General features: G+C 72.4%; 47 protein-coding genes (2 of these 47 cut by a window edge). 22 read left to right on the forward strand and 25 right to left on the reverse strand.

Going from position 1 to position 57671, the window contains the following annotated elements; all coding sequences use genetic code 11:
* On the reverse strand, nucleotides 1–112 hold the 5' end (the start) of the coding sequence (locus ACIQOU_RS11540; RefSeq protein ID WP_401536175.1) for a DUF4230 domain-containing protein. The gene continues 551 nt to the left of window position 1, outside the view; the window shows 112 of its 663 coding nt (coding positions 1–112); it begins with the start codon at nucleotides 110–112; the stop codon falls past the left edge of the window.
* A gap of 207 nt (nucleotides 113–319) precedes the next feature.
* Between ACIQOU_RS11540 and ACIQOU_RS11545 the strand changes: the two genes are divergently transcribed.
* A complete protein-coding gene (locus ACIQOU_RS11545) occupies nucleotides 320–1273 on the forward strand; it encodes a ribose-phosphate diphosphokinase (protein WP_401536176.1) in 954 nt (317 codons plus the stop codon).
* Nucleotides 1274–1300: 27 nt separating this feature from the next.
* Here ACIQOU_RS11545 and ACIQOU_RS11550 read toward each other — a convergent pair whose 3' ends face one another.
* Nucleotides 1301–1681, reverse strand: a complete 381-nt coding sequence (locus ACIQOU_RS11550; RefSeq protein ID WP_401536177.1) for an anti-sigma factor antagonist — start codon at nucleotides 1679–1681, stop codon at nucleotides 1301–1303.
* A gap of 219 nt (nucleotides 1682–1900) precedes the next feature.
* Entirely contained in the window at nucleotides 1901–2338 is a 438-nt protein-coding gene (locus ACIQOU_RS11555; RefSeq protein ID WP_401536180.1) for a MarR family winged helix-turn-helix transcriptional regulator, read from the reverse strand.
* 115 nt (nucleotides 2339–2453) lie between these two features.
* Between ACIQOU_RS11555 and ACIQOU_RS11560 the strand changes: the two genes are divergently transcribed.
* Entirely contained in the window at nucleotides 2454–3908 is a 1455-nt protein-coding gene (locus ACIQOU_RS11560; protein ID WP_401536182.1) for an aldehyde dehydrogenase family protein, read from the forward strand.
* Between the two features lie 332 nt (nucleotides 3909–4240).
* Nucleotides 4241–5347, forward strand: coding sequence for an NAD(P)-dependent alcohol dehydrogenase (locus ACIQOU_RS11565; RefSeq protein ID WP_401536184.1), 1107 nt, complete (start codon nucleotides 4241–4243; stop codon nucleotides 5345–5347).
* 10 nt (nucleotides 5348–5357) lie between these two features.
* Here the strand turns inward: ACIQOU_RS11565 and ACIQOU_RS11570 are convergent, their stop codons facing one another.
* Nucleotides 5358–6308 carry an NADP-dependent oxidoreductase gene (locus tag ACIQOU_RS11570; RefSeq protein WP_401536185.1) on the reverse strand — a complete coding sequence of 317 codons (951 nt, stop codon included), beginning with the start codon at nucleotides 6306–6308 and terminating at the stop codon, nucleotides 5358–5360.
* 70 nt (nucleotides 6309–6378) lie between these two features.
* Between ACIQOU_RS11570 and ACIQOU_RS11575 the strand changes: the two genes are divergently transcribed.
* Entirely contained in the window at nucleotides 6379–7347 is a 969-nt protein-coding gene (locus ACIQOU_RS11575; RefSeq protein WP_401536186.1) for a GlxA family transcriptional regulator, read from the forward strand.
* Nucleotides 7348–7351: 4 nt separating this feature from the next.
* On the opposite strand, the gene ACIQOU_RS11580 is transcribed toward ACIQOU_RS11575, so the two are convergent.
* Both ACIQOU_RS11580 and ACIQOU_RS11585 read right to left on the reverse strand, forming a co-directional pair.
* Nucleotides 7352–7915, reverse strand: a complete 564-nt coding sequence (locus ACIQOU_RS11580; protein ID WP_401536187.1) for a TetR/AcrR family transcriptional regulator — start codon at nucleotides 7913–7915, stop codon at nucleotides 7352–7354.
* Complete coding sequence (locus ACIQOU_RS11585; RefSeq protein ID WP_401536715.1) at nucleotides 7912–8274, reverse strand: DUF1304 domain-containing protein; 363 nt, start codon at nucleotides 8272–8274, stop codon at nucleotides 7912–7914. Before ACIQOU_RS11585 ends, ACIQOU_RS11580 begins: the two co-directional genes overlap by 4 nt.
* Nucleotides 8275–8544: 270 nt before the next feature.
* Between ACIQOU_RS11585 and ACIQOU_RS11590 the strand changes: the two genes are divergently transcribed.
* The 5 genes from ACIQOU_RS11590 to ACIQOU_RS11610 are packed head-to-tail and all read left to right on the forward strand — an operon-like array spanning nucleotide 8545 to nucleotide 12847.
* Nucleotides 8545–10230: an ATP-binding protein gene (locus ACIQOU_RS11590; protein WP_401536188.1), complete on the forward strand. Its 1686-nt coding sequence runs from the start codon at nucleotides 8545–8547 to the stop codon at nucleotides 10228–10230.
* Between the two features lie 5 nt (nucleotides 10231–10235).
* Complete coding sequence (locus tag ACIQOU_RS11595) at nucleotides 10236–10646, forward strand: roadblock/LC7 domain-containing protein (RefSeq protein ID WP_030043913.1); 411 nt, start codon at nucleotides 10236–10238, stop codon at nucleotides 10644–10646.
* A complete protein-coding gene (locus ACIQOU_RS11600) occupies nucleotides 10643–11014 on the forward strand; it encodes a DUF742 domain-containing protein (RefSeq protein ID WP_401536190.1) in 372 nt (123 codons plus the stop codon). Before ACIQOU_RS11595 ends, ACIQOU_RS11600 begins: the two co-directional genes overlap by 4 nt.
* Nucleotides 10995–11600, forward strand: coding sequence for a GTP-binding protein (locus ACIQOU_RS11605; RefSeq protein ID WP_401536192.1), 606 nt, complete (start codon nucleotides 10995–10997; stop codon nucleotides 11598–11600). Before ACIQOU_RS11600 ends, ACIQOU_RS11605 begins: the two co-directional genes overlap by 20 nt.
* A complete protein-coding gene (locus ACIQOU_RS11610) occupies nucleotides 11597–12847 on the forward strand; it encodes a cytochrome P450 (RefSeq protein WP_401536193.1) in 1251 nt (416 codons plus the stop codon). The genes ACIQOU_RS11605 and ACIQOU_RS11610 overlap by 4 nt, the downstream gene beginning before the upstream one ends.
* A 47-nt stretch (nucleotides 12848–12894) precedes the next feature.
* Here the strand turns inward: ACIQOU_RS11610 and ACIQOU_RS11615 are convergent, their stop codons facing one another.
* Nucleotides 12895–13926 carry a 7-epi-alpha-eudesmol synthase gene (locus ACIQOU_RS11615; RefSeq protein WP_401536194.1) on the reverse strand — a complete coding sequence of 344 codons (1032 nt, stop codon included), beginning with the start codon at nucleotides 13924–13926 and terminating at the stop codon, nucleotides 12895–12897.
* Between the two features lie 369 nt (nucleotides 13927–14295).
* On the opposite strand from ACIQOU_RS11615, the gene ACIQOU_RS11620 reads away from it, so the two are divergent.
* Nucleotides 14296–15270, forward strand: a complete 975-nt coding sequence (locus ACIQOU_RS11620) for a cation diffusion facilitator family transporter (RefSeq protein ID WP_401536195.1) — start codon at nucleotides 14296–14298, stop codon at nucleotides 15268–15270.
* 114 nt (nucleotides 15271–15384) lie between these two features.
* On the opposite strand, the gene ACIQOU_RS11625 is transcribed toward ACIQOU_RS11620, so the two are convergent.
* Nucleotides 15385–15828 (reverse strand): nitroreductase family deazaflavin-dependent oxidoreductase, encoded by a 444-nt coding sequence (locus ACIQOU_RS11625; protein ID WP_401536197.1) that lies wholly within the window; start codon nucleotides 15826–15828, stop codon nucleotides 15385–15387.
* 528 nt (nucleotides 15829–16356) lie between these two features.
* Between ACIQOU_RS11625 and ACIQOU_RS11630 the strand changes: the two genes are divergently transcribed.
* From ACIQOU_RS11630 to ACIQOU_RS11645, 4 genes are all read left to right on the forward strand, one after another.
* On the forward strand, nucleotides 16357–17556 hold the full coding sequence (locus ACIQOU_RS11630; protein ID WP_401536199.1) for a cytochrome P450: 1200 nt from the start codon (nucleotides 16357–16359) through the stop codon (nucleotides 17554–17556).
* A 12-nt stretch (nucleotides 17557–17568) separates the two neighbouring features.
* A complete protein-coding gene (locus ACIQOU_RS11635; RefSeq protein WP_401536200.1) occupies nucleotides 17569–17763 on the forward strand; it encodes a ferredoxin in 195 nt (64 codons plus the stop codon).
* A gap of 136 nt (nucleotides 17764–17899) precedes the next feature.
* Nucleotides 17900–18427 carry a flavoprotein gene (locus ACIQOU_RS11640; RefSeq protein ID WP_401536201.1) on the forward strand — a complete coding sequence of 176 codons (528 nt, stop codon included), beginning with the start codon at nucleotides 17900–17902 and terminating at the stop codon, nucleotides 18425–18427.
* Between the two features lie 28 nt (nucleotides 18428–18455).
* Complete coding sequence (locus ACIQOU_RS11645; protein WP_401536202.1) at nucleotides 18456–19130, forward strand: ankyrin repeat domain-containing protein; 675 nt, start codon at nucleotides 18456–18458, stop codon at nucleotides 19128–19130.
* 21 nt (nucleotides 19131–19151) lie between these two features.
* Here the strand turns inward: ACIQOU_RS11645 and ACIQOU_RS11650 are convergent, their stop codons facing one another.
* A complete protein-coding gene (locus ACIQOU_RS11650; RefSeq protein WP_401536203.1) occupies nucleotides 19152–20126 on the reverse strand; it encodes an endo alpha-1,4 polygalactosaminidase in 975 nt (324 codons plus the stop codon).
* A gap of 254 nt (nucleotides 20127–20380) precedes the next feature.
* Between ACIQOU_RS11650 and ACIQOU_RS11655 the strand changes: the two genes are divergently transcribed.
* Complete coding sequence (locus tag ACIQOU_RS11655; RefSeq protein WP_401536205.1) at nucleotides 20381–21349, forward strand: aldo/keto reductase; 969 nt, start codon at nucleotides 20381–20383, stop codon at nucleotides 21347–21349.
* A 480-nt stretch (nucleotides 21350–21829) separates the two neighbouring features.
* A complete protein-coding gene (locus ACIQOU_RS11660) occupies nucleotides 21830–23644 on the forward strand; it encodes a ricin-type beta-trefoil lectin domain protein (RefSeq protein WP_401536206.1) in 1815 nt (604 codons plus the stop codon).
* A gap of 10 nt (nucleotides 23645–23654) precedes the next feature.
* On the opposite strand, the gene ACIQOU_RS11665 is transcribed toward ACIQOU_RS11660, so the two are convergent.
* The 3 genes from ACIQOU_RS11665 to ACIQOU_RS11675 all read right to left on the reverse strand — a co-directional run bounded on the left by ACIQOU_RS11665 (nucleotide 23655) and on the right by ACIQOU_RS11675 (nucleotide 27196).
* Complete coding sequence (locus ACIQOU_RS11665) at nucleotides 23655–24911, reverse strand: arsenic transporter (protein ID WP_401536716.1); 1257 nt, start codon at nucleotides 24909–24911, stop codon at nucleotides 23655–23657.
* 80 nt (nucleotides 24912–24991) lie between these two features.
* A complete protein-coding gene (locus ACIQOU_RS11670; protein WP_401536207.1) occupies nucleotides 24992–25699 on the reverse strand; it encodes a DUF4232 domain-containing protein in 708 nt (235 codons plus the stop codon).
* 129 nt (nucleotides 25700–25828) lie between these two features.
* Nucleotides 25829–27196, reverse strand: a complete 1368-nt coding sequence (locus ACIQOU_RS11675; RefSeq protein ID WP_401536208.1) for a serine/threonine-protein kinase — start codon at nucleotides 27194–27196, stop codon at nucleotides 25829–25831.
* Between the two features lie 45 nt (nucleotides 27197–27241).
* Between ACIQOU_RS11675 and ACIQOU_RS11680 the strand changes: the two genes are divergently transcribed.
* Nucleotides 27242–27793 carry an RNA polymerase sigma factor gene (locus ACIQOU_RS11680; protein ID WP_401536209.1) on the forward strand — a complete coding sequence of 184 codons (552 nt, stop codon included), beginning with the start codon at nucleotides 27242–27244 and terminating at the stop codon, nucleotides 27791–27793.
* A 23-nt stretch (nucleotides 27794–27816) separates the two neighbouring features.
* On the opposite strand, the gene ACIQOU_RS11685 is transcribed toward ACIQOU_RS11680, so the two are convergent.
* Nucleotides 27817–30240, reverse strand: a complete 2424-nt coding sequence (locus ACIQOU_RS11685; RefSeq protein WP_401536210.1) for a SpoIIE family protein phosphatase — start codon at nucleotides 30238–30240, stop codon at nucleotides 27817–27819.
* A gap of 263 nt (nucleotides 30241–30503) precedes the next feature.
* Here ACIQOU_RS11685 and ACIQOU_RS11690 point away from each other — a divergent pair, with 263 nt between their 5' ends.
* The gene (locus ACIQOU_RS11690) at nucleotides 30504–33596 is read left to right on the forward strand and encodes a glycoside hydrolase family 2 TIM barrel-domain containing protein (protein ID WP_401536211.1); all 3093 of its coding nucleotides are present in this window, start codon (nucleotides 30504–30506) and stop codon (nucleotides 33594–33596) included.
* A 160-nt stretch (nucleotides 33597–33756) separates the two neighbouring features.
* Nucleotides 33757–35832, forward strand: coding sequence for a glycoside hydrolase family 9 protein (locus ACIQOU_RS11695; protein WP_401536213.1), 2076 nt, complete (start codon nucleotides 33757–33759; stop codon nucleotides 35830–35832).
* On the opposite strand, the gene ACIQOU_RS11700 is transcribed toward ACIQOU_RS11695, so the two are convergent.
* Entirely contained in the window at nucleotides 35777–36313 is a 537-nt protein-coding gene (locus ACIQOU_RS11700) for an alpha-hydroxy-acid oxidizing protein (protein WP_401536717.1), read from the reverse strand. The genes ACIQOU_RS11695 and ACIQOU_RS11700 overlap by 56 nt on opposite strands.
* 99 nt (nucleotides 36314–36412) lie before the next feature.
* Complete coding sequence (locus ACIQOU_RS11705; RefSeq protein ID WP_401536216.1) at nucleotides 36413–37990, reverse strand: purine-cytosine permease family protein; 1578 nt, start codon at nucleotides 37988–37990, stop codon at nucleotides 36413–36415.
* Nucleotides 37991–38486: 496 nt separating this feature from the next.
* Between ACIQOU_RS11705 and ACIQOU_RS11710 the strand changes: the two genes are divergently transcribed.
* Complete coding sequence (locus ACIQOU_RS11710; protein ID WP_401536218.1) at nucleotides 38487–38921, forward strand: subtilase-type protease inhibitor; 435 nt, start codon at nucleotides 38487–38489, stop codon at nucleotides 38919–38921.
* A 132-nt stretch (nucleotides 38922–39053) separates the two neighbouring features.
* On the opposite strand, the gene ACIQOU_RS11715 is transcribed toward ACIQOU_RS11710, so the two are convergent.
* From ACIQOU_RS11715 to ACIQOU_RS11745, 7 genes are all read right to left on the reverse strand, one after another.
* A complete protein-coding gene (locus ACIQOU_RS11715; protein WP_401536220.1) occupies nucleotides 39054–39431 on the reverse strand; it encodes an anti-sigma factor antagonist in 378 nt (125 codons plus the stop codon).
* Between the two features lie 140 nt (nucleotides 39432–39571).
* On the reverse strand, nucleotides 39572–40621 hold the full coding sequence (locus tag ACIQOU_RS11720; RefSeq protein WP_401536718.1) for a Ppx/GppA family phosphatase: 1050 nt from the start codon (nucleotides 40619–40621) through the stop codon (nucleotides 39572–39574).
* A gap of 118 nt (nucleotides 40622–40739) precedes the next feature.
* Complete coding sequence (locus tag ACIQOU_RS11725) at nucleotides 40740–42248, reverse strand: MFS transporter (protein ID WP_401536221.1); 1509 nt, start codon at nucleotides 42246–42248, stop codon at nucleotides 40740–40742.
* Nucleotides 42249–42471: 223 nt separating this feature from the next.
* Nucleotides 42472–45288 (reverse strand): NHLP bacteriocin export ABC transporter permease/ATPase subunit, encoded by a 2817-nt coding sequence (locus ACIQOU_RS11730; RefSeq protein WP_401536222.1) that lies wholly within the window; start codon nucleotides 45286–45288, stop codon nucleotides 42472–42474.
* Between the two features lies 1 nt (nucleotide 45289).
* Nucleotides 45290–47512 carry an NHLP family bacteriocin export ABC transporter peptidase/permease/ATPase subunit gene (locus ACIQOU_RS11735; RefSeq protein ID WP_401536223.1) on the reverse strand — a complete coding sequence of 741 codons (2223 nt, stop codon included), beginning with the start codon at nucleotides 47510–47512 and terminating at the stop codon, nucleotides 45290–45292.
* Nucleotides 47509–48315: an HlyD family efflux transporter periplasmic adaptor subunit gene (locus tag ACIQOU_RS11740; protein WP_401536225.1), complete on the reverse strand. Its 807-nt coding sequence runs from the start codon at nucleotides 48313–48315 to the stop codon at nucleotides 47509–47511. Before ACIQOU_RS11740 ends, ACIQOU_RS11735 begins: the two co-directional genes overlap by 4 nt.
* A 119-nt stretch (nucleotides 48316–48434) precedes the next feature.
* Nucleotides 48435–48650, reverse strand: coding sequence for a type A2 lantipeptide (locus ACIQOU_RS11745; protein WP_401536226.1), 216 nt, complete (start codon nucleotides 48648–48650; stop codon nucleotides 48435–48437).
* Nucleotides 48651–49566: 916 nt separating this feature from the next.
* Between ACIQOU_RS11745 and ACIQOU_RS11750 the strand changes: the two genes are divergently transcribed.
* Nucleotides 49567–50961: a S1 family peptidase gene (locus tag ACIQOU_RS11750; protein ID WP_401536227.1), complete on the forward strand. Its 1395-nt coding sequence runs from the start codon at nucleotides 49567–49569 to the stop codon at nucleotides 50959–50961.
* A 154-nt stretch (nucleotides 50962–51115) separates the two neighbouring features.
* On the opposite strand, the gene ACIQOU_RS11755 is transcribed toward ACIQOU_RS11750, so the two are convergent.
* On the reverse strand, nucleotides 51116–53245 hold the full coding sequence (locus tag ACIQOU_RS11755; protein WP_401536229.1) for a SpoIIE family protein phosphatase: 2130 nt from the start codon (nucleotides 53243–53245) through the stop codon (nucleotides 51116–51118).
* Nucleotides 53246–53555: 310 nt separating this feature from the next.
* On the opposite strand from ACIQOU_RS11755, the gene ACIQOU_RS11760 reads away from it, so the two are divergent.
* A complete protein-coding gene (locus tag ACIQOU_RS11760) occupies nucleotides 53556–54161 on the forward strand; it encodes a LuxR C-terminal-related transcriptional regulator (RefSeq protein ID WP_401536230.1) in 606 nt (201 codons plus the stop codon).
* A 30-nt stretch (nucleotides 54162–54191) separates the two neighbouring features.
* Here ACIQOU_RS11760 and ACIQOU_RS11765 read toward each other — a convergent pair whose 3' ends face one another.
* A complete protein-coding gene (locus tag ACIQOU_RS11765; protein WP_401536720.1) occupies nucleotides 54192–55901 on the reverse strand; it encodes an ATP-binding cassette domain-containing protein in 1710 nt (569 codons plus the stop codon).
* Nucleotides 55902–56056: 155 nt separating this feature from the next.
* Nucleotides 56057–57671 carry the 3' portion of an ABC transporter transmembrane domain-containing protein gene (locus tag ACIQOU_RS11770; RefSeq protein WP_401536231.1) on the reverse strand. The gene runs 107 nt beyond the window's last position, so the window shows 1615 of its 1722 coding nt (coding positions 108–1722); its start codon lies off the right edge, out of view — the gene reads right to left on this strand; the stop codon is at nucleotides 56057–56059.

Genomic DNA, 57671 nt, shown 5'->3' on the forward strand with positions numbered 1-57671 from the left:
GCACGCTCAGCCGGATTCCGGCGAAGAACACCACGAGCACCAGCACGACGGCGCTCACCGCCTTGGCCCAGCCGGGCATCCGCCTCGATGGGGGCCTGATGGGAGTCGTCATGGCGAACGGCCCTCCTTCCTGGAGACCGGATGCCCCTCAAACCCCTTGCCAGACCGCCCCGTTGCCGGATCGGCACGCGCCCGGTCCCGGTGCGGCGGCCCGCGCCCGCCCGCACCCGGTCTCGGCCGCCGGTCGCGTGGCGCGCGGTGATCCGGGTGATCAGTAGCATGAGGGTGACCCGTTCATGATCACGCGAGGAGCCCGATCGTGCGAGACATCTCCGTGTTCAGCGGCAGTGCCCACCCCGATCTGGCCGCCGAGGTCTGCGCGCACCTGGGGGTGCCGCTCAGCCCGACCCGGGTGAGCCGGTTCGCCAACGACTGTCTGGAGGTGCAGCTCCAGGCCAACTGCCGGGAACGGGACGTCTTTCTGATCCAGCCGCTGGTCAAGCCCGTCCAGGAGAACCTGGTGGAGCTGCTGCTGATGTGCGACGCGGCGCGCGGGGCGTCGGCGGGCCGGATCACCGTCGTCATGCCGCACTACTCCTACGCGCGCTCCGACAAGAAGGACGCGCCGCGGATCTCGCTCGGCGGACGGCTCGTCGCCGACCTGCTGGTGGCGGCGGGCGCCGGCCGCGTCCTCGCCATGACCCTGCACTCACCGCAGGTCCACGGGTTCTTCTCGGTGCCGGTCGACCATCTGCACGCGCTGCGGGAGCTGGCCGCCTACTTCCGGCGCTACGACCTCAGCCGCACGACCGTCGTCTCGCCCGACCTCGGCAACGCCAAGGAGGCCGCCGCGTTCGCCCGGCTGATCGGCGCCCAGGTGGCGGCCGGCGCCAAACAGCGCTTCGCCGACGACCGGGTCTCCATCAGCTCCGTCATCGGCGACGTCGCCGACCGGGACGTCATCGTCCTCGACGACGAGATCGCCAAGGGCAGCACCGTCATCGAACTCCTGCACCGGCTGCGGGAGTCGGGGCCGCGCTCGATCCGGGTCGCCTGCACGCACGGGCTGTTCGCGGCCGGCGCGCTGAAGCGGCTCAGCCAGGAGAGCGACGTCCTGGAGATCGTGTGCACCAACACCGTGCCGGTCCCGGCCGAGGAGCACACCGACAAGCTGCGCGTCCTGTCCATCGCCCCGGCCCTCGCCGAGGCCGTACGGCGCATCCACAACGGCGAGTCCGTCAGCGCCCTGTTCGACGCGCCCCGCGAGGTGTAGGAGCCGACGGGCCGGGGCCGCCGTCGCTCACCTCGGCTCCGAGGCGGCCTCGGGGCGTTCCAGGGCCGCGTCCAGCGTCGGGTACGGCGGCAGCAGCTTGGCCAGGCCGGTGATGCGCAGGACCCGCAGGGTGAGCGGGTGGGTGCAGACCAGCCGGAGCCGGCCGTCCTGGTCGAGCACCCGGCTGCGCGCCCGGTACAGCAGCCGCAGCCCCGAGCAGTCGAAGAAGTCCACCCCGCCGAGGTCGATCACCAGCCGGACGTCCCGGTGCGCCGTCACCCGGTCCAGGTACGGGGCGATCTCCACGGCCGCCGCGATGTCGATGTCACCGCGCAACTCCAGCACCGTGTGGCCCCGGTCCTGACGGACCCGGACATGACGGGTCGGGGGCGCCGTTTCCTGCTGCACGACGACATCGCCTCCATCCGGCTCCGTACCCGGCGGCCGCTGGGGCCACCGGGGGCTGGGGCGACGCCGTACCGCGAGCCCACGAGTGCGCCCCTGTTGCCCGGGGCGTGAACCGGCGCGCATCCGTTCCCCGCTCAGCAAGGTACCGCCGATGGAATGAATTTGAGCATGTTCGATTGACATATGTCTGTGAATTGATCCGACGGTTCCTGAAGTCGCTCACGACAGGGCGTGCCAGGCCCGGGTGAGCGCCTGGCGGAACTGTTCGCCCTGGTGCGCGGTGAGGTCCCGGACCATCCGTTCCTCCAGCTCCCGCACCGGCCCGGCGCACCGGTCGAGCAGCTCACGGCCCGCGTCGGTGAGCAGGATCAGCAGCTCCCGGCGGCTGTGCGGATTGCGCTCCCGCCGGACCAGACCGCGCCCCTCCAGCTGACGGACCAGGTCGGCGATCGACTGCGCCGTCACGAACGAGTCACGGGCCAACTGGGCCGCCGACAACCCGTCGTGCCGCTCAAGGACGGTGAGCGCCGTGTACTGCAACGCGGTGATCCCGGACGGCCTGACCAGCTCGTCGAGATGCGAACGCACCACCAACTCCACCTGTTTGACCAGGTAGAGCAGGGACGGGGGCGCCTTGGTCACCTGGGTTCCGGCCATGACTTCAGCCTAGAGCATTGACAGGAAACCTGTCGTTGATGAGACTGCCAACTGAAGCTCGGACCATCAGGAAACCTGTTGGTTGAACACTTGGCAATGAGGCTGAGGAGTGGCGATGACCGCCTTCGAGAGCGCACCCGGACGGCTCTTCGTCGCGGGCGGGTGGCGCGAGGCCGCCGACGGAGCCCGCACCGAGGTGATCGACCCCTCCAGCGGCGCGGTCCTCACCACCGTCGCCGAGGCCGGACCCGCCGACGTCGACGCCGCCGTCCGGGCCGCCCGGGACGCCTTCGACGACGGCGCCTGGTCCGGGCTCAGCGGCCGGGAGCGCGGCCGGGTCCTCACCCGGGTCGCCCAGCTGATCAGGGAGAACGCCGAGGAGCTGGCCGATCTGGAGAGCGTGGACGTCGGCAAGCCGCACGCCCTGTGCCGGGCCGTCGACGTCGAGCACACCGCCGCCGCCTACGAGCACTTCGGCGCCCTCGCGCACGCGCTGGACGGTGCCGTCCGGGACACCCCGCTCGACGCCCTCGCCTACACCCGGCGTGAGCCGATCGGCGTGGTCGGCGCGATCACGCCGTTCAACTTCCCGCTGATCCTTGCCGGTTCGAAGCTCGCCCCGGCGCTCGCGGCCGGCAACACGGTCGTCCACAAGCCCGCCGAGGAGACCCCGCTCAGCGCCCTGCGGATGGCCGGGCTGCTCCAGGAAGCGGGCGTCCCCGACGGCGTGGTCAACGTGGTGACCGGCACCGGTCCGGTGGCCGGCGAGGCCCTGCTGCGGCACGAGGGCGTCGACAAGATCGCGTTCACCGGCTCCACCGCCGTCGGCCGGCACGTCGCCGCGGTCGCCGGTGCGGCGCTCAAGCCCGTCACCATGGAACTCGGCGGCAACGCGGCCCACCTCGTCTTCGAGGACGCCGACCTGGAGAGCGCGGTCGGCGCGATCATCAAGGCGTTCGTCTTCAACACCGGGCAGTTCTGCATGGGCGGGCCCCGGCTGCTGGTGGCCCGGCCGGTGTACCGCACCCTGCTCGGCATCCTCGCCGAGGCGGTTCCCGCGGTGCCGGTGGGTGACCCTCGGCGGGCCGAGACCGTCGTCGGGCCGATGGCGGGGGAGCGGCATCTGCGCAAGGTCGAGGAGTACGTCGAGCTGGCCCGCAAGGAAGGGGGGAGCGTCGTGTGCGGGGGCGCGCGGCTGCGGTTGGGCGGCGGTTTCTACTACCTGCCGACCGTGATCGCCGACCTTCCCAACGACTCCCCCGTCATCCAGGAGGAGGTCTTCGGGCCGGTGCTCACCGTGCAGCCCTTCGACACCGAGGACGAGGCCGTCGCTCTTGCCAACTCCACGGCGTACGGGCTGGCTTCGGGGATTCAGACGACTCGTCTGGCGCGGGCGCATCGGGTTGCGGGGCGGTTGCGGGCGGGGGTGGTGTGGATCAATGACTGGGCCATGTTGGACCCTGCGGTGCCGTTCGGTGGGGTGAAGGGGTCCGGTTACGGGCGGGAGTACGGGGCGGAGGCGCTCGCCGCGTATACGCAGGTCAAGTCGGTTGTTGTGTCGCTCGGGTGAGCGGGGGCCGGGTTGTGCGGGGCGGGGGCGTTTGGCGGGTGCGGCGCCGTTGTGGCTGGTTGCGCCCGCGCGGCGGAGCCGCATATTGATACAGCCCCGCGCCCCTATGAGGGGCTCAGGTTGTCGGTCGGGTGCGGGCCGGTGGGGGCTTGTCGCGCAGTTCCCCGCGCCCCTATTAGGGGCTCGGTTGTCGGTCGGGTGCGGGTCCGGTGGGGGCTTGTCGCGCCCGGGCGGCGGAGCCGCATGTTGATACAGCCTCGCGCCCCTGTAGGGGCTCGGGTTGTCGGGTCGTGTGTCGATAAGTGTTCGTCGTTGTAAGGGAGTTCATGCTCATGGCCGTTCATGCTCGGGCTGCTGTTGTTGAGGTGGAGGGTGGGGGGTTTGTTGTGGGGGGTGTGGAGTTGGACGGGCCTCGGGGTGGGGAGGCGGTGGTGCGGATGGTGGCCGTCGGGGTGTGTCATACCGATCTCGGGGTGGCCGGGGGCGGGTTGCCGTTTCCGTTGCCCGGGGTGCTCGGGCATGAAGGGGTCGGAGTGGTCGAGGAGGTCGGTGACGGGGTGGGCGCGGTCGCGGTCGGGGACCAGGTCGTACTGTCGTTCACCTCGTGCGGGTCCTGCCGCAACTGCCGGGGCGGGCACCCCGCGTACTGCGCGACCTGGCTGCCGCTCAACCTGATCGGCGGGCGCCGAGCCGACGGCACCGCGACCCTCCACCGGGACGGCGTCCCCCTCGGCGGCCACTTCTTCGGGCAATCCTCCTTCGCGGAACGGGCGTTGGTCGACGAACGCGCTCTCGTCAAGGTCGACCCGGACGTGCCGCTGACCCCGCTCGCCCCGCTGGGGTGCGGGGTGCAGACCGGCACCGGTGCCGTCTGGAACGTGCTGCGCCCCGCCCTCGGCGACACCGTCGTGGTGCTCGGCGCCGGAGCGGTCGGGCTCTGTGCCGTGATGGCCGCCGCCCTCACCCCGGCCGCCCGGATCGTCGCCGTCGACCGGGTCGCCGAACGCCTTGTGCTGGCCCAGGAGTTGGGCGCCACCCACACCGTCGACACCAGCGGTGCCGACCTCGGTGAGGCGCTCGCCGCGATCACCTCGGGACAGGGCGCGGACGGCGTCGTCGAGACCACCGGCAACGTCGGTGTGCTGCGGAGCGGCGTCGACGCGCTCGCCGCCCGCGGCACCCTGGTCGTCGTCGGCGCCCCGCCCTTCGGCACCGAAGTCGCCCTGGACGTCAACGGGTTGCTCGGCGGCAAGCGGGTCGTCGGCCTCACCCTCGGCGACGCCGAGACGCGCACCGCCGTTCCCGCCCTGGTCGACCTGGTGACGTCCGGGCGACTGCCGTTGCACCGCCTGATCACCACCTACCCGTTCGCGGACATCGACCGGGCGGCGCGGGACATGGCCGAGGGCCGGGTGATCAAGCCCGTGCTGGTGTTCTGAGCGAGCCGGATCAGTCCATCAGCAGGACCAACTTCCCGGCGGTGCGCCCGAGTTCACCGATCCGGTGCGCCTCGGCCGCCTCCGCCAACGGGAAGGTGCCGGCGATCGTGGGGCGCAGCTTCCCCGCCTCCACCAGCTCCGCGATCGCCCGCATCCCGCTGTGCGAGGCGTCCACCAGCATCCGCACCGCCCGCACCCCGAGCCGTGCGGCCTCCTCGTACAGTTCGTCGGAGCCGACCGGCAGGATCGACACCACGATCCCGCCCGGGCGCAGCACCCGCAGCGAGTCCACGGACGTCGCGCCGCCGAGGGTGTCGAGGACCACGTCGACGTCCTTCACGGCCTCGGTGATGTCCGTCTCCCGGTAGTCGAGCGGCTCGTCGACGCCGATCTCGCGCAGGAAGTCGTGCTTGCCCGCGCTCGCCGTGCCGATCACATACGCGCCGCGCGCCTTGGCGATCTGCGTGGCCACATGACCGACCCCACCGGCCGCCGCGTGGATCAGCACCCGCTGCCCCGGGCCCACCTCGGCCGTCTCCACCAGCGCCTGCCAGGCGGTGAGGGACACCAGCGGCAGCGCCGCCGCCCGGGTGTGGTCGAGCGCGGCCGGCTTGTGGGCGAAGGTGCGGGCCGGGGCGGTCACGTACTCGGCGTGCGAGCCGTGGCCGAACGGGTAGGACAGCATGCCGAAGACCTCGTCGCCGGGCCGGAACCGGGCGACGCCGACCCCGACCGCCTCGACCACGCCGGAGACGTCCCAGCCCAGGACGAACGGCGCGGCGCCGAGGAAACCGCCGGTCGCGCGGTGCTTCCAGTCGGTCGGGTTGACGCCGGCGGCCCGGACCCGGACCAGTACCTCGTTGGTGCGCGGCTCGGGCCGGGGGAGTGCGACCTCCTTGAGGACCTCGGGGCCGCCCAGGGTGTCCTGGCTGATGGCGCGCATCGTGTGCTCAGTGCTCATGGTGACCAGCCTGCTCCTGGTCGCCCGGCAGGAAAATGGCATGATGGCCATCGTTCGATAGAATCGTGCCATGCGTGCGACGAGAGAGCCCCACCGGGTCGCGGTGCTGGCCCTGGACGGGGTGTATCCGTTCGAACTGGGCATGCCGAGCCGGATTCTCGGCCTGGCCGCCGACCGCTACACCGTGCTGACCTGCACCGTCGACGGACGCCCGGTCCGCACCCACGCCGACTTCACGATCACCCCCGAACACGGCCCCGAGGCCCTCACCGACGCGGACACGGTGATCGTCCCGGCCGTCGACCCGTCCCGGGTGGGCGCCGAGCTGCCCGGGGAACTGTCGGCCGCGCTCGCCCTGATCCGCCCCGACGCCCGCATCGTCTCCATCTGCACCGGCGCCTTCGTGCTCGCCGCCGCCGGACTCCTCGACGGGCGCCGGGCGACCACCCACTGGCACCTCGCCGACCGGTTCCGCGCCCTGTTCCCGCACATCGACCTCGACCCGGACGTCCTGTTCGTCGCCGACGGCCGCATCCTCACCTCGGCGGGCGCCGCCTCCGGCGTCGACGTCTGCCTGTACCTCGTCCGCGAGGACCACGGCAGCGAACTCGCCAACACCGTCGCCCGGTTCTGTGTGGTCCCGCCGTTCCGGGACGGCGGCCAGGCCCAGTACATCGAGCAGCCGGTCCCGCAGGACGGCGCGGCGAGCACCGCCGCCACCCGGGCCTGGGCCCTGGAGCGGCTCGGTGACCCGCTCACCCTCACCGACCTGGCCCGGCACGCCCGGATGAGCCTGCGCACCTTCGCCCGCCGCTTCGGCGACGAGGTCGGCATGAGCCCCGGACGCTGGCTGATCCAGCAGCGGATCGGCCGCGCCCGGCACCTGTTGGAGACCAGCGACCTCTCCGTGGACCAGATCGCCGGGCACGTCGGCTTCGCCACCGGCGCCTCGCTGCGCCAGCATCTGCACGCCGCGATCGGGGTCTCCCCGCAGGCCTACCGGCGCACCTTCCAGGCGGCGGACCGCCGGCTCTCCTGACCGCTCACCGGCTCGCGTGCAGGGCCACCAGCAACTGCCAGACCTGGTCGGCGATGGCGGCCGCGTCACCGGCCAGCAGACCGTGCAGCCAGTCGGCCAGCACCCCGGCGAACGTCGCCGCCACCGCCGTCGCGACCAACGGGGCGTCCGCCGCGCCCGCCCGCTCCCGTTCGCGCAGGCTGTACGCCCGCAGGTCCAGGTGGAGCAGCTTGCCGAGTGGGCCGCCGCCGCCCGGGGTGAGCAGCGTCCGGTACAGCTCGGCGTGCGGGGCGAGCGAGGCGAAGAACTCCGCGAGCGCGGGCGGGGCGTGCACCGGATCGGGGCGCCCGGTCCAGGAGTGCAGCGCGCTCACGCCCTCCCGCACGACGTCCGCGCAGGCGTCGACGGCCAGCGCCTCCAGGCCGTCGTAGTGCACATAGAACGTGGCCCGGCCGACCCCGGCCCGGCGCACCAGCGCGGCCACCCCGACCTCGGCCAGCGGGCGTTCGGCGCACTCCGCGAGCAGCGCCGCCCGCAGCCGGGCCCGGGTGCGGGCGGCCCGCGGGTCCTGCGGGGCGGACCGGCTCACCGGGCGACGAGCACGGCGGCCAGCGCGACGGCGCCGGGCAGCGCCTGCGCGAACAGGATGCGCCGGTTGGCCGTGACGGCGCCGTACACCCCCGCGATCACCACGCACACCAGGAAGAAGACCTGTACGCGAAAACCGGTCGGATCGGCCGCGATCAGCCCCCAGACCAGGCCGGCCGCCAGAAAGCCGTTGTAGAGGCCCTGGTTGGCGGCGAGCGGGGCGGTCGTACGGGCCAGTTCCGGGTCGAACCCGTGCAGTCCGCGCCCCGGCTTCTTCTCCCAGAGGAACATCTCCAGGACCAGGATGTACGCGTGCAACAGGGCCACCAGGCCGACGAGAACGTGCGCGAGGATCTCCACCACGGTTCCTTTCATGGGTACCTGTCCCGCTCTTCCTGGACAGGTGTCCACTGTAGCTGGACACCTGTCCCGAAGGTCATGGGGGTGCCTTGACGGAATCCTCACTTCTGGTGAGTGGCCGAGGTTGATCCTTTTGCATTAGAACCCGATAAGCTCCCCATCAGCGCTGCGAGTTACTGATCGTCTCTGGTCGTCTCGCGGTGCATCCGCATGAGTTGCGACCCTCTTCGCGACCCCCGTTGTCCGCTCGCGTTGCTTCGAAGGATGCAGATGGAACTCGCCACACCGCCCCCGGCGGCGCGGCCCCCTGTCGCCTGGTACAGCTGGTGGCTCATGCCGCTTGCCTTAGGAGGCGGGACGGTCGCCACCACGTTCATGAGTTCGGAGCGCCTCGCCGTCACCGTCGCGGGTGCCGCCGCGACGGTCGTCAGCACGGTCTGCGTCCGCGTACTGCTGCGCACCCGGGCCCAGTTGAGCCGCTCCGAGGGCTCCTTCCGTACCTCGCAGGCCGAGCACTCGCAGCAGTGGCAGCAGCATGTGACGGGCCTGGAAAGGAAGTTCAGCGCCGAACGGGCCTCCCAGGAGACTCGGCTCGCCGAGCAGGCCGGTCACTACGAGAGCCAACTCGCTGAGCAGGCCGCCGCGTTCGAGGCCCGGCTGACCGAGCAGGTCAAGGCGTACGAGGCACAGCTCGTCGACCAGGCCGAGGTCTGGCAGGAGCAGATCGCCCACCAGCACGCCGCCGTCGCCACGCTGGCCGGCCAGCAGCTCCCCGAGGCGCTGGCGCGGTTGCGCGCCGGTGACGCGGTGGACGACCTGCTGCCCACGGCCAACAAGTGCGCCAAGGTCGACGCCGACCTCCAGGGCGAACTGCGCAAGGTGCTCAGGACCGCGTTGATCGGGGTCGAGGAGGAGTTCAACCGCTCCACCTCCGCCGAGCAGGCCGTGATCGGCATCGGCAACCGCATCCACGTCCTGACCAGCAAGCTCCGTGGCCGACTGCACGAGATGCAGGGCGAGCACGGCAGGCTGCCCGCCGTCGCGCGCGGTCTGATGGAGCTGGACCAGGAGATCGGCCCCGCCGACTGTCTCGCCGCGAGCATCGGTGTGCTCGGTGGTTCGGACCGTCCCGGACGCCAGTGGCAGGAGCCGCAGCGGCTGCTCAGCGTCGTCCGCGGCGGCATCGGCCGGATCAAGGACTTCCACCGCGTCGAGGTCCGTCAGCTGCCGGAACTCGGCGTCGACGGCGGCCTGGTGGACCATCTCACGCTGATCTTCGCCCACCTCCTGGACAACGCAGCCCGCTACTCGCCGCCCACCGAGCCGGTGGTCGTCTCCGGCAAGGAGGTGCCCAACGGCGTCGGGATCGAGATCCAGGACTCCGGCAAGGGACTCAGCGAGGAGAAGAAGCGTGAGGCCGAGGACGCCCTCACGGGAAGCGCCGCCGGACCCGGCATCGGCGGTGTCTCCGAGGACGCCACCATCGGCCTGCGGGTCGTCGGCGCCCTCGCCCGCCGCTACGGCATCCGCGTGACCTTCGCGGACTCGCCGTGGCTCGGTACCTCGGTGGTGATCGTCGTTCCGCACAAGTACTTCAGCCAGTTGCCCACGGCCCAGGCGGCCCCGGCGGTCCCGGTCGCCCAGGCGTCCACGGCCACCCCGGCCAGGGAATCGGCGGGCCCGGAACGTCCGGTCCGCGCCGGCGCGAGCGAGACCGAAGAAACGGTGGACACCACACCCGGCGGACTGCCCAGACGGCGCAGCAGAAGGAACGAACCGGACCCGGAACGGACCGCCGCACGGACGGAGGAGACCACTCGCGTCTCCGCCGTACCGCCCGACGAATCCTTCGCCGGTCTGGCCGCCTTCGCGACCGCCGGCCGTGAGTCCACCGAGGAGGACCCGGCGTTCGCCGTCCGGCCGTCCACCGAGCACCGCACTGAAGAGAGCGACTAGTCCCCATGACGCAACAGGGAACCGACGTGAGCTGGGCGCTCCGCGACCTGGTGGAGAGCATCCCGGAGATCCGCTTCGCCCTCGTCGCCTCCAGCGACGGCAAGGCGATCACCTCCTTCGGCGCCGAGGACCCCGACGACGTGGACCGGTTCGCCGCCGTCGTCGCCGGGCTCCAGGCCCTGGCCCAGCCGGTGGCCGAGCAGTTCCCCAAGTACGCGGGGCAGCTGCGGCTGGCGATGATCGAGGTCGACGGGGGACATCTCTTCGTCGTGCGCGCGGGTGTGGAGACGTATCTCGGAGTGCTGGCCCGCGAGGGTCTTGACCAGGGTCTGCTCGGACACCAGATGAGGGACCTGGCCCGCAGGATGGGTGAGCTGCTCGGCACCACTCCGCGCCTGGAGGAGCACTCTGGATGAGTGCTCCCCGCCGACCCACGGACCCGTCCGGTCTTGAGCGTTACTACGTCCTCACGGGAGGGCGTAGCGGACCGGGCGGTTCCGCGTCGAGTCTCGACGTGGCGACCCTCATCGTCTCCCTGACCGCTCCCGTGACGGGTACGCAGCATGAGCACGAGGAGATCCTCCGGCGCTGCCGCGATCCGCTCTCGGTGGCCGAACTCGGTGCCCACCTCGGATTGCCCTTCAACATTCTCGCGGTGCTGCTGGCCGATCTGCTTGAGGCAGGCCGTGTCGAAGCCCGTGACCCGATCCCGGCGCACGACGCCGGTCGCGGGCCCGACCTCGCGCTCCTTGAGGAGGTACTCAGTGGACTTCAAAGGCTTTGACCATCCCGGCCGGCCGGCCGCCGGGGGCACCCGCTCGGTGAAGGTGATGATCGCCGGCGGCTTCGGTACCGGAAAGACCACGATGGTCCGCTCGGTCAGCGACATCAAGCCGCTGACCACCGAGGAGACCCTCACCCAGGCCAGCGCCGGTGACGACCACCTGATCGGGGTCGCCGACAAGACCCAGACCACCGTCAGCCTGGACTTCGGGAAGATCAGCCTCAACGACAGCCTGATGCTGTACCTGTTCGGCACCCCGGGACAGGAACGCTTCTGGTTCCTGTGGAACGGCCTGTTCAAGGGCGCCCTCGGCGCGATCGTCCTGGTCGACACCCGGCGCCTGGCCTCCAGCTTCCGGGCGATCGAGGAGATGGAGCGCCTGGACGTCCCGTTCGTCATCGCGCTGAACGTCTTCCCCGACTCCACCAACCACCCCATCGACGAGATCCGGGACGCCCTGGATCTCTCCCCGCACACCCCGATCGTGGCCTGCGACGCTCGCGACCGGGCCTCCAGCCGTGATGTGCTGGTGGCCCTGATCCACCATCTGAAGGAACGCTCGGCCGTCGCACTGGAGCCCCGATGAGTGAGCAGCCCTTAAACGATCCGGCCGCCGGGGGAGGCTGCCCGGTCGCCCACGGTTCGGGCGATCTCACCCGGCTCTTCGGGCCCGGCACCGAGAGCGACCAGTCCGGCATCTACGAGCGGCTGCGCAAGGAGCACGGCACGGTGGCGCCGGTGCTCCTGGAAGGTGACGTGCCGGCCTGGCTGGTGCTGGGCTACCGCGACAACCGGCGGGTGCTGGACAATCCGCGCCAGTTCAGCCGGGACGCGCGCAACTGGCGGGACTGGCAGGAGGGACGGATCGAGGAGACGTCGCCGCTCATCCCGATGCTGGGGTGGCGGCCCGACTGCGTGTCCCAGGACGGCGAGGCGCACCGCAGGCTGCGCGGCGCGGTCACCGACGGACTGTTGGCCGCCTCCAGCCGGGGTGTGCGCCGCCATGCCACGTTCTTCGCCAACCAGCTGATCGCCGCGTTCGCCGAGACCGGCCACGCCGACCTGGTGACCGACTACACCGAGTATCTGCCGATGCTCGTGCTGACCCGGATTCTGGGGCTGCCGTCGGCGGAGGGGCGCCGGCTGGCCGAGTCCTGCATCCAGATCCTCAAGGGCGGCGAGGACGCCCTCCTGCACAACGACCGGGTCGTGGAGATCCTCACGGAGCTGGCCGAGCGCAAGAGCGCCGAGCCCGGCTCCGACTTCGCCACCGCGCTCCTCCAGCACCCGGCGGGCCTGGACCGGGAGGAAGTGGTCAGCCATCTGCGGCTGGTGCTGATCACCGGCTACAACACCACCAGCAACCTGCTGGGCCGGGTGCTGCAACTGGTGCTCACCGACACCGCGCGGCTGTCCGGGCTGGTCAGCGGGCAGCTGAACATCACCACCGTGATCGAGCAGACCATGTGGGACACCCCGCCGCTCGCGGTGCTGCCGGGCCGGTTCGCGGCGTCCGACCTGGAGCTGGGCGGACACCACGTCCAGGAGGGCGACCTGCTGATCCTTGGCCTGACCGCGGGCAACGTCGACCCGGAGATCCGCCCCGACCCGACCGTCTCCGTGCAGGGCAACCAGTCGCACCTGGCGTTCAGCGCCGGGCCGCACGAGTGCCCGGGGCAGAGCATCGGTCAGTCGATCATCGAGGTCGCCGTGGACGTCCTGGTGCACCGGCTGATGGGGCTGCGGCTCGCGGTCCCGGCCGAGGAGCTGACCTCGTCGGCCTCCACCTGGGAGACCCGGCTGGACAGCCTGCCGGTCGAGTTCGCCGTCTGACCCCCTCGCCCGGCCGGGATCGCACCGGCCGGGCGAACGGATGTCGGTTACGCGGCCAGCAGGTCGTCCACCGAACCCCGCCCGGCCTGTTCGGCCGTGGCCACGGGCCCTTCTTTGGCCGCCGCGTAGCGGCCGGAGATCAGGGCCCATTCGTAGTTGCCGTTGATCCAGTGCTGGATGGCCTCCACGCCCATCCGCACCCGGGCCCGCTCGTCCGCGTCGAGCCGCAGCTCGTCGCACATCTGCGGGATACGCGCTTCCAGCTCCAGATACTCCGTCAGGCAGTCCATGGTCATGCGGTACGCCTGGTCGGCGGCCTCCTGCCAGCTGAGGGAGCGCTCCCGGTGCAGCACGGCGATCAGGTTGTGGCCGTCGCCCCGGCGCCGTTCGCGCTCGAACGAGTGGATGTCGTTCATGAAGCCGATGGTGTCGGCGGCCAGGTCCCGCATCCGCTCCATCACCGGGTGCGCCATCGCCTGTGCCGGCACCTCGAAACGGCGGCTGCGCTCGCCCGCGTCGATGCTGTGGTGGATGCCGACCGTGCGGCGCCGGAAGAGCGCGTACTCGTCCAGGTCCAGGGTGCCGGCCAGGCCGCGGGCCGCGAGGTCGACCTCCTCGCAGTGCGCGACCAGGAACCGCCCCCAGGAGGCCGCGAACCGGGTCTGCCACGTCAGGGACATGCCAGCTGAGAGGCTGTTCCAGACCTCGGTCCAGGCCAGCGTGATCGGGCAGACCACCCGGGGCCTGGTGCCCGCCGGGCGCAGCGGCGTGACGATCAGTTCACGCGCGACCTCCGCTATCCGGTCGGCGCGGTCGGGCTGCGCCGCGTCGAACTGGTCGTCGAAGAGGAAGGCCAGCGAGAACCAGTTCATCAGGACGACCATGTCGTCCGCCGACGCGTGCGGGTAAGTACGGGCGGCGGCCAGGGGCAGGTCCCACGATGTGTACTCCTCGAACCCGGCGGAGCTGCGGACCAGCCCCATGTCCCAGATCCAGCGCAGATGGCGTGCTCGGGCGTACTCCAGATGCTCGCTGACGGGAGTGTCGAAAGGGAGGTCGAAGGTGACGTCCTGTGGCATGTGCTTCCTTTCGGGAGAGGCGACGCAGGTCCCCCCTGCCCTGCACCTGAGCGGCGGTCAGATCCGCCCACGCACTCGAACAGATATTTCAGGTCAGAAAGGTGATGCGAAGAGCGCTACGAGACTGCCCAGCGCAAAAATGACCTACACCGTGACCTGTGGTGACCTCCGTTACTGCTCAAGCCACTTGAGCTGCGTACACTCCCCTCCCTCCCGGCCGCCCCGACCGCCGCTCACGCTCCGATGGTGGCCCGCGGCGATCGTTCGGCAGGGTAACGATCCAGCCTTTCGCACCGCCGGGACCTGGGCGGCTCACAGGTTGAGGGCCCCTTCGGGTGTGAGACGGGTCCAGCGGGGCAGTCGGCCGGCATGGCTGAGGCACGGCAGGACCCGGGGAAGCAGCAGGACCGCGGTACCCGCGTCACCGTGCTGGTGGCGCTCGCGGCCAATCTCGTCATCGCCGTGGCCAAAGCCGTCGGCGGACTGATCGCGGGCTCCCCGGCGCTGATGTCGGAGGCCGCGCACTCGGTGGCCGACAGCCTGAACGAGGTGTTCCTGCTGGCCGCCCTGCGCCGCAGCCGACGGCCCGCCGACGACCGCCACCCCTTCGGCTACGGCAAGGAACGCTTCTTCTGGTCGCTCCTCGCGGCCGTCGGCATCTTCGTCATGGGCGGCTGCTTCTCCTTCTTCCAGGGCTACGAGGCACTGCGCGACGGCGCCGAGGAGACGTCCGGGGGGTATGTCGTCGGCCTGGTCGTCCTGGGCGTCGCCCTCCTCACCGAGGGCGTCTCGCTGCTGCGGGCCCTGCACCAGGCACGGGGGCAGGGCGGGGTGAGCGGTCTGCGTGACCCGGCGCTGCGCACGGTGATCGCGGAGGACGGCACCGCGGTGCTCGGCGTCACCCTCGCCGCCGTGGGCATGGCCCTGCACATGGTCACCGGGAACGTGGTGTGGGAGGCGTCCGCGTCCTTCGCGATCGGCGCGCTGCTGGTCTTCGTCGCCTACCACCTCGGCAGCCAGGCCCGCGACCAGCTGATCGGCGAGGCGGCGGACCCGGAGACCGACCGCCGCATCCGGGCGGTGCTGGCCGCACAGCCGGAGATCGACAGCGTGGAGGCGCTGTTCACGATGCGGACCGGCCTGGACACGGCCCTGGTGGCGGCGCGGGTCGACCTGGTGCCGGGGATGGACAGCGAGCGGGTCGAGGAGGTCGCCGTACGGATCAAGCGGTCCCTCGTGAACACCGTTCCCGAGGCCGATCAGGTCTTCCTCGACATCACCGACCGGGCGGCGGCGGAGGCAGCACAGAGCCCCGCCGCGACGGGGGAGCGCGGCGGGGCCTGAGATTCGAGTGCCCGGACGGCATCGCATTCATGCGTCCGCGGCCGAAGATTCTTTCGGCGGCCGCGCTGTCGGCCCGAACACCCGTGTCTGCCCTAGTAGTTCACCGGGCCCGTCCTACTCGGCGGGCTCCAGCACGAAGACGGGGATCTCGCGGTCCGTCTTCTTCTGGTAGTCGGCGTAGGGCGGGTAGGCCGCCACCGCCCGCTCCCACCACGCGGCCTTCTCCGCGCCGGTGATCTCGCGGGCCACCAGCTCCTGCTTGACCGGCCCGTCCTGCAACTCCACCCGGGGGTCGGCCTTGACGTTGTGATACCAGACCGGGTGCTTGGGCGCCCCGCCCAGGGAGGCGACCACGGCGTACTGCCCGTCGTGCTCGACCCGCATCAGGGGCGTCTTTCGGATCTTCCCGCTCTTGGACCCCACCGTGGTCAGCAGGATGACCGGCATCCCGGTGTCCTGGAGGGTGGTGCCCTTCGTGCCGCCGGAGCTCTCGTACAGCTCCACCTGGTCGCGCACCCACTGGGTCGGGCTGGGTTCGTACTCGCCCTGAAGAGGCATGTGGCATCGTCCCGATTCGTTGTGTCCTGCGGCTGACATGCACCGGGCGTCAACGCCCGCGCGTGCAGGTTTCATCCCTACCGCACGCGTCCCCGCCGCGACACCCGAACGCCTCCGCTTCCCCCCTGCCGCACCCGCCCCATCGCCCCAACGGGCCCCGCTAAGGCGCCGGATGGCGGTTCCGCGGGCGCCGCCCGGCGAGTTCCGGTCCCCGTCCAGGCCGCCGGACGTCCCGATCGAGCCAACCCCGTGCCCCGCCCGCCGACCACGCCCGACCCGCTCCTCCCGCACCACCGGACGGCGACGGCCCACCCGTCGGCCGGGCCCCGTCAGAGCCGCCACCTCCCCTTCCGCCGGTGGCCATGGCCCGTTCACCCGGCCACCGGAGCCCCGCGCCCGGAGCGCCGACGATCATCCCCGGCCAGAAGACGGGCCCCGCCGATCTGGCCGAACTTCACATCGCCATATAGGTGCCCTGGGCATCTAATAAAGATGCACGATGCACCCCTTTCGTCTGCGAGGTCTTCCATGACGGACACCCGACCCGTCGCCTTCCCCCAGGACCGGACCTGCCCCTACCACCCCGCCACCGGCTACGACCCGCTGCGGGCCGACCGCCCGCTGACCCGCGTCACCCTCTACGACGGTCAGGAGGCCTGGCTCGTCACCGGGCACGCACTCGCCCGCGGCCTCCTCGCCGACCAGCGCCTGTCGTCCGACCGCACCCACCCCGGCTTCCCGGCGATCACCGAGCGCTTCGCCCAGAGCCGCAAGCGGGGCGTCGCGCTGCTCACCGTCGACGACCCCGAGCACCACACCCAACGGCGCATGCTGGTCCCGCGTTTCACCCTGCGCCGCGCCGCCGAACTGCGCCCGCGCATCCAGGAGGTCGTCGACGAGAGCATCGACGCGATGATCGCGGCGGGCCCGAGCGCCGACCTGGTCAGCGCCTTCGCCCTGCCGGTCCCCTCCATGGTGATCTGCGCCCTGCTCGGAGTGCCCTACACCGACCACGAACTGTTCCAGGCGATATCGCGGCGGATGCTGCGCGGCCCGTCCGGCGCCGATGTACTGGAGGCGCGCGACGATCTGGACGCCTACTTCGACGGGCTGATCGACCAGAAGCTCCAGCAGGCCGAGCCCGGCGACGGCGTGCTGGACGAACTCGTCCACGACCGGCTGCGGGCCGGCACGCTCAGCCGCCGGGAGATCACCTCCTTCGCCAGCATCCTGCTGGTCGCCGGGCACGAGACCACCGCCAACATGCTCTCCCTCGGCACCTTCATGCTCCTCCAACAACCCGACCGGCTGGCCGAGTTGAGGGCGGACCCGACGCTGCTGCCCGGAGCCGTCGAGGAGCTGATGCGGGTGCTGTCCATCGTGGACGGCCTGATGCGCCGGGCCACCCAGGACATCGAGGTCGGCGACACCGTCATCCGCGCGGGCGACGGCGTCGTCTTCGCGTCCTCCGTCATCAACCGCGACGAGGAGGTCTACCCCGAGCCCGACACGCTGGACTGGCACCGGCCGGCCCGCCACCACGTCGGCTTCGGCTTCGGCATCCACCAGTGCCTGGGCCAGAACCTCGCCCGGGCCGAGATGGAGATCGCCCTCGGGACCCTCTTCGCGCGGCTGCCGGGGCTGCGCCTGGCCGTCCCGGCCGAGCAGATCCCGTTCAAACCCGGCGACACGATCCAGGGGATGCTGGAACTCCCCGTGACCTGGTAAGAGGCTCCGGGTATGCACATCGACATCGACACTGACGTCTGCATCGGAGCGGGCCAGTGCGCCCTCACCGCCCCGGACGTCTTCACCCAGGACGACGACGGATACAGCACCCTGCTGCCGGGCCGTGAGGACGGCGGCGGCAACCCGATGGTGCGGGAGGCGGCACGGGCCTGCCCGGTCCGCGCCATCTCCGTCACCGACCGCTAGAGACCGGCGGGACGCGGAGCGGAAGAGGCGTCCGGCCCCCACGCCGGGCAGCCCTTCCCGCTCCCCGCCCTCGCGGGCCCCGTGCTTCGAACACCCGAACACGGGGGGACCGTTGGGGTTGAGTAGGGTGCCGCAGATGACCGAACCGGACGCGAAGCCCTTCCTCTATGTCGTCGTCTGCGCCGCGGGCATCGCGGCCGACATCGGCCGCCTGATCACCGCCGCGCAGCAACGGGGCTGGGAGGTCGGCGTCCTCGCCACCCCCGTCGCGACAGCGGGATTCTTCGACGTCGACGCCGTACGGGCCCAGACCGACCGTCCCGTGCGCTCCACCTGGCGCACCCCGGGCGAACCGCGCCCCTTCCCGCCGCCGGACGCCGTCCTCGTCGCACCCGCCACCTTCAACACCATCAACAAGTGGGCCGCGGGACTCGCCGACACCCTCGCCGTCGCCACCCTCTGCGAGGCGTCGGGCCTCGGCGTCCCGGTCGGCGTCCTGCCCTGCGTGGCCGACGCGTTGGCCGTCCACCCCGCCTACCGGCTGAGCCTGAAGCGGCTCGGTGAGATGGGCGTGCGGTTCGGCGCACGGTACTCGGGGGAGCCCGGCGCGGACGGGGCGCGAGCGGAGTTCGGATGGGAGCGGGCGTTCGACCTGATCCGCTGACCGGCCACGGGTCCCTAGACTCGCTGCCATGTCTGGTGCGCGGATCGCGGAATGGGACGGGGTCACTCGTCGGTCGACCTACAAGGAGAAGCTGGTGGCCCGGCGGGACCGGCTCGCCGACGCCGCCCGGGACGCGGACTGGGACACCGTTGTCGACATCCTCGATCTGGAGCGCGGCTGGGTCAACTGCGCCCGGATCGAAGGGCGTAGCGGCTTCACGCCGTTCCACCGGGCCGCCTGGCACGGCGTCCCCGTCGAGACCGCCGAGCTGCTGCTCGACCTCGGTGCCTGGCGCACGTTCCGCACCCATGACGGGCGGCGGCCCCTGGACCTGGCCGTCGAGCGCGGCCACCATCACCTCGCCGACCTGCTGCGCCCCCGGCTGCACCATCCGGTGCCGCAGGACCAACTGGCCGTGCTCCAGGAGCGGTTGCACCTGCTGATCCGGTTCAGGGCGGCCGACGGACACGGCTCCGACCTCCCCGCCCACAACGCCCTGCGGCTGCCGGAACTGGAACTCCTGACCGAACTGGATCACCCGGTCTGCTGGTTCCCGGTGCCGGGCATGTACGGCGGCTTCCGCTTCGAACTGCGCGGCGCCGAACTGGTCGTGGAGAGCTTCATGCGCCGGGCCGAGGGCTCCGAGCGCACCGACCGGGTCACCGTCCACGCCATCGAACTGGAGGAGGGCGGCCTGCTCTGAGCAGGGCAGGCCGCCCCTCGTTCAGCGGACCGTGCGGACGTACGTGTCGCTGCCCGGCGTCGTCACCATGACGTCCCGGCGCACGATGCTCAGCCGCTTGCCGAAGCCCGCGACCGCCTTGCGCAGCCCCTCGCCGGTGTACTCGATGACCACGACCCGGTCGTCGAACGCCTTCGCGTACGCCCCGCACTCGTCGTAGGCCCCGCACTCCTCCGCCACCGCGAAGTCGAGACCGGCCTTCTTGCGCTCCCCGGCCAGCTCGACCGTGTTCTTCTGCGCGATCGCCAGCCCCCGGGCATGCGCGTGCCGGGACAGCAGCTCGATGAACGCGACCGCGTCGGACGCCTTCAGCAGACCGTCGGAGCGGGTGTAACTGTCGTAGTTGTCCGGCTCGACGGCGTCGAAGCCCTTGTCGGCACAGCCGTCGATCCACGCGTTCACCCGCGCCGCCACCCGCTGCCGCTTGGCCGGGGTCCGGATGTCGAGGAGCACCTCGCCCCAGTCCTCGTCGACCACCTGCTCGCCGTTCGCGTCCTTCAGCAGCAGGTCCGACGGCCAGGAGGAGCGCTCCTCCGGCTGCGTCTGGAAGGCGTTGACGTAACAGATGTTGTACAGCCCCGGCGCGGGCTTCGACGCCCGGTCCCGGCTGACGATCCGCACCCCGGACGGCGGCTTGTAGGCCCCGCCGATCTGGTAGTCGAACCCGGCATGACGCGGCGGCAGCCGCAGCGCCCGCGCGGCGGCCGACGGCGTCGCGGCGGCGGTCCCGGACGGCGCCGCAGCCGTCGCGGTGGGCGACGGGGACCGTGGCGGGTGCGAGGGCGCCGGTGTGCTCGGGGCGGCGGAGGACGGTGTCCCCGACGGCGTCGACGCGGGCGCGCCGTCGGCCGGGTCGGGGGAGGAACCGCTACAGCCGGATACGCCGAGGGCCAGGACCAGGCAGGCGCCGACGGCCGTCCCGAGACCTCCGACGCGGGAAACACCCTTGGTGGGCAAGTCCGCTCCATCAATCGCGGGTACGACCCCGCCTCGGACCGACAGCGGGTCCTGGCGACTCGGGCCGGACTTGGACCGTGTCCGCTACCGGCTGGGCGTACCTCTGGGTGCCGCGCGCGAGGCGCCAGCACGTCAGGAGATCCAACCCGCTGGGCCCGGCGGGCGTCAAGCCGAGCTGACGACAACGGCCGGTTCCCGCCGGTCGACGACGTACGCTCCCCTGCGGACACCTCCCAGAGGCAGGAGCAGCAACGATGCAGTACGTGAAGCTCGGTTCGACCGGTCTGGACGTGTCGCGGATCAGTCTGGGCTGCATGACGTACGGGGTCGCCGACCGGGGCGCCCACGAGTGGACCCTCGACGAGGAGACCTCACGCCCGTTGATCCGGCAGGCACTGGACGCCGGCGTCAATTTCCTCGACACCGCGAACGTCTACTCCGACGGCACCAGCGAGGAGATCGTCGGCCGGGCGCTGCGGGACTTCGCACGCCGGGACGAGATCGTGCTCGCCACCAAACTGTGCGGCCGGATGCGCCCGGGACCCAACGGCGCGGGCCTGTCCCGCAAGGCCGTCCTCACCGAGATCGACCACAGCCTCGCCCGCCTCGGCACCGACTACGTCGACCTCTACCAGATCCACCGCTTCGACCCGCACACCCCGGTCGAGGAGACCATGGAGGCCCTGCACGACGTGGTGAAGGCGGGCAAGGCCCGCTATATCGGGGCGAGTTCGATGTACGCGTGGCAGTTCGCCACGATGCAGCACACGGCCGAACGGCACGGCTGGACGACGTTCGTCTCCATGCAGAACCACTACAACCTCCTCTACCGCGAGGAGGAGCGCGAGATGCTGCCGCTCTGCGCCGACCAGGGCGTGGGCGTGCTGCCCTGGAGCCCGCTGGCGCGCGGCCGGCTCACCCGGGACTGGGGCACCGTCACCGACCGCAGCACCACCGACGTCTTCGGCGGCACGCTCTACCCGGAGAGCGACCGTGGCGTCGTCGACGCGGTCGCCCGTGTCGCCGGGGAGCGGGGCGTGCCGCGCGCCCAGGTCGCCCTCGCCTGGCTTCTGCACCAGGAGACGGTGACGGCCCCGATCGTCGGCGCGACCAAGCCGCAGCACCTCCAGGACGCCGTGGCGGCGGTCGAACTCGCCCTCAGCGAACAGGAGTTGACGGAACTACAGAGCCCCTACACCCCGCACGCCATCGCCGGGCACTGACCCGCCGCAGGCCCGGGCGCCGCCGCCGTTCGCGATCCAATGGTTGGCGGCGCCTCGGCGTGAGCGGGCGTGGATGGCCGGATGTGCGGGGAGAGGGTCGTTCAATGGTTTGCGCGGCCCGGGTGTCGAACATCGTCGAATGCCCTGGCCAACAGCCCCTCGAAATAGGGCTGTTGGCCGCGGGCCGACATTGACGGAGTGTCAAACAGCGGTCCACGGTACGCAATGGTCAAAACCGGGGGCTCTCTTGTTGCGCGTTGTTGACCTGTGCAAAGGTGTGGGCTGTCGGCACACAGAACCTTCATATTCCCGCTGTGTGCGCGAGGCTGTTTCCGGTCACCTCCGACCCCAAAAGGGCAGTAGCGAGGGGGTGTTCGGGGTGCCGAACCCTGTACGAGCGGACTCCGTCGCGTTGTCGGCGGGTCCCCATACCGCTTGGTATGGACTTGAAGCCGCATGCCCTTGAGAGGAAATGCAGCCGTGAAAGACGCCGGCCTGTCGAATTCCCCCGCCTCCTCCGACCCCCGGTTCGAGGTCACGGACGAACAACTCAGCGCCGAGCTGAAGAAGTGGACAGGCACGACACCCACGCTGCAACCGGTCGGTGAACTCCTCGACCGCCACTGGGAAGCCGCCTTCGCCTACGCCCGGCTGTGCACCGACGGACCACGCGCCGCCGGGATGCTCACCACCGCCGCCTTCACCCGGCTGTTCGGCGAGTCCATCCGGCACATCGGACCCCCCTCCGCCTGGCGCCCCCGCGTCCTGGTCACCGTCCGCCGCATAGCCGCCGAATGGGACACCGACCGCAGCCGCGAACTGCTCCACCCCGACCTGCGCACCCCCACCGGCGGCCCCGACGACCGGATCGCCGCCCGCCTGCTCCCGCCCGCCGGACGCCGCCTGCTCTCCGGCGCGTTCCAACGGCTGCCGCAGGCCGCCCGCTGTGTGCTGTGGCACGTCGACGTCGAGTCCGAACCGCTGCATACCCCCGCCGCCCTGCTCGGCCTCGACGAGAGCGACGCCCTCGTCGAACTCGACCGGGCCCGCGAACGACTGCGCGAGGAGTGCCTCCAGGTCCACCGCGAACTCGCCCCCGAGCAGGAGTGCCACCGCTATCTGCGGATGCTCGACGTCACCTACCGGCGCGGCGGCCTCACCGTCGACCCCGACCTCGCCGCCCACCTCGCCGGATGCACCCACTGCCGCCGGACCGCACGGCAACTGGCCTGCTTCAACGACGGCCTCGGCGTCGCCCTCGCCGAAGCCGTCCTCGGCTGGGGCGCCCAGGCGTACGTCGAGTCCCGCGCGGGCCTGGCCGAACCGGTGCCCGCACCCGAGGAGAGCGCCCTGCGGGCCATGGCCGGCGAGTCCTTCGCCGGACCGGACACCCCCGCCCCGCGCGCCGTCGGCGGGCGCTCGGCCCACAAGGCCGCCCGGCGCGCCGCCGCCCGCCGCCGCCATCTCGCCGCCGCCGTCCTGACGGTCGGCGCGCTGATCGTCGTTCCGCTGACCCTGTGGGCCGCCCTCGGCCCCGGCGACGACACGGCCGACGGCGCCGCCCCCGCCGCGTCGCCCGAGACCGGCCGTGGCACCTCCGACGACAGCCAGTCCTGGGCGGGCACCGGAGCCGACGGCGAGCTGCACGGCCGCCTCCACAACGTCGACTCCGGGCTCTGCGTCGGCGTCGCGGGCACGGCATCCGCGAAGGTCACCGCCGGTGCCGAGGCCGAGTTGCAGACGTGCTCGACCGCGGCCGGACAGCAGTGGGCGTACGAGAGCGACGGGCTGCTGCGCAGCGGCACGGACCCCAACCTCTGCCTCGACTCCCGGCTCGGCTACGCGGTCCGACTCGCGCCCTGCACCGGTGAGTCGGGGCAGGACGCCCGCAACGTCCGCTACGACTTCACCCTCCAGGGCACCCTGGTCTCGCGCCGCAGCCAGGACCTCGCGCTGACCCCGGCCGCCACCGACGGCTCGGGCGCGCTGGTCCTCAAGACCCGGGGCGACAGCGCCACCCAGCGCTGGGTGTTCGACACCACGAAGGCCGACCTCCAGATGGCGGCCGTCAACTGGGACGCCGAGACCACCGGCAGCCCGACCCCCAAGCCCACCCCCACCCCCAAGGCCGCCAGAACCCCCACCCCGACCCCGACCGCGCCCCCGAGCACCGCCGCGCCGACCCCGAGCGCCGCCACCCCGGCCGTGCCGGACTGCTCCACCCACCCGCACTCCTGCGGTGGCCGGGGCGGCTGGGGGTACGGGAGCGGCGGCGGATACGGCTGGGGCCACTGAGAGCGCCGGGTCAGGCGCCGATCGCCTGGAGCGACAGCCACAGCGCGACGACGGCCGACAGCAGCGCGGCCGGCACGGTCAGCAGGCCGAGCCGGGTGAACTCCCCGATCGCCACCTCCTGCTCGTGCCGCTGCACGATCCGCCGCCACAGCAACGTCGCCAGCGACCCCGCGTACGTGAGGTTGGGGCCGATGTTCACGCCGAGCAGCACCGCGAGGACCGCACCGGGACCCGCGCTCGCCGTCAGCGGCAGCAGGACCAGGACGGCCGGGAGATTGTTGATGAGGTTCGCCAGCACGGCGGCCAGCACGGCGATGCCGAGCAGCGCCAGCACACCGTGACCGGAGGGCAGCACCCGGTCCAGGGCGTCGGCGAGCCCGTTGTCGACCACCGCCCGCACCACCACGCCCAGGGCCAGCACGAACGCCAGGAACGCGGGCGACGCCGACCGCACCACCGCCAGCGGGGTGTCCCGGCGCCGCCACAGCACCCGCCCCGCCAGCACCACGGCACCCGCGCACGCCACCCACGCCGGCTCGATCCCGACGGTGGACGCCACCACGAACCCGGCGAGGGTGCAGCCGACGGTGACCAGCGCGAACCGGGGCAGCTCGGGCGGCTCACCGGGCTCGGGGGAGTGGACCGCGGCGGTCAGGTCGGCGCGGAAGAAGCGCCGGAAGATCAGATACTCGGCGCCCACCGCCACCACCCACGGCAGCGCCATCAGCGCCGCGAACCGGGTGAAGCTCAGCCCGCTCGCCTCGAACGCCAGCAGATTGGTGAGGTTGGAGACCGGCAGCAGCAGGGACGCCGTGTTGGACAGGTGGGCGCAGGCGTAGAGATGCGGTTTCGCGCGCACGCCCGCCCGGGCCGCCGTGGCGAGCACCACCGGCGTCAGCAGCACCACCGTCGCGTCCAGGCTCAGCACGGCCGTGATCACCGACGCCAGCACGAACACCCCGGTCAGCAGCCGTACCGGGGACCCCGCCGCCCGGCGCGCCAGCCACGCCCCGCACGCCTGGAACAGGCCCTCCACGTCACAGCAGTGGGCCAGCACCAGGACCGCCGCGAGGAACCCCACCACCGGCCCGAGCCGGTCGAGTTCCTCGCGCGCGTGGCCGAGGGAGATCGCCCCGGTCGCGACGACGATCCCCGCCGCAGGCACCGCGACCACGGCCTCGGGCAGTCCCTTGGGGCGCAGCACCGCCGCCGTGAGCACGGCGACGAGCAGGACGACGGACAGCGTTTCGGCCAGCGCGGTGTTCAGGGCGGGGTCCTTGCGACGGGATCATGGCGGGAACGCCAACCAAACAGGTCCGGGTAAGAGAGGGGTGAGGACCCCTCGGTTCAGACCCCGCTGCCGGGCGCGAACACGGTCAGCCGGACCGAGGACGCGTTCCCGGAGACGGGCACCTGACCGCCGTTCCACTTCACCTTCAGGGCGTCCCGTTCGTTCGGCGGGGTCACCAGGAGGGTCGCGGGGGTGGCCGCCTGCGCCTCGCTGACCTCGGGGTTGGAGAAGGTCAGGCCCGCCCAGGCGCTGCTGCCGGGGGCCAGCGTCACCGTCTCGGGTGAGCCCTCGCCGCGCTGCGGATTCGGGCCGAGCTGCTTGCCGGACGCGTCCAGGAAAGCGGTGCCGGGGTAGCCGCGCAGGGTGCAGCTGTGCGACGACGTGTTGGTCAGGACGATCGGGAAGTTCTCCTGCCCGGCCCCGGGGTCGTTGCGGCCGACGCTCGCGCGCAGCTCGGAGGTGTGGCAGCGGGTGCTGATGCTGCCGGACGCGGAGACCGCCGCGCTGGGCGTGACCCCGGTGGGGTTCGACGCGTCGGAGCTGCCACCGTTCGACGGTGTCGGTGTCGGCGACGGCACGGCGCTCGGGGTATCGGCGCTCGCGGCGGTCGACGCGTCCCCGGACGCGGGGGCCGCCGTGCCCGACAGGGTGCTCGGGCCGCCCGCCGAGGAGCCGCCGTTGCCGCAGGCGGTCAGCAGACCGAGGAGCGCGACACCGCTCGCCAGCAGGGTCGCCCGGTGGATCACGTGGGATTTGTTCGGCATCTTCCTCAACACTCCCGGATGTCTGCGCGTACCCGGCAGGCCGGGCACGTACGGCGCTTTCTGCCCCGTCACCTCTGTCCGATGCGGGCCGCGCCGGAAAAGTTCGCGCGACGAGCGGAACAGGTCGCGTCACTTTCCGATGCGTACGGAAGCGAGTATGCGACCGGCCTCCGAGGAACCGCCGCTCTGCCGGATCTGCACGTACACCTGCGGCCCAGCGGGATCGGCCACCGGAGTGAGCGCGGCCTCGGTGACCGACCCGGCACCGCCCGGACAGCCGCTCCAGGTGCGCACCCGGCCCTGCCACCGGGCGTCCCGGCGGGTGCGGGCGCCCTCGTAGTGGCAGCCGGGGTGGCTGAGCGCGGCCACCTCGGCCGTGAGGTCGCCCCGGGTGCTCACCCCGGCGAACACGCCGTTCACCCGGGAGCCCAGGTCGGGCCAGCGGCCCAGGTCGTCCGCCACCGCGAACCCCGGCTCATGGCCGCCCGGCAGCCCGAGCACCGCCGGGTTCCAGCCCGACGCCCGCAGCTGCCGGGCCCAGCCGCCCGGCACCTCGGCCGAGACCCGCCCGGTGCTGTCCGAGATCCGGGTCCGCGCCGCGCCGTCCCGCCCGTCGAGCAGCACCGCGCCCACCCCGCCGGCCGCCACCACGGCCACCACGGCGACGGCCACCACCAGCGCCGTCCGCCGCCTGCGGGGCCGTTCACCGGTGGCCGCGAGCCGCTCCAGCTCCTCGGCGAACGCCTCGGCGGTCGGCCAGCGCCGCTCCCGGTCCGGCTCCAGCGCCCGCAGCAGGGCCCGCTGCACCGCCGGGTCGAGACCGGGGCGCAGCCGGTCGGGGCGGACCACCTTGCCCGGCTCGCCCGGCACCACCCCGGTGACCAGGTGGTAGCCGAGCGCGCCCAGGCTGTACACGTCGGCCCGCGCGTCGATCCCGGCCCCCGGCTCCGCCTGCTCCGGCGGCCGGTACCCCACCGACCCGGCGGCCAGCGTCAGCCCGGAGGCCTGCGCCAGGCTCTTGGCCAGCCCCAGGTCGGCCAGCAGCACGCGCGGGGCGGTGCCGGGGGAGGCCCGCAGCAGCACGTTGGACGGCTTGACGTCCCGGTGCACGATCCCCGCGTCGTGCAGCGCCTGCGCGCCCCGCGCCGCCAGCGCCGTCAGCCGCAACGCCTCCGCCGGCGGCAGCGGGCCGCTCGCGATCAGGTCGGCGAGGGTGCCGCCGTCGGCGTACTCCATGACGAAGTACGGCCGCCCGTCCGGGAGTTCACCGATGTCGTAGACCTGCGCCACCCGCTCGGACCCGGCCCGGCGCAGCATCCGCGCCTCGGTGAGGAACCGCTCGCGGACATCGAGCCGGTGGCTCCAGTTGTCGGCGAGGACCTTGACGGCGACCGGCGCGTCCAGCTCGTCGTCGTGGGCCAGCCAGACCGTGCCGAACGCGCCGGTGCCCAGACGTCGTGCGAGGCGATAACGGCCGATCCGTTCGACAGAATGCATACGGCTATCATGCCTGCGCCGGTCCGACCGAGAGAGGGGCGACCCGTGCCCGACCTGGCATCGACCGAGGAGCTGGCCCGGCGCGCCGCCGCCGGGGACACGGGTGCGCTGGAGTCGTTGCTGCGCGAACTGGGGCCCGAGGTGCTGCGCCGCTGCGGGCGGTTCCTGCCGTGCCGCCAGGACGCGGAGGAGGCGGCCCAGGACGTGCTGCTCCAGATCGCCCGCAAGATCACCACCTTCGAGGGCCGCAGCCGTTTCAGCACCTGGCTGTACACCGTCGTCGCCAACTGTTCCCGGCAGAAGTACCGCGAGCTGAAACGCCGCGCCGCCGAGCAGCCGGGACCCATCGACGACGAACGGCACGTCGATCCGCGCACCACCAGCGTCATCGCCGGGTCCCGGCTCGATCTGCTGGAGGCGCTGGACCGGCTGGAGCGCGAACGCCCGCACCTGGTCGAGCCGTTGCTCTACCGGGACGTCTGCCAGCTCGACTACGCCGAGGCCGCCGAACGCGCGGGCATTGCGCTGGGCACCTTCAAGTCCCGTCTGCACGAGGCCCGCAGGCAGGTCAGACCCTGGCTGGCCGAGAAGTCCTAGCGCTGTCAGGGGAGTTGGAGGTTCTACAGCTCCGGGATCTCCTGGACGTCGAAGAGATCCAGCAGGTCCGGGGGGTCCTCCAGGAGGGCGATCTCCGCCCAGATCGTCTTGCCCTCCGTGGTGTGCCGGCTGCCCCAGCGCTGGGTGAGCTGCGCGACCAGGAGCAGCCCCCGCCCGCCCTCGTCCCAGGTCTTGGCGCGGCGCAGGTGCGGCGCCGTGTGGCTGGTGTCGGAGACCTCGCAGATCAGCGTCACCGCGTCATGGATCAGCCGCAGCCGGATCGGCCGGGCGCCGTACCGGATCGCGTTGGTGACCAGCTCGCTCACCACCAACTCGGCCGTGAACGCCGCCTCTTGCAGCTCCCAGGCCGCCAACTGCTCCACGACCTGCTTGCGCATCGGCGCGACCAGCGCGGGGTCCGGCGGAATGTGCCAGGTCGCCACCCGCGACGCCGGAAGCCCCCGGGTGCGCGCCAGCAGCAGGGCCACGTCGTCGGCGACCCCGCCGGCCGGCAACAGCGCGTGCAGCACCCGGTCACACGTCTCGTCCAACGACTGCGCGGGCGCCGACAGCGCTGCGCGCAGCAGCCGGTGCCCCGCGTCCGCGTCCCGTTGTCGGCTCGCCGTCAGACCGTCGGTGTAGAAGGCGAGGACACTGCCCTCGGGCAGTTCGAGATCGGCCGACTCGAACGGCAGCCCGCCCACCCCCAACGGCGGCCCCGCGGGCAGCGTCACCGGGCGCGGCGCCCGCCCCGGCTCCACCACGAACGGCGCCGGATGACCCGCCCTGGCCAGCGTGCAGCGCCTGGACACCGGGTCGTACACCCCGTACAGACAGGTCGCCCCGACCTCGCCGGGGCTGCCCTCGCCGCCGGACTCGGCGGACAGCCGGACCACCAGATCGTCCAGGTGGGTGAGGAGTTCGTCGGGGGCGAGGTCGATGTCGGCGAGGGTACGGACGGCGGTGCGCAGCCGGCCCATGGTGGCGGAGGCCTGGATGCCGTGGCCGACGACGTCCCCGACGACCAGCGCGACCCGCATCCCGGACAGCGGGATCACGTCGAACCAGTCGCCGCCCACCCCGGCCCGCGCGGCCGGCAGATACCGCCAGGCCGCGTCGACGGCGGCGGTGCGCGGCAGGGTGCGGGGCAGCAGGCTGCGCTGGAGGGCGAGGGCGGTGTCACGCTCACGGGAGTAGCGGCGGGCGTTGTCGATGCAGACGGCGGCGCGCGCGGTGACCTCCTCGGCCAGCAGCACGTCGTCCGGGGTGAACGGATCGGGGCGCCGGAACCGCCGCAGGACCGCGACCCCGAGGGTCAGTCCGCGCGCCCGGATCGGCACCGACATCGTCGAGTGGATGCCGACCGCGCGGGCCCGCTCGCTGCGCACCGCGTCGGCCGCCAGCCACGGGTCGAGGCCCTGCTCGGCGAGGACGGCGACCGTGGTGCGCCCGGCGATCAGCGAGTCGGCCTGCGGGGAACCGGCCGGGTAGGGCTCCAGCTGGCCCGGCGTGATGACGGCCTCGGGCGTCCCGGGGTTCACCGACCGGTGCGCGGCCCGCCGCAGCCGGACCGGGGCGGCCGGTGGGCCCGGCGGTTCCCCCTGCTCGTGCGGGTCGAGCAGGTCGACGCTGACCAGGTCGGCGAGCGCGGGCACACAGACGTCCGCCAGCTCCTGCGCCGTTCGGGTGACGTCGAGGGTGGTGCCGATGCGGACGCTGGCTTCGTTGACGAGCTGGAGGCGCTCGCGGGCCAGGTAGTTCTCGGTGATGTCATGGGCGGCCAGACAGACACCCCGGACCCGGCCCTCGCCGTCGGTGACCGGTGCCATGCGGGCCAGCCAGGCGTGCGCGCGGGCCTCGCCGCCGGTGCGCATATAGGTCTGGACGTCGATGGGGAGCCCGGTGGTGAGCACCCGGAGCATGTTCCGCTCCAGCTCCTCGCTCTGCGGGCGGCCGCCGATCTCCGCGAGCCGCAGCCCCTGGATGTGCTCCTCGGGCAGCCCTATGACCTCGGCCATCGCGGCGTTGACCCGGCGCAGCCGCAGCCGGTCGTCGTAGACGGCGACCGCGCACGGCGACTGGATGAGCGCGGCCGTCGCCAGCGGGTCCTGCGGGGCGGGCGGTCCGCCGCCGTCGAGGGAGCTGAACAGCATCCACCGCCCCGGGCCGCCCTCGGGGGGCCGCCGGTGGTGGGCGACCAGCCACACCGGGACCGCCTGCCCGTCGCGGTGACGCAGGGTGAGAGTGCCGTGCCAGCGGATGCCGTCCGGCGGGAGCGGCGGGCCGGTGCCGTCGGCCAGCAGCCGGGCGGCGGAGCGGCCGGTGACCTCACCGGCCGGCCAGCCGAGCAGCCGTTCGGCGCCCGGGTTCCACGCGACGAGCACGCCCGAGTCGTCGACGACGGCCCGCGCCGTCGCCGCTTCGTCGAACGGGTACTCCGCACTCATCGTCGCCACTCCATCGTGCGCACTCACAGTGAACAGGCGTCACGTGAATCCCAGCGTAGTGCGTAGGACCCGCGCGCGGACCCGAACACCTGACGGGTACCCGCCCGCCCGGCACGGCAGCTGACCGGCCGGGACCGGCGCCCGGAGAATCGGCGGAGAAGAGCGTCGACGCCCCCTTGACGGCCGAGAGCCGCTCACCGCCAGAATCTGTGTGTTCACGATCAGTTGTGAGTACTTCTGGGCCCTGATGAGGGAGAGCCGCCATGACGGTCACTCGCAGATCGGTTCTGCTCGCCTCCGCCGCCGCCCCGGCGGCCGGAGCGCTCCTCGGCACCTCGGCGGCACAGGCCGCCGAGCCCGCCGGGACGGCCGCAGGCCGCCACACCGTCGCCCTGCGCGACGGCTGGCGGTTCGCGCTGGTCGACGCGGGCGGGATCACCGATCCGACCGGCGCCTACGCACAGGCCGCCGACCCCGGCTACGACGACTCGGCGTGGCGTGAGGTCGCCGTGCCGCACGACTGGAGCATCGAGCAGACCCCGACCACCGAACACGGCACCACCAGCGGCACCGGGTTCCTGCCCGGCGGCCTCGGCTGGTACCGCCTCGCCTTCACCCTGCCGGCCGCGTTCGCGGGGCGGCGGATCTCGGTGGAGTTCGACGGCGTGTACATGGACTCATACGTCCACTGCAACGGCCACGAGGTCGGCCACCACCCCTACGGCTACACCGGGTTCGCCTACGACCTCACCGACCTGCTGCACACCGACGGCACCGAGAACGTGATCGCCGTCAAGGTGCAGAACCAACTCCCCAGCAGCCGCTGGTACTCGGGCAGCGGCATCTACCGCGAGGCCCGCCTCGTGGTCACCGAGCCGGTGCACGTGGCGCGCTGGGGCACCTACGTCACCACCCCGGAGGTCACCGCCGACCGGGCCACCGTCCGGGTACGGACCTCGGTGGCCAACGAGTCCGGCACCGCCCGGCGCGTCGAGGTCAGGTCGGCCGTCACGGACCCGGGCGGCCGCACGGTGGCCCGCGCGACCAGCACCGTCGACGTCACCGACCGCACCGACGCGACCCATGAACTCAACGTGGCCAGGCCGCAGTTGTGGGACATCACGGACCCGCACCGCTACACCCTGGAGACCGAGCTGCGGGTCGACGGCGCGCCCGTGGACACCTACCGGACCGTCTTCGGCATCCGTACCTACGTCTTCGACCCCGACGAGGGGTTCCACCTCAACGGCGTCCACACCAAGATCAAGGGCGTCGACCTCCACCACGACCAGGGCGCGATCGGCGCCGCGATCAGCATCGACGCCGTGCGCCGCCAGCTGACCCTCATGAAGTCGATGGGCGTCAACGCCTTCCGCACCTCCCACAACCCGCCCTCCCCGCAGATCATCGAGGTCTGCGAGGAGCTGGGCGTGGTGATGATGGTGGAGGCGTTCGACTGCTGGCGGACCGGCAAGACGCGCTACGACTACGGCCGGTTCTTCGACGAGTGGTGCGAGAAGGACGCCACCGAGATGGTCCTCGCGGCCCGCAACTCGCCCGCCGTGGTGCTGTGGTCGATCGGCAACGAGATCCCCGACTCCGTCTCCACCGCCGGGCTCGCCATGGCCGACCGGATCATCGGCGCGATCCGGGCCGCCGACGACACCCGCCCGGTGGTCATCGGCTCGGACAAGTACAAGAGCGTGCCCGCCCAGGGGTCCGCCGCCGATCTGATGCTGGCCAAGCTCGACGGACTCGGCCTCAACTACAACACCGCGGCATCGGTCGACGCCCTGCACGCGGCGTACCCGAAGCTGTTCCTCTTCGAGTCCGAGTCGTCCTCCGAGACCTCGACCCGAGGCGCCTACCAGGAGCCCGAGCACCTCAACACCGGGGAGAACCAGACCCCCGGGAGGCGGTCGGTGTCCTCCTACGACAACAACCTCGCCCCCTGGACCATGAGCGGGGAGTACGGCCACAAGAAGGACCGCGACCGGAAGTGGTTCGCGGGGCAGTTCCTGTGGTCGGGCATCGACTACATCGGCGAGCCGACCCCGTACAACGTCTTCCCGGTCAAGACGTCCTTCTTCGGCGCGGTCGACACGGCAGGCTTCCCCAAGGACATGTACCACCTCTTCCGCAGCCAGTGGGTCGAGGAACCGATGGTGCATCTGGTGCCGATGACCTGGAACCACCGGGACGGCGACACGGTCGAGGTGTGGGCCTACTCCAACGTGGCCTCAGTGGAGCTGTTCCTCAACGGAACGTCCCTCGGCACCCGGGAGTTCGACACCAAGAGGACCACCGACGGCCGCGCCTACCTGGAGACCACCGAGGCGACCGGCGACGACAAGACCTTCACCACCGGCGCCTACCCCGGCAGTTACACCAGCCCGAACGGCAGCGCGGGCAAACTGCATCTGACGTGGAAAGTCCCCTACCGGGCGGGCGAGTTGAAGGCGGTGGCACGCAGCGGCGGCAAGGTCGTCGCCACCGACGTCCTGCGCACGGCGGGCGCGGCGCACGCGGTCCGCCTCACCGCCGACCGCACCTCCCTCGCCGCCGACGGGCGTGCGCTGGTGTTCGTGACCGCCGAGATCGTCGACGCCCGGGGCGTGGTGCTGCCCGACGCCGAGGACCTGCTCACGTTCGAGGTGCGGGGCGGCTCCCTCGCCGGGCTCGACAACGGCCGGGAGGAGAGCGCCGAGCGGTATCAGGCGACCACGCGAACGGCCTTCTGCGGCAAGGCACTTGCCATCGTGCGCGCCGGCAGCACGGCGGGCGGTCTCACGGTCACCGCCCGGGTGCAGGGGCTGCGGACCGGCCGGGTGAGCGTGCGGACCACCCCGGCCCGCTCGGCGGCCACCACCCCGGCCCCCGTCTTCGCGCCCGAGCACCCGGCCGCCCCGAACTACCCGCACGCGGACGCCAGTTACTCGGGACGGACGGACACGCTGCCCGCCGCGATGCTCGACGACGACCCGGCCACCGGCTGGTCCAACGGCTTCGCGAAGCAGGCCACCGCGCTGCTGCCCGCGTTCGACGGGGCCAGGGCCGAGGACTGGGTCTCGGTCGACTTCGGACGCGGCCGGACCGTCGACCGGGTCGAGGTCTCCTTCACCGTCGACGCCACGCACAGCCTGCCGTCCGCCGTCGAGGTCGCCGTCTGGAACGGCCACCGGTTCACGCCGGTCACGGGCGCCGCCGTCGACTGGGCCACCGCCTCCGACGCGCCGAGTGTCGTCACCTTCGACGCCGTGCGCGGCTCCCGGCTGCGCCTCACCCTGACCAGCGCTCACCCCGGGCAGGCCGTGGGCGCGGTCCGGATCAGCAGGCTGGAGGCACCGGCCGGCTGAGCCCCCGTCACGGTCCGGGCGGCGCCTCCGTCCGCCCGGACCGGTTGACGTAATGTCATGTCGCGAACAAACATGGGCCGCGTCCGCATCTGGGAGCGCTCCAAACCGCGCGCTGTGCGCCGTGGGAGCGTCCCCCCATCTCCGCCCGAGGAGCCCAGACGTGCCACGACGCAGCACAGCCCTGCTCACCTTCACGGCCCTGTTGAGTGCCGTACTCACCGCGTTACCGGTCACGCCGGCGGCCGCCGAGGGGGGTGAGGGAGCGCGGAGCGGCACCTTTGCCGGAGGCGTGGAGTGGAGGAACGGCGCCTCGGCCGCCGGGGCCGGGCAGTCGGGCAACGGCGCCCTCGCCGGGGCCTTCGCCGGGGCCCTCCCCGGGGCCGGAGCGCAGGTGAACGGCGCCCTCGCGCCGAGGGAGTTGTCGAGGAACGGAGCCTTCGGCGAGGGGTGGGCGAACGGCGCCCTCGATGTCGCCGTCGCGTCCTGGAGGGCCGCCTCCCAGGGCACCGCCGACTCCCCGGCGTACGCGCCCGACACCGGACCCCGGGTGCGGGTCAACCAGGTCGCGTATCTGCCCGCCGGGCCGAAGAACGCCACGCTCGTCACCGACGCGGGCGCGCGGCTGGCCTGGGAGTTGCGCAACGCCGCCGGTGTCACGGTGGCCCGCGGCTGGACCGTGCCGCGCGGGCTCGACGTGTCCTCCGGACAGCGCGTCCACTCCCTCGACTTCGGCGCCTACCGCACGGCGGGCCAGGGCTTCACGCTGGTCGCCGACGGGGAGACCAGCCGCCCGTTCGACATCGGCGCGGGCGCCTACGAGGAACTGCGGCTCGACTCGCTGAAGTACTACTACACCCAGCGCAGCGGCATCGCGGTCCGCGACGACCTGCGCCCCGGCTACGGCCGCGCCGCCGGTCATCTCGACGTCGCCCCCAACCGGGGTGACCACGACGTCCCCTGCCAACCCGGCCTGTGCGACTACACGTTGGACGTGAACGGCGGCTGGTACGACGCCGGCGACCACGGCAAGTACGTCGTCAACGGCGGCATCGCCACCTGGGAGCTGCTCAGCACCTACGAACGCTCGCTGCTGGCCGGCACCGGCCACCCCGACCGGCTCGGCGACGGCACCCTCGCGCTCCCGGAGAGCGGCAACGGCGTGCCGGACGTCCTCGACGAGGCCCGCTGGGAGCTGGAGTTCCTGCTGAGGATGCAGGTGCCCGGGGGACAGCCCCTCGCGGGCATGGCCCATCACAAGATCCACGACGAACAGTGGACGAGCCTGCCCCTGCTGCCCTCCGCCGACCCCCAGAAGCGCGAACTGCACCCGCCGTCCACCCAGGCCACCCTGAACCTCGCCGCCACCGCCGCCCAGGCCGCCCGCCTCTACCGCCCCTACGACCGGCAGTTCGCCGACCGGGCCCTCACCGCGGCCCGCGCCGCATGGACGGCCGCGCTCGCCCACCCCGCGATGCATCCCTCCGCCGACGACGGCATCGGCGGCGGCGCCTACCCCGACGACGACGCGACCGACGAGTTCTACTGGGCGGCGGCCGAGCTGTATCTCACCACCGGGGAAGGGCAGTTCGCCGACCACGTGCTCAACTCGCCGGTGCACACGGCCGACATCTTCGGCGCCCTCGGCTTCGACTGGGGCCGCACGGCGGCGGCGGGGCGCCTCGACCTCGCCACGGTGCCGAGCGCGTTGCCCGGCCGGGAACAGATACGCCGGTCCGTCGTCGAGGGCGCCGACGGCTACCTCGCCACCCTCGACTCCCAGCCCTACGGCATGCCGTACGCGCCGCCCGGCAACGTCTACGACTGGGGCTCCAGCCACCAGGTGCTCAACAACGCCGTCGTCCTCGCCACCGCCTTCGACCTCACCGGCGCCGCGCGCTACCGGGACGGCGCGGTGCAGAGCATGGACTACATCCTCGGCCGCAACGCCCTGAACACCTCGTACGTCACCGGCTACGGCGAGGTCAACTCCCATCAGCAGCACAGCCGTTGGTACGCCCACCAGCTGGACCCCAACCTGCCGTCGCCGCCGCGCGGAACCCTGGCGGGCGGGCCGAACTCCAGCATCCAGGACCCCCTCGCGCAGAGCCGACTCCAGGGCTGCGTCGGCCAGTTCTGCTACCTCGACGACATCGAGTCGTGGTCGACCAATGAGACCGCCGTCAACTGGAACGCCGCCCTGGCCCGGATGGCGTCCTTCGTGGCGGACCAGGGCTGAACCCTGACCGAGAAGTTGCCGCGGCGAGCCCATGACGCTGCGGCAACCTCTCGATCAGCCCGCTCCCTCCGCCGCGTCGCACGCGGCACCTGGTCGTCGGCACCCCCGTACTCGACGACCAGGGGTTCGGCCGGTCGGGAGGCCTGGGGAGGTCTCGCGGCGGCTGAGGGTGTGGGTGCTCACAGCTGTGACGGGATCGGGGCCGCCGAATGTGACACCGCACGCGTAAATGTGACGTACGCCTCACTGTTCTGGTCCTCGCTGTTCTGGTCGGTGCTACCACCGCTCCCAGTGCAGGACCTGCTCCCGAGGAATCCGGCGGGCCGGCGACCAGCACCGCCCGCGCCCCCAGCGCGAGTGCCTTGAACACCTCGGCCCGACTCCGCACCCCGCTGTCGAACAGCACCTCCATCCGAGAACCCACCGCCCCGGCCACCGCCGCCAGCACATCCGCCGCCCCCACCGCCCCGGCACCTGCCACTCGCCCGGCAGCCGCCCCGGCCAAACCGCCGCCACCCGCCCGAAGTTGGTCATGTCGGACAACGTAACCGAAGGCACTGACAACGGGCCCCGGCGCAGGTCAGAGCACCGGCCTCGGCGACTGGTCGGCGACCGGGGCACCGGGCCCGGTGATCGGCTCGACCGGCGTCTCGATGGTGCGGACCAGCCGCGCGCCCCCGGGACCGTACGCCGCGCGGGGCTCGGGGAACAGCCACAGCAAGGCCAGATACAGCACCGCGGCGACGACCAGGGACAGCGGAAGGCTGACGTCGACGCCGTTGGCCAGATCGCCGAGCGGGCCCACGAACTGGCCCGGGATGTTCGTGAAGAGCACGCCGATCACCGCGGCCACCCACCAGGCGGTCATGCCCCGCCAGTTCCAGCCGTGCGTGAACCAGTAACGGCCGCCGCGCTGACGCCGGTTGAAGACCTGGAGCGCCTCCGGGTCGTACCAGCCGCGCCGGACGAGGAAGCCCAGCATCATCACGACCATCCACGGCGTGGTGCACGTGATGATCACCGTGGCGAACGTCGAGATCGACTGCACCAGGTCCAGGGCGAACCGCCCGATGAAGATGAACCCGATCGACACCACGCCGACCAGCACCGTCGCCTGCACCCGGGACAGCCGGGGGAACACCGACGAGAAGTCGAGACCGGTCCCGTACAGCGCGGTCGTGCCCGTCGACATGCCGCCGATCAGGGCCAGCAGACAGACCGGCAGGAAGTACCAGCCCGGCGAGATCGCGAGGAGGCCGCCCACGTAGTCGGGGGCCGCCGGGTCGACGTAGTCGGGTGCCTTCGAGGCGATGACGCTCGCGGTCGCCAGGCCGAAGACGAACGGCAGCAGCGTCGCGATCTGCGACAGGAACGCGGCCCCGATCACCCGGCGGCGCGGCACGGTCGCCGGGATGTAGCGCGACCAGTCGCCGAGGAACGCCCCGAACGACACCGGGTTCGACAGCACGATGAGGGCCGAGCCGATGAACGACGGCCAGAACATCCCGGCGTCGGAGGCGACCGGGTCCGTGAAGGAACCCGCGTACGACGGGTCGAAGTCACCGGCGAACGCGACGGCACCGAGCAGGAACAGGGCCGTCGCCGAGGCCACCGCGACCTTGTTGACGAACAGCATGAACCGGAACCCGTACACGCACACCGCGAGCACCAGACCGGCGAACAGCGCGTAGGCGACGACGTAGGAGAGGTCGCCGCGGCTCAGGCCGAACAGCCGGTGGGCGCCGCCGACCAGGGCGTCCCCGGAACTCCACACCGACAGCGAGAAGAACGCGACGGCGGTCAGCAGGGAGAGGAACGAGCCGACCACGCGCCCGTGCACCCCGAGGTGCGCGGAGGAGGAGACGGCGTTGTTGGTGCCGTTGGCCGGGCCGAACACGGCCATCGGGCACAGGATCAGGGCGCCGACGACGACCCCGAGCAGGGTGGCCGCAAGGCCCTGCCAGAAGGACAGCCCGAACAGGATCGGGAACGCGCCCAGGACGCAGGTGGAGAAGGTGTTGGCGCCGCCGAAGGCGAGCCGGAACAGGTCGAAGGGGGTCGCGGTGCGGTCGGCGTCGGGGATGCGTTCGACGCCGTGCGTCTCGACCTCGGTCAGGGACGGCGGCGCGGTGGGGGAGGGGGCGGGCTGGGACGACACGAGGGGCTCCGGCGAGGGACGGCGGTGGAGCGCGGGGTGGCGCGGGGGCGGTGCGGACGGCCGCCCGGTCGCGGGGTGTGCGGACACGGGTGCCGTCCTGCGGGCGTCTGCCGACGTTAGGACGCGGGACGCACCCCGGGCCAGGGGACGTTTCATCCCACTTCCGCGCGCGAAGTGGAGGAAACGGACACCTGGGTGGGGGCGGCTCCGGGGTCGGGCGGGGGCGATCGTGAGAACGGTCGGAATGTTTCAGGCCTATTAACCAACCGTGCGGAACTGGCCAATTGGTCGATTGGGACGCTCAGGAATCGCACAGTTACGGGCTTCGAGTGACCAAGATCCGTGACTTCACGCCACTGATTCAATACGCAAGGTTATCTGAATGTGGGGGGTCGAGATGAGTTTCCGCGGCGGACTAGGCAGACTCTCGCTCGCCGGTTCGACACCGACCGTGTTCGATCCGGTACTCACCAATCCAGCGGAAGGATGCAACACCATGCGGAACACCGCGCGTTGGGCAGCGGCCCTCACCCTTGCGGCCGCCACGGTCTGCGGGCCCCTCGTCGGAGCGGCGCTCGCCGCCCCGGCCGACGCCCCTGCCGCGCTCTACGCCCCCTCGGCCCTGGTCATGACCGTCGGCCACGGCGACCAGGCAGCGCTTGCCACCCCGCAGCGCGCCGTCACCCTGACCTGCGCCCCGACCGCCTCGGGCAGCCACCCGGCCGCCGCCGCCGCTTGCGCCGAACTGCGCGCGGCGGGCGGTGACCTCGACGCCCTGACGCCCCGGTCGGGCGTGCAGTGCCTCAAGGTGTACGACCCCGTCGTCATCACCGTCGAGGGTGTCTGGCAGGGCCAGCGCGTCTCCTACGAGCGCGCCTTCTCCAACGAGTGCGTGAAGAGCTCCTACGGGACCAGCCTCTTCTCGTTCTGAGAGACCGGGATCGCGACCCCCGTGCGCAACCGAAGTGGCCCGTAACTGGGGAGTGCGTGCCCAGGTCACGGGGCGTCGGCGATCTCGCGCCGGGAGCGGTGGACGGTGTGGGGCCGTCCCCGCTCCCCGGCATCAGCCCCGCTGTTCCCCGGGAACCCCGGGGAGCAGCGGGAATCGGTGGGAGAGCCCGACCCCGCCGAGCAGTCGACGCACCCGCGGGTCCGTCGACACCAGCCGTAATCGGCCCTGCCGTTCCCGGGCCCGGCTCTCGGCCCGGCACAGCACCCGCAGCCCCGAGCAGTCCAGGAACGACACCCGCCGCAGATCCACCAGCACATCAGGGCCGGGCCCGGTGGTCGCCGCCGAGAGATGCTCGGCGAGCAGATCGGCGGTGGACAGATCGATCTCCCCGGCCGCCTCGACGACGGTGAAGGCGCCGCAGGACCGGGTGCGGGCGTGCGTGTTCGCCAGCGGCGGTACGGATACCGGATCGTCCGGAACAGAGGCCATGGCCGCTCCACCTCGGCTGGGGCGCATTCGATCCCGGTAGTTACCCCGGACCGGGACCGGTCACCCCCGACGCGCCGCAGCCAAGATCGAGTTCACTCGACTTGGTGAACCCTGTGGGAACGCCTTGACAATCTGATCGCTTACTTCGCCGACTTGCCCTTCTCGGGACGGGAGTTGACCGGCTCGTCCGGCGCCTGCCCCTCGGCGGGCAGGGCCCGGCGCGGCGGCGGGACCGGCTCCGTGCGGCAGCTGATCTCCGCCCACCAGTCGGGTCCGTCCTCTATGTGCCGCAGCAGGATGCCCTCCCGGATCGCCCAGGGACAGATCGTCACCGCCTTGAGACCGGTCAGCTTCATCGCCGTGTGCGCCACGACGGCGCCGGCCAGGCTCTGCGCGGCGCGCGGCGCCGAGATACCGGGGAGCCGGGCGCGGTCGGCGGCGGGCAGCGCGGCCAGCCGTTCGATGCCCGCCCGCAGGTCGGGGCGGCGCAGTTCCCGCTCCACGAACGGACCGTGCCGCCCGGGCGCCGCCCCGCACAACCGCCCCAGCTGCTGGAACGTCCGGGACGTCGCCACCGCCGTACGCGGCCCCTCCCACCGTATGCGGGCCGCCGCGTCCCGGAGCTGGTGGCGGACCCGGCGGCGCAGCTCGCGGACCATGTCGGGGCCCGGCGGGTCCTCGCCGGTGAACAGCTCCTCGGTCAACTGCCGCGCACCCAACGGCAGCGACGCCACGAAGTCCGGCAACCGGCCGCGCCCGAAGGCGACTTCGAGGGAGCCGCCGCCGATGTCGAGGAGCGCCAGCGGACCCGAACGCCAGCCCATCCAGCGCCGCGCCCCGAGGAACGTCAGCTCGGCCTCCACCTCACCGGGCAGCGTGCACAGGCCGACGCCGGTGCCGTCGCGGACGGCGTCCAGGATCTCCCGGCGGTTGGCGGCGCCGCGCACCACGGCGGTCGCGAAGGCGAGCGGGTCGGCGGCGCCCCAGCGGGCGGCGGTGCGCCGGGCGTCCTCCACCGCGGCCACGATCCGCTCCACCACCGGCTCGGGGATACCGCCCTCGGGGGTCAGGTGGTCCGAGAGGCGCAGCGGCCATTTCGCGGTGTGCACCGGCAGCGGCACCCCGCCCTGGGCGTCGGCCACCACCAGCCGGACCGTCTTCGATCCCACGTCCACCACACTGATGCGCATGATCCGCTCGTCCCCGCTTCCGCTCACGTCGATGCCCCACCGTATCCGTGACCGCGAGGAGGGGCCGCCGTCTCCCTGCGGACGGCGGCCCCTCGGACCTCGGTTCACCTCACGGTGATCACATGTGCACGACCGGTGCCGCACCCGCGTCCTGGCGCGGTGCCCCGCGCCGGAAGAGCAGGAAGGCGATCAGCGCGCCGGCCACGAACAGCCCCGCCGACCAGGTGAAGGCCGTGGTGTAGCTCTCGATGGTGGCCCGCGCCTGCACCAGCTTGTCGGTCGCGTCCTTGCCGGTCAGATAGCTGGTCGCGGCGCTCGCGGCGAGCGTGTTGAGCAGCGCCGTTCCGATCGAACCGCCGATCTGCTGCATGGCGTTGACGGTCGCGGAGGCGACGCCCGCGTCCTCGGCGGCCACGCCACCGGTGGCCAGCTGCATCGCGGGCGGCATGACCATGCCGAGGCCGAGGCCGATCACGATCAGCTGGGGCAGCACCGCGCTGGCGTAGCTGGAGCCGACGCCGATCCCGGTCAGCCAGGCCATGCCGCTCGCGGCGATCGCGAAGCCCAGCGGGACGACGGTCTTCGGGCCGATGCGCGGCACCAGGATCGTCGTGCCCACCTGCGCGGCCACCATCAGCGCGCCGACCATGGGCAGGAACGCCACACCGGTCCTGGTCGGGCTGAAGCCGAGGTTGAGCTGGAGGTAGTAGGTGAGGAAGAGGAAGACCCCGAAGATGCCGGAGCCGGAGATCAGCACGGTCAGGAACGACGCCGCGCGGTTGCGGTCCAGCAGGATGCGCAGCGGCAGCAGCGGGTGCGCGGCCCGGTTCTGCCACCAGCCGAAGGCCACCAGGAGCAGCCCGCCGGCGAGCAGGAAGCCCCAGGTCAGCGGGGAGCCCCAGTCGTGGGTCTCGGCGTTGGAGAACCCGAAGACCAGCCCGAACAGACCGCCCGCGACCAGCACCGTGCCGGGCACGTCCAGCTTGGAGTCGGCCGCGTCGCGGTGGTTGGACAGCAGCAGCCAGCCGCCCGTGAAGGCGACGACCGCGATCGCGACGTTCACATACAGCGTCCAGCGCCAGTCGAACGCGTCCGTCAGGAGGCCGCCGAGCAGCAGGCCCACCGCGCCACCGGCACCGGCGATGGCGCCGTAGACGCTGAACGCCCTGGCCTTCTCGCGGGCGTCGGTGAAGGTGGTGTTGAGGAGGGAGAGGGCGGCCGGGGCGAGCAGCGCGCCGAACACACCTTGCAGGGCGCGAGCGGTGACGAGCATGCCGAAGCTGTTGGCCGCACCGCCGAGCGCGGAGACGGCGGCGAAGCCGACGACGCCTATGAGGAAGGCGCGCTTGCGGCCGAAGAGGTCGGCGATCCGCCCGCCGAGCAGCAGGAGCGAGGCGAAGGAGAGCGCGTAGGCGGTGACGATCCACTGCCGGTTGCCGTCGGAGAAGCCGAGGTCGGCCTGGGCGGACGGCAGGGCGATGTTCACGATGGTGGCGTCCAGGACCACCATCAGCTGCGCGACCGCGACCACCGCGAGAATCCACCACCGCTTGGCGGCCGGGGCGGCGGGCAGATCCGCCGCCGGCGCGCCCGGGAGGGCGTCCTCGGTCAGGGTCTTCTGGGACATGGGGAACTCCAGGGGAAGTCGTCCGGACGCTGAGGCAAAGAATCCGTAAACGAAACCGTTTCGTACACATGGAGATTAGAACACTCCCAGCGAAACGGCAACGTTTCGCTGGATTGCCGCTCAAGGACGCCGAGTTGAGGGCTTCCACGCGGGCCTGGGCGCCGCACGCGGACGGGGCCGGATGCGCCCCTCGGCACACCCGGCCCCGTCCCGGCACCCTCACTCAGGCCAGCTGGCGGCGGACCAGTTCGTGCAGGCGGCCGCCGGTGTCCGCGAGGAGCTGCGCGGGCGGACCCTGCTGCGCGACCCGGCCGTCCTCCATCACGATCACGCGATCCGCGTCCAGGACCGTGGACAGCCGGTGCGCGATGACGATCCGGGTGGCGTTCAGCGCCTTCGTCGACTCGATCACCGTGCGCTGCGTCTCGTTGTCCAGGGCGCTCGTCGCCTCGTCGAAGAAGAGGATGCGCGGCCGCCGGATCAACGCCTGGGCGATCATCAGCCGCTGCCGCTGCCCGCCGGAGACCGCGCCGCTGCCCGCGACGATCGTGTGCAGCCCCATCGGCATCCGCTTGATGTCCTCCGCGAGCCCCGCCAGCTCCGCCGCAGCCATCGCCTCCTCCGGCGTGTACGGCTCCGTCCCGCAGATCACGTCCAGGATCGACCCCGTGAACGGCTGCGCGTGCTGGAGCACCACACCGCACTGCCGGCGCACCGCCGACTGGTCCAGCGCCGCCAGATCCTGGCCGTCGTACAGCACACTCCCCGACACCGGCCGGTCGAAGCCGATCAACAGCCTCAGCAGCGTCGACTTGCCGCAGCCGCTGGGCCCGACGATCGCCACGAACTCGCCCTCGCCCACCGTGAACGACACGTCGTCCAGGACCAGCGGACCGTCCTCCGCGTACCGGAACGACAGCCGCCGCGCCTCCAACGCCCCCGTCAGCCGCCCCGGCCGGGTGCTCGCCGCGCGCACCTCGGGACTGGCCTCCAGGACCGGCTTGATCTCCTCGAAGAGCGGCAGCGCGGCCACCGCCGACACGAACGCGCCGGTCAGCTGGGTGACCGAGGTCAGCAGCATCGTCACCGACGTGTTGAAGGTGAGGAACGCGGACGCCGACATCGACCCGCGCGCCGGACCCGCGAGCAGCATGAACATCAACAGCGTGCACAACGGCAGATACACCGCGCCCAGCACCGTCGTCAGGTTCTTGATCCGCCCGGCCTGCCGTTGCAGCTCCCGGCTGCGCGCGAACTGCGCCGCCCAGGCCGCGTACGCGTAGTTCTCGGCCGCCGCCACCCGCAGCTTGGGCAGCCCGCGCAGGGTCTGGAACGCCTGGTTGTTCAGCTTGTTGCCGAGCACCACCAGACGCCGCTGCCAGCGCACCTGCCACAACCCGAGCGCCAGGAACACCGACGCGATGACGACGAGCATCCCGATCGCCGCCAGCGCCATCGGCACGCTGAACCAGAACAGCAGCGCCAGGTTCATCACACCCACGGTCACCGACTGCGCGACCACCGGACCCACGCCCGCCATCAGCCGGCGCATCGCGCTGATCCCCATGGCCGCGCTGGCCAGCTCACCCGTGGAACGCTCGGTGAAGAACGTCGTCGGCAGCCGCAACAGCCGGTCCCAGACGGCCGGTTGGAGCGTGGCCTCGATGCGGCCCTCAAGCCGCAGGATCGTCAGGTTCTCCAGCAGGAGGAACGCCGCCGCCACCACGCTGCTCAGCATCACCGCCAGACAGACCTGCACGATCAACGCCGTCTGCGCCTTCGGTACGAACTCGCCCAGCACCTTGCCCGTCGCGATCGGCACCAGCGCCCCGATCGCCACCGTCACCAGACCGCTCAGCAACAGGTTCGTGAGATCGGAACCGGTGCCCCGCATGCTGAACCGCAGCAGCCGCAACGGGCTCAACGCCCGGTCGGGCAACGGGCGGTAGAACATCACCGCACGCGGCTCGAACTCCTCCGCGTTCGCCTTCTCCACCGGCGTCTCCCGGCCGGTCGCCGGATGCACGGCCACATAACCGCCACGCCGCCACAGCAGCGCCACCGGCGCCCCCGACAACGCGCGATGCCCCACCAGCGGCCCCACGTCGTCCCGCCACCAGGCCCCGTCCAGACGAACGGCCCGCACCCGCACCCGCGACGCCAGCGCCACCCGTTCCACCGGATCGAGCCGGTCGCTCTCCGTGCCGCCCTGCCCGGGCTCGACCAGGGTGATCCCGGCGGCCTCGGCGACGACCTTGCAGGCCGCGTAGGAGGCGTCCGCGTCGGCGGCCGTGCTGCGCCGGTCCGATGACCTGCCGATCGACGCCAGCAACGTCCGGTCGGCCTGCGCGCGCACCGCCTCACCGGCCTTGATCCCGGCCGCCGTCCGGGTCTCGTGGCTGCGCTTCAGCTGCTCGATCCACCGGTCGAGCGTGGTCAGCAGTCGGTACTGCTGGTCGACCATGCTCTGCCACACCGCCGGGTCCATCAGCAGATCGGCGGCCGCCTCGGCCCCGTACAGCGACCCGTACTGGACGCTGCCCGGCGGCACCTGCATCCAGAACACGTCGTCGTCGGTGGCCGCCACCGCCGCCTCGGTCGCCATCGGCGCCTGGAACAGCACCGAGAGACTGCGGCCGACGCCCAGCGCGAGGGCGTACTCCAGCGGGCTCGTCGTCGGCGGCACATACTGCGGATTGCCGTACGCGTCGTAGGACCAGCTCTGCGTGTCCGGACTCTGATACAGCTCGCGCAGCCCGATGCGCCGCACCACACAGTCCCGCAACGGCCGTGCCACCAGCGTGTGGTGAGGCCCCGGCACCGGGCCCAGCAGCAGCGAGCCCGCCTCCAGACGGCCCAGGTGGTGCCAGTGGCCCTGCCCCTCGGAGTCCACCGCGAACAGATCCACCGCCCCCGCCGCCACCAGCCACACCACCTGCGGACCTTCCAGGTCCAGGCGGCCGAGACCGGCGCAGTCGATCGGCGTGCCCATCCCCCCGAGCGCGCCGAGGACCAGGTCACCGTCCTGTTCGATCGTCATCTCAGTACTCCCTGACCAGCGCCGCGTACGCGCCGCCCCGCGCGACGAGGTCCTCGTGCCGGCCGCGTTCCACGACCGTGCCGTGCTGGAGGACGACGATCTCGTCGCTGTCCCGCACGGTGCTCAGCCGGTGCGCGATCACCACACAGGCGCAGCCGCGCCGACGCAGGTTGTCCATGACGACCTGCTCGGTCTCCGCGTCCAGCGCGCTGGTCACCTCGTCCAGCACCAGGATGCTCGGCCTGCGCACCAACGCCCGGGCGATCTCCAGGCGTTGACGCTGCCCGCCGGAGAAGTTCCGCCCGTCCTGCTCGACCCGGCTGTGGATGCCGCCCGGCCTGCGCGTCACCACGTCGTACAGGGCCGCGTCCCGCAGCGCCTCGACGACCGCGTCCTCGGTGATCGACGGGTCCCACAGCGCCACGTTGTCCCGCACCGAGCCCTCGAACAGGAACACCTCCTGGTCCACGAAGGACACCGAGGCCGCCAGCGCCCCGCGCGGAATGTCCTCCAGGCGCTGACCGTCGATGCGGATGACACCGTCCCACGGCGTGTACAGCCCCGAGATCAGCCGGGACACCGTCGACTTGCCGCTGCCCGAGCCGCCGACCAGCGCCACCTGCCGACCGGGGCCCACGGTCAGGTCGAACCCGGTGAGCAACGGCTTGTCCAGCGGGTTGTAGCCGAAGCTGATGTTCTGCAACTCGATGTGCCCGTGCAGCCGCCGCGTGGAGTCACCGGAGCCGGGGCGGTCGTAGAGCGGGTCGGTGCGGAAGTTCTCGACGTCCTTGAGCCGGGCCACGTCGGCGGCGAAGTCCTGGATGCGCCCCGCCACCCCGTTGAGCCGGGTGATCGGCGCGGTGAACCGCGTCACCAGCGACTGGAAGGCGACCAGCAGGCCGACCGAGATCCCGCCCTCCACCGCGCGCATCCCGCCGATCCACAGGATCAGCGCGCTGTTGAGCGAGGCGAGCGTCGGCGCGACCATGCCCAGCCAGGCACTCGGCACCCCGAGCCGCTGCTGCTCCTCCAGGGTGGTCGCGTGCTGCCCGGCCCACTTGCGGAAGTAGCCGTCCTCACCGCCGGTCGCCTTCATCGTCTCGATCAACTGAAGCCCGGTGTACGCCGTGTTGGTGAGCCGCGCGCTGTCCGCGCGCAGCTTGGCCGTCCGGGTGGCGCGCAGCCGGATGACGACCCGCATCGCGACGATGTTCAGCAGCGCCACCCCGATCCCGACGAACGTCAACTGCGGGTCGTAGGTGTAGAGGAGCACCGCGTACAGCACGACGACCACCGCGTCCACGCCCGCCGCCGCGAGATCCCGGGCGAGGGTCTCGGCGACCTGGTCGTTGGACTGGAGCCGCTGCACCAGGTCGGCCGGGCTGCGCTGGGCGAAGAACGTCACCGGCAGCCGCAGCAGATGGCGCAGGAACCGCGCGCTGGAGAGGGTGGAGGAGATGATCCGGCCGCGCAGCAGGTTCGCCTGCTGGAGCCAGGTCAGCACCACGGTGAGCAGCACGCACGCGCCCATGGACGCGAACAGCACGCCCAGCAGCGAGGTCTGACCCCCTATCAGGAACATGTCGATGTAGGTGCGGCTCAGCGCGGGCACCGCCGCCCCGACCAGGACCAGCAGCAGGCTCGCCAGGACCGCGGCCGGCATGGTGCCCGCCGTGCCTCGCAGCCGGGCCGGCATCGCCCCCAACACCCCTGGTCTGCGGCCCCCCTTGGCGAAATCCTCGCCGGGCTCCAGGACCAGCACGACGCCGGTGAAGCTGCCGTCGAAGTCCTCCATGGGCACGAACCGGCGGCCCTTGCCGGGGTCGTTGATGAAGACCCCGCGACGGCCGAACCGGCGGCCCATGCCGTCGTAGACGACGTAGTGGTTGAACTCCCAGAACAGCACGGCCGGGGTGCGCACCTCGGCGAGGGCGGCCGTGTCCATCTGCATGCCCTTGGCGGTCAGCCCGTAACTGCGGGCCGCCTTCAGGAGGTTGCTCGCCCGGGAGCCGTCCCGCGAGACACCGCACGCGATCCGCAGCTCCTCCAGCGGGACGTGCCTGCCGTAGTGGCCGAGCACCATCGCGAGGGAGGCGGCGCCGCACTCGACGGCCTCCATCTGGAGGACGGTCGGCGTGCGGACCGTCTTCGACCTCCCCGTTGGCACGGGCCGTTTCGGCGGGGCGGCGCGCCGTCTGCTCCGGGTCTCCTGCGAGGTGCTCACGGCAGCAGCCAATCGACGGGATGTTCGTCGGCCAGCCGGATCGAGCCGGTGGCCGTGGTCATGGAGGTGAGGGCGAACGGCGGCCCGTCGGCGGACGACCAGCGCAGACCGCTCTTCGTGCCGGAGTCGGTGTCCAGCCGGACCAGTACCGCCACCGGCCTGCCGTCCTTGGTGAACTGCTGCCCCAGCTGGCTGTCGCCGAGGAACGCGGAGATCTGCTGCGCCGACTGCGCGGAGCGGTCGACCGCCTTCACCCGACCGCGCAGCACCCCGTACCGCTGGGTCGGCACGGACGAGACGGTGAGATCGACGGCGGCGTCCTCGGGCAGCGCGGCGGCGCTCTGCGCGGGCACGTACACGGTGGCGTAGAGCGGGTCGCTCGCGTGCGCGACCTTCTCGACGGCGGCGACGTCCGCGCCGGTCTGGATGATCTGCCCGATGGTCGCGGCGAGCGTGGTGATCCGCCCGGCGGCGACGGTACGGACGACGGTCTCACCCTCGCTGGTGCGGACCTTCAACACCGGGGAACCGGCGGGCAGGTGCCTGCCCTGCTCGGCGAGGACCGCGGTGACCTGCCCGGCGACGGGGCTTTGCAGGATGTAACTGCCCTGCCCGTGGGTGAGGATGGCGGGCGCGCTCACCGTGGAGGCGACCGACCCGGTCACCGCCCACACCGACGCGGCGGCGATCGCCAGTACGGTCACGGCCAGCACCAGCCACCCCTGCGGGCGCGCGAACCGCACCGGAAGGTCCAGCTCGTCCGGCGACTGGAGCTTGGCGAGGGCCTGTTGACGGAACTGCACGGCGACTTCCCTCACCTGTGAAGCGACGACGTGCCGGCCGGCGAGGACCGGCCGGGTGCGGACAGCCGAGATCCCGGAGCCGGCGTGCGGCTCCGGGAATCGACGTCATACAGGTGCGATCAGAGACCGGCGACCAGGTTCGTGACCGGGGTGGTGTTCAGGCCGGTGACACCCTCGACGGTGCCGATGACCGTGTCGACCAGGCCGGAGACCGGGACGATGCCGTCGACGGCGCCGGTGACGGTGCTCACGGCGTTGAGGCCGAGGCCGCCGGAGACGTTGTCCAGCTCGGCGTCGGAGATCTCGACGGTCGCAACCTGGGGGGTGGAGTTCATGATGGAACTTCCCTTCGTATGGATATTCACAAGGGGGGAGCGGCCCCCTCCGGGACAGTGACGGCCGCGACCACGGAGGCCGGGCAACCGTTTCCGGCTGCCCTGTGCGGCCCCCTGCGGTGCGATGGATCAAAGCACGGGGCGCGGACGGGCTTCCAATCAAACTCCCGTCCTCTCAGGCCACTTGAGCCCCACGGGGCACAGGGAGTGCAGGGCCGGGCACGACTCGGGGATGACTTCTTCACATGCGTCACGGCATCGGTTCACCCCGGGCCTTGCCGTCCCGGGCCGCGAGCTCGGCTCCACGCCGCCGCGGTGACGCTGCCCCGCGCGCTGTGCAGAACCTCGGCCCCGGGTGACGCCGTTGGGTATTCGATGTGCAGATTCACTGAAGCCGACATTCCGCTTCATGATCGGAACCGACCGTCGCACGGTGATCGCGGAACGTGGCTGTCCGGGACCGTTCGGTTCAGGACATCGGGAACGACGTCCCGGCTCGGAAACGGCGCCTGCCCGCCGTCGCCGCCCACGTCCCGCCCGCCACCGTCGAGGCCCCCACGGCATCGGTGCCGGGGACGGCCGCGCACCCCGGCCCGTACCACCGGTCGCACCCCTCCCACCAGGCACGCGACGCCGTGACCGGGGTACGGGCCGGGCGCGTGGGGGCGAGGCGCTCAAGGGGCGAAGGCGGCCGAGGCGGTCCTGTCGGCTTCGGCGGTGGTCATCGGCATATGAGGGGTTGCTCCACGCGCCCGCAGGCGAGCCCCGGCACATGGCCGATTCCCCTGTGCCGGACGGGAGTTGGCGAACAGGTTTGAACACGCCGAACGACCCGTGCGTACCAACAGCCATCCAGGCGCCCCGAACAGCTGTCGCAGGACAGCACGGACTCCGGTCCCCCAGGAGGTCGAGAAGTTTGAGTCACAAGCGAATTCCGAAGCGCAAGGCCGCGATAGCGGTGGGTGGCGTCGTGGCGCTCGGCGCAGCCGCCATCCTGTTGCCGAACGCGAACGCGTCCCAGGACGGCGGTTCCACCAACGCGGCCACCCCCAGGACTTTCAAGGCGTCCGACGCCTCGGACCTCGCCTCGCAGCTCTCGGGCATGCTCGGCGACACCTTCGCCGGTTCCTACTACGAATCCGGCAGCAAGCAGCTGGTCGTGAACGTCGTGGACGGCGACGACACCGCCGTCGCCCAGGCGAAGAAGGCCGGCGCCAAGATCCGCGAGGTCTCCAACAGCCTCGCCACCCTGAAGGCCGGCGCCCAGACCCTCAAGTCCGACGCCACCGTGCCGGGCAGCGCCTGGGCCATCGACCCGAAGACCAACAAGATCGTGGTCACGGCCGACTCCACCGTCACCGGTTCCGACTGGAACCAGCTGGAGTCCACCGTCGACGGGCTCGGCGCGGACAAGGCGACCCTCAAGAAGTCCGCCGGCACCTTCAAGACCTTCGTGTCGGGCGGCGACGCCATCTTCGCCCAGGCGGAGGGCGGCACCGTCCGCTGCTCCCTCGGCTTCAACGTCACCGCGAGCGACGGCGCCCCCGCCTTCCTCACCGCCGGGCACTGCGGGGTCGCGGCCGAGCAGTGGACCGACTCCGAGACCGGCGAGCCCGTCGCCACCGTCGACCAGGCCACCTTCCCCGGCGAGGGCGACTTCTCGCTGGTGAAGTACGACGACGCCACCACCCAGGCGGCGAGCGACGTCAACGTCGGCGGCGGCCAGACCGTCCAGATCACCCAGGCCGCCGAGGCCACCGTCGGCGCCCAGGTCTTCCGCATGGGCAGCACGACCGGCCTCAACGACGGCACGGTCACCGGTCTCGACGCCACCGTCAACTTCCAGAGCGAGACCGACCCCAGCGGCGTCGACACCGTCACCGGTCTGATCCAGACCGACGTCTGCGCCGAGCCCGGCGACAGCGGCGGCCCCCTGTTCACGCAGGACGGCGGCGCGGTCGGCCTCACCTCCGGCGGCAGCGGCGACTGCACGCAGGGCGGCGAGACCTTCTTCCAGCCGGTCACCACCGCCCTCGCGGCCACCGGCGCCACCATCGGCGCGGGCGACCAGGCGGGCGGCGCGGCCGGTGCGGGCGACGAGGCCGGTGCCGGTGACGAAGCCGGTGCGGGCGACCAGGCCGGCGGCGACCAGCAGGGCGGTGACCAGGCCGGCGGCGAGGAGGTCGGTGGCGGCGCGGCCGACCCGTCGACGCCCGGCGAGATCGGTGCCGGAGACGACACCGGCGATGACACCGGCGACGGCACCGGAACCGGCATGGACGACGGCTCGTCCCTGACCGGCTCCCACTAGCCGACGCCCCAGAACCGCGGGACCCCTGACCGGTCCCGCGCCTGAACCACTGATCGGCCTACCTGCGGTTCCGGCCGACAGTGGACGGTCCGGCCCTCCGGCGGGAGGGCCGGACCTTCTTTCCGCCACCAACGCCCCTATGTACCGGGCCTGTTCAGCCCGTCTCCTTCGCCCGCAGCAGCAACAGCGCCACGTCGTCGGCGCGTTCGCGGGCGGCGGCGCTGTGCCGGACCAGTTCGTCGGCGAGCCGCTCCAGCGGCAGATGCCCGATCTCCCCGAGCAGCGCCCCGAGTTCGGCGAGGGAGTCCTCGATGTCGATGCCCGCCGACTCCACCAGACCGTCCGTGTAGAGCGCCAGCACCGAGCCCGGTGCCAACGCGACCTCGGTCGTCGGATACGTCGCCGACGCGTCGATCCCCAGCAGCGGCCCCCCGGCCAGGTCGAGGACCCGCACCTTGCCGTCGGGCCGTCTCAGCAGCGGCGGCGGATGCCCGGCCCGGGCCATCACCGCCCGCCCGCGCGCCGCGTCGAGCCGCAGATACAGACAGCTCGCGAACAGATCGGCGCCGAGGTCGATGAGCAGCCGATTGGTGCTGCGCATCACCTCCTGCGGCGGCTGACCCACCGTGGTGTAGGCCCGCACCCCCGTCCTGACCTGCCCCATCAGCCCCGCCGCCGTCACGTTGTGCCCCTGCACATCGCCGATCACCGCGGCCGGCAACGGCGTCGCCGGCACCAGGTCGTAGAAGTCGCCGCCGATCTCCATGCCATGGGTCGCCGGAAGATAACGGGCCGCCGCCTCAAGCCCGGGCAGCACCGCCAACGTCCTGGGCAGCAGCGCCTCCTGGAGCCCGTGCGCCAGCTGGTTCTTGGCGTCGTACAGCAGCGCCCGTTCCAGCGCCTGCGCGATCAGCCCGCCCAGACTGGTGAGCACGGCCCGCTCGTCGGCCGGGAAGACATGCGGCGCGGCATAGGCGATGACACAGGTGCCGACCGGCCGCCCGGACGCGATCAGCGGAATGTACGACCAGGCCGCGAAACCGTCCGGCGTCGCGTGCCGGTCCGGGTACAGCCGTTCCAGATGCTCCCGCGAGTCGTAGAAGGCGGGCACCCCGCTGGTCAACGCGTGCGTGCCCGGGGTCCGTTGGGAGAGCGGCATGCCGTCGAACCGTTCCACGATGTGCGCGTCCCGGTACCCCCGGTGCCCCAGGACGTGCAGCCGGCCGCCCTGCGAACCGAGCAGCGCCACCGCCTGCCCGCCCACCGCCGGGACCACCTGGTCCGCCACCAGCTGCACCACGTCCTGCACCCCGGCCGCCTCGGTCAGCGCGCCGCTCAGACTGAGCACCTGCGAGATGCTCACCAGCCGCTTCGGACCGGTGTCGGGAGGCAGGGCTCCGCTCGCCAGCCGGGCCACCTCCCGGGCCCGGCTGATCCGCACACTCAGCCCGTCCCGGCTCGGATACATCCGGAACGACAACCAGTCGCCCGGCGGCCGCAGCGCCACGAACGACGTGACGTGCTGACTGATCAGCGCGGCCCGGTAACGGTCCTCGTACATCGGGTCGTTGAGCCACGGCACCGACAACCACGGCTGGGCACCGGCCAGTTCGGCCACCGGCGTGCCGAGCAGCTCTGCGGCGGCCCCGTTGGCGTAGGTGACCCGCCCGTGCAGATCCAGCGAGACCAGCCCGTACGGCAGCCGCTCCACCATCCGCGCCGTCTCGGACGTGCCCAGGGTGCCGGCCACCCCGGCCGGTGCCGCCGCCAGCAGATCCGCCTCCGGCCGGTGCGGGCGGCTCTCCTCGGCGGCCCGCCGCAGCTGGATCGCCAGCCGGTCGCAGGCCGACGTCAGCCGCTGCCGCTCGCGCAGCGACAGGGTGCCGGGGTGCGATCCCGGCCAGGTCACGTACACCGCGCCGTAGACCCGTTCCGCCGTCGCCACCGGCACCACCGCCAGCGCGAACGGATACGGCACCACCACCGCGATCCGCGGATAGCGCCGGGCCATCTCCTCCTCGCCGCCCACCCACACGATCCGCCGGTCACGCACCGCCTCGGCCACCGGCACCGGCGAACTCAGGCCGACCCGCTCCCACGGCGCCGCGAAGGCGCGGGGCAGCCCGGCCATCACGGCCATCTCCAGGACCGGCTCGCGCGCGTTCAGGAGATAGACCGCGCCGGAGTGCGCCTGGACCTCCTCCATCATCGAAGCCAGCGCCAGCGACAACAGCGGCCGGCCCGCCCGGGAACCGGCGGCCGTCGAAGGCTGCCCGTCGGACACGCCCGACCACCTCCTCGCACGGGCCGCGCGGCCACTCCTCGGGGTCAAGACTCTCCCGGGGCGGCGCTCGGCGCACGGCGAGCGCCCCACCACCCCGCCCGGACCTGCCGCTTTACCCTCGCTCCGGCACGCCCTACCCCACAGTCGATGCGCGCGGCAGCGTACGGGCTCCCCATGTGCGCCCCCGCGCCCCCTGATGGCCGATTCTTCGCGCCCAAGAACGGTGGAAGCGCCCAACAATGGGGCACGCGCTCAAAACCGGGAACCGGAGTGGGGGCGGGTACGGCGAACGGCGACGGACGGGGTGGCAGTGATCCGGGTTCTTCTGGTCCATGACGCGTGTCTGGTGAGATCGGTGCTGGCGGAGTGGTTGCGCCGCGAGCCGGGCTTCGGCGTGGACGACACGCCGTGGGAGCAGGCGGCGGACCGGGTGCGGGCGGTGGCCCCCGACGTCTGCGCGGCCGACCTCGAACGCTCCGACGGGCACGACGTGCCGTCCCTGTCCGTCCTGCGCCCCGACCCGCATGCGTCCGCGCCGCACCTCGTCGTGCTGGCCAGCGCGAACCGGCCCGGGCTGCTCAAGCAGGCGTTCGAGGCGGGCGCCTGCGGCTATGTCGACAAGGAGGGCTCGCCGGAGCGATTAGTCCACGCCATCCGCAGAGTCGCCGAGGGGGAACGTTTCATCGACGACTCGCTGGGCTTCGGTTTCCTCAAGGCGGCGCAGATCCCGCTGACCCGCCGGGAGCTGACCGTGCTGAGCCTCGCGGCGGGTGGCGCGTCCATAGCGGAGATAGCGGGCAGCCTGCACCTGTCCCACGGGACCGTGCGCAACTACATGGCGGCCATCACCCGCAAGACGGGCGCCCGCAACCGGATCGACGCGATCCGCATATCCCAGGGGGAAGGATGGCTGTGACCAGGGCAGAGAACAGCCCCCTAGGTCCGCTCACCGATCAGCGGTGACCGTCCAACCCCCGACCAGCTCCTGATAGGACCCGGAGGTCCGCAGCAGCTCCTCGTGCGTGCCGTACGCGGTGCGCGCACCGTCCATCACCAGCACCCGGTCGGCCCGGCGCGCCGAGCTGATCCGGTGCGCGACGACCACCAGCGTGCCGCCCGGCCGCGCGGCGAAGGCCCGCTCGGCACGCGCCTCGGCCTCCGGGTCGAGATGACAGGTCGCCTCGTCGAGCAGGGCGAGCGGCGCGGGGGAGAGATAGGCCCTGGTCAGGGCGATGAGCTGGCGTTGCCCCGCGGAGAGAGCGCCCGGCTCGACCACCCCCTGGGGCCCGCCGAGGTCCGCCATCAGCGGCCCGAGCCCGACCGCCTCGGCGGCGGCGAGCAGCTCGCCCTCCGGCACGGGGTCGGGGCGGAGCCGGCCGAGGTTCTCCGCGAGGGTCCCGCTGTGCACGTACGCCTCCTGCGGGATCAGCACCCGCAGCGCGGCGGCCCGCGCCCCCGGCACCGGCTCCCCGCACACCCGGATCGCCCCCTGCCCCGCCGGCAGCAACCCCGCGACCAGCGCGGTGAGCGTCGATTTCCCGATCCCACTGGCCCCGACCACCACCAGATGCCCCCCAGGAGGCACCACGAGATCCAGCCCCTCAAGAACGGGCGTGGAGGCGGGCCCGTAGGCGAACGAGACCTGGGTGAGGCAGAGAGCGGGAGGCGGTGCGGGCCTGAGTCCGGCGGCGGCCGTCGAACCGGTCGGGGAGGGCAACGGCGGTCGGGAACCGGGTCGGCCTGGTGGTGCCGGTGCCGCAGCCTCCGGCACAGCGGGGCCCGCCGGGGTTCGGGCGCGCAGGCGGCGCAGCACCACCGTGAGACGGGAGCCGCCCGCGCCCAGGCCATGGATCAGGTTCTGGAGGGCCGGCAACAGGGACTGCGTGACGTAGGCCAGCGCCCCGACCAGCGCGCCCGGCGTGACCCCGTGCGCCAGCAGCCAGGGCGCCGACACCAGCAGCAGCACCACGGGACCCTGTCCGCCGAGCGCCAGCGCCGCGACCCTCGGCACGCTCCAGCGGGCCAGCGACCGGGCGGCGTCCAGTTCCGCGCCGACCCGCACGCCGAGGTCCCCGGCGACGCGTTCCTCGGCGCCGGTCGCCGTCACGTCCCGCAACCCCGGGCACACCGCGCCCCACTCCCGGGCGAGGGCCTCGTCGGCGACGAGGAAGGCCTCCTGGCGCCGGGCCAGCGGGCGCAGCGTCGCCGCGAACAGCAGGACCCCGGCCAGCAGCGGCGGCGCGACGATCACCAGGAGCGGCGGGGCGAGCGAGAAGAGGCCGACGAGGGCGCCGGCGGCGGTGAACACGAACGAACGGGACACCATCACCAGGCCCGCGAGGGTGTCCCGGGCGATCTCCACCTGCTGGGTGAGCCCGGACACCGCCCCGTCGTCCGCCTCCCGCACCCCGCGTGCGACGACCCGCTCCACCAGCCGGTCCCGCACGGGTTCGACCAGGTCGGCGACGGCCCGGTACACGCGCCCGGTGCCGTACGCCCCGATCCCCACGCCCAGCCCGGCACCTGCCAGCCACCACAGCCCGACCCGCACGTCCCCCACCAGGAACCCGGCGTCCAACGCCCGCGCCAGGGCATACCCCAGCAGAAACGTCTGCCCGGCCTCCAGCAACGACCACCCCCCGAGCCGCACCACCACCCGCCACCGCTCCCGCACCACAACAACCCCCCGAGCCACTCGCCGTCTCACGCCGCCCCCCTCTTGCTGACCGCCACCGGGGCCGGGGCGTATGAGCGTCGAGGGGGCGGAATTGGCGCTGAGGGTGTCAGCTTGGGGAAGTTGCTCTTTCGGGCTCATGGTGTGGCCTCGTCGAAGACTGCTCGGTAGGCCGGGTCGCGCCAGAGGACCTCGTGGGGGCCCGTCGCGCGGATGTGGCCGTTGTCCAGCCAGGCCACGGTGTCGGCGCGGGCCGCTGTCGTGGCGCGGTGGGCGATGAGCAGGCGGGTGCGGCCGGTGCCGGGGGCGGCGAGGGCCTCGGTGATGTGGTGTTCGGTGACCGTGTCGAGGCTGGAGAGCGCGTCGTCGAGGATCAGCAGCCGTCCCCCGTGCGCGAAGGCGCGGGCCAGGCCGAGGCGTTGGGACTCGCCGCCGGAGCGGGGCGCGTCCGCGCAGAGGGTGGCGTAGCCGTGCGGGAGGCGGTCGATGAAGACGTCGGCGCGGGCCTCGCGGGCGGCCGTGCGGACCCGGGCGGCGGAGGGGGCGGCGGCGCCGAAGGTCAGGGCGTCCTCGATCGTCGTTCCGAGGAGTGCGGGGCGTTCGAAGGCGTAGGCGACCGCGCGGCGCAGCTCGTCGTGGCGCAGGTCGGTCAACGGGACGCCGTCCAGGAGGACGTGGCCCGCGTCGGGGTCGGCGAGTCGGCCGGCCACCTCGGCGAGGAGGGACTTGCCGGTGCCGGACCGGCCGACGACGGCGAGGGCCGTGCCGCCGGGGACGAGGAGGTCGAGGCCGTCGAGGACGTCGCGTCCGCCGCGCCGGACGGTGATGCCGCGCAGTTCGAGCCGCCCGGGCCCGGCGGGGAGCTGGAACGTGCCGGGTGGCGGCGCGGGTTCGGCCAGGACCTCGCCGAGCCGTCGGGTCGCCGCCCGCGCCCGGGCCAGCGCCGCGAGCCGCCCGACCAGCACCCCCACCCCCGTCGCGAGGACCGCGTAGCGCGACGCGGCGAGCAGGTCGCCCACCGTCAACTCGCCCCGGGTGAGCAGGAATCCGGCGACCGCGATCACGCCCAGTTGCAGCAGCGGCGCGACGGTGACCGCCTGCGCGGCCGCCCGGCCCTGGACGTGCCACATCCGGTGCCCGGCACGGGAGAGCGCGGGCAACGGGCGCAGAATCCGCGCCGTCTCCCGGTCCTGGATGCCCGCGGCGGCGATGGTGCGGAAACCGCCGACCGCCTCGGCCAGGCTGGCCGCGATCCGCCCCTGGACCTGCTGGTACTCGGTGACGCAGGCGGTGGTGTCACGGGCCAGGGCGCGCAGCAGCAGGGCCAGCAGAGGCGCTCCGGCGAGGAACACCACGGCGAGGAGCCAGTCGATGAGCCCGAGCGCGACCACGCCCCCGAGCGGACCGGCGAGCGCGGCGAACAGCGCGGCGACGGCGGCCGGTGAGGTCCCGGCCTGGGCGGCGCTGCCGACGAACCGGGCGGCCAGGTCGCCGGTGCCGAACCGGGCGTTCGCGCGCGGCCCGAGCGCCAGGACGTGTCCGGTGAGCCGGCGGCGCAGCCACGCGGCGGCCCGCGCGTCGGCCGTTCCCGACAACACGCCCGCGCAGGCGTCGAGGACGCCCAGCAGCAGGACGAGGCCGCAGGCGTAGAGGACCCAGCGGGTCGCCGGGGCACCGGCCAGCAGCAGATCGAGGGTGTGACCGAGCGCGGCCGGCAGCAGCAGCCCGGCCGCCGAGGCCGCCGTGCTCACC

This window comes from Streptomyces sp. NPDC091279 (assembly GCF_044757465.1).
Classification (GTDB): Bacteria; Actinomycetota; Actinomycetes; order Streptomycetales; family Streptomycetaceae; genus Streptomyces.

What these genes read in the sequence shown, in the direction of transcription:
- ACIQOU_RS11555 (WP_401536180.1), bottom strand. Translation starts at nt 2,338, where the DNA reads ATGGCCGGAACCCAGGTGACCAAGGCGCCCCCGTCCCTGCTCTACCTG.
- ACIQOU_RS11560 (WP_401536182.1), top strand. Translation starts at nt 2,454, where the DNA reads ATGACCGCCTTCGAGAGCGCACCCGGACGGCTCTTCGTCGCGGGCGGG.
- ACIQOU_RS11565 (WP_401536184.1), top strand. Translation starts at nt 4,241, where the DNA reads ATGGCCGTTCATGCTCGGGCTGCTGTTGTTGAGGTGGAGGGTGGGGGG.
- ACIQOU_RS11570 (WP_401536185.1), bottom strand. Translation starts at nt 6,308, where the DNA reads ATGAGCACTGAGCACACGATGCGCGCCATCAGCCAGGACACCCTGGGC.
- ACIQOU_RS11575 (WP_401536186.1), top strand. Translation starts at nt 6,379, where the DNA reads ATGCGTGCGACGAGAGAGCCCCACCGGGTCGCGGTGCTGGCCCTGGAC.
- ACIQOU_RS11590 (WP_401536188.1), top strand. Translation starts at nt 8,545, where the DNA reads ATGGAACTCGCCACACCGCCCCCGGCGGCGCGGCCCCCTGTCGCCTGG.
- ACIQOU_RS11595 (WP_030043913.1), top strand. Translation starts at nt 10,236, where the DNA reads ATGACGCAACAGGGAACCGACGTGAGCTGGGCGCTCCGCGACCTGGTG.
- ACIQOU_RS11600 (WP_401536190.1), top strand. Translation starts at nt 10,643, where the DNA reads ATGAGTGCTCCCCGCCGACCCACGGACCCGTCCGGTCTTGAGCGTTAC.
- ACIQOU_RS11610 (WP_401536193.1), top strand. Translation starts at nt 11,597, where the DNA reads ATGAGTGAGCAGCCCTTAAACGATCCGGCCGCCGGGGGAGGCTGCCCG.
- ACIQOU_RS11615 (WP_401536194.1), bottom strand. Translation starts at nt 13,926, where the DNA reads ATGCCACAGGACGTCACCTTCGACCTCCCTTTCGACACTCCCGTCAGC.
- ACIQOU_RS11620 (WP_401536195.1), top strand. Translation starts at nt 14,296, where the DNA reads ATGGCTGAGGCACGGCAGGACCCGGGGAAGCAGCAGGACCGCGGTACC.
- ACIQOU_RS11625 (WP_401536197.1), bottom strand. Translation starts at nt 15,828, where the DNA reads ATGCCTCTTCAGGGCGAGTACGAACCCAGCCCGACCCAGTGGGTGCGC.
- ACIQOU_RS11630 (WP_401536199.1), top strand. Translation starts at nt 16,357, where the DNA reads ATGACGGACACCCGACCCGTCGCCTTCCCCCAGGACCGGACCTGCCCC.
- ACIQOU_RS11635 (WP_401536200.1), top strand. Translation starts at nt 17,569, where the DNA reads ATGCACATCGACATCGACACTGACGTCTGCATCGGAGCGGGCCAGTGC.
- ACIQOU_RS11640 (WP_401536201.1), top strand. Translation starts at nt 17,900, where the DNA reads ATGACCGAACCGGACGCGAAGCCCTTCCTCTATGTCGTCGTCTGCGCC.
- ACIQOU_RS11645 (WP_401536202.1), top strand. Translation starts at nt 18,456, where the DNA reads ATGTCTGGTGCGCGGATCGCGGAATGGGACGGGGTCACTCGTCGGTCG.
- ACIQOU_RS11655 (WP_401536205.1), top strand. Translation starts at nt 20,381, where the DNA reads ATGCAGTACGTGAAGCTCGGTTCGACCGGTCTGGACGTGTCGCGGATC.
- ACIQOU_RS11670 (WP_401536207.1), bottom strand. Translation starts at nt 25,699, where the DNA reads ATGCCGAACAAATCCCACGTGATCCACCGGGCGACCCTGCTGGCGAGC.
- ACIQOU_RS11675 (WP_401536208.1), bottom strand. Translation starts at nt 27,196, where the DNA reads ATGCATTCTGTCGAACGGATCGGCCGTTATCGCCTCGCACGACGTCTG.
- ACIQOU_RS11685 (WP_401536210.1), bottom strand. Translation starts at nt 30,240, where the DNA reads ATGAGTGCGGAGTACCCGTTCGACGAAGCGGCGACGGCGCGGGCCGTC.
- ACIQOU_RS11690 (WP_401536211.1), top strand. Translation starts at nt 30,504, where the DNA reads ATGACGGTCACTCGCAGATCGGTTCTGCTCGCCTCCGCCGCCGCCCCG.
- ACIQOU_RS11710 (WP_401536218.1), top strand. Translation starts at nt 38,487, where the DNA reads ATGCGGAACACCGCGCGTTGGGCAGCGGCCCTCACCCTTGCGGCCGCC.
- ACIQOU_RS11715 (WP_401536220.1), bottom strand. Translation starts at nt 39,431, where the DNA reads ATGGCCTCTGTTCCGGACGATCCGGTATCCGTACCGCCGCTGGCGAAC.
- ACIQOU_RS11720 (WP_401536718.1), bottom strand. Translation starts at nt 40,621, where the DNA reads ATGCGCATCAGTGTGGTGGACGTGGGATCGAAGACGGTCCGGCTGGTG.
- ACIQOU_RS11725 (WP_401536221.1), bottom strand. Translation starts at nt 42,248, where the DNA reads ATGTCCCAGAAGACCCTGACCGAGGACGCCCTCCCGGGCGCGCCGGCG.
- ACIQOU_RS11730 (WP_401536222.1), bottom strand. Translation starts at nt 45,288, where the DNA reads ATGACGATCGAACAGGACGGTGACCTGGTCCTCGGCGCGCTCGGGGGG.
- ACIQOU_RS11745 (WP_401536226.1), bottom strand. Translation starts at nt 48,650, where the DNA reads ATGAACTCCACCCCCCAGGTTGCGACCGTCGAGATCTCCGACGCCGAG.